The 56,767-nt window shown below is 55.0% G+C and carries 52 protein-coding genes, 1 tRNA gene and 1 pseudogene (2 of these 54 cut by a window edge); 26 read left to right on the forward strand and 28 right to left on the reverse strand.

All coding sequences use genetic code 11. The annotated features are described in order from the left end of the window. A protein-coding gene (locus AC07WB_RS02610; RefSeq protein ID WP_494939987.1) for a beta-N-acetylhexosaminidase crosses the window boundary here: on the forward strand, nucleotides 1-105 show its final stretch. Its footprint begins 2,280 nt before the window's first position; the window shows 105 of its 2,385 coding nt (coding positions 2,281-2,385); its start codon lies off the left edge, out of view; its stop codon occupies nucleotides 103-105. A 77-nt stretch (nucleotides 106-182) separates the two neighbouring features. On the opposite strand, the gene ridA is transcribed toward AC07WB_RS02610, so the two are convergent. The 4 genes from ridA to argF all read right to left on the reverse strand — a co-directional run bounded on the left by ridA (nucleotide 183) and on the right by argF (nucleotide 3,310). After that, nucleotides 183-569, reverse strand: coding sequence for a 2-iminobutanoate/2-iminopropanoate deaminase (gene ridA / locus AC07WB_RS02615; RefSeq protein WP_061718232.1), 387 nt, complete (start codon nucleotides 567-569; stop codon nucleotides 183-185). Between the two features lie 79 nt (nucleotides 570-648). Continuing rightward, nucleotides 649-1,113: an aspartate carbamoyltransferase regulatory subunit gene (gene pyrI / locus AC07WB_RS02620; protein WP_097095067.1), complete on the reverse strand. Its 465-nt coding sequence runs from the start codon at nucleotides 1,111-1,113 to the stop codon at nucleotides 649-651. Between the two features lie 11 nt (nucleotides 1,114-1,124). Continuing rightward, nucleotides 1,125-2,060, reverse strand: coding sequence for an aspartate carbamoyltransferase (pyrB, locus tag AC07WB_RS02625; protein WP_097095066.1), 936 nt, complete (start codon nucleotides 2,058-2,060; stop codon nucleotides 1,125-1,127). Between the two features lie 242 nt (nucleotides 2,061-2,302). After that, nucleotides 2,303-3,310, reverse strand: a complete 1,008-nt coding sequence (gene argF, locus AC07WB_RS02630) for an ornithine carbamoyltransferase (protein WP_097095065.1) — start codon at nucleotides 3,308-3,310, stop codon at nucleotides 2,303-2,305. 163 nt (nucleotides 3,311-3,473) lie between these two features. Here argF and rraB point away from each other — a divergent pair, with 163 nt between their 5' ends. Together rraB and miaE are read left to right on the forward strand one after the other, a co-directional pair. Continuing rightward, complete coding sequence (gene rraB / locus AC07WB_RS02635) at nucleotides 3,474-3,896, forward strand: ribonuclease E inhibitor RraB (protein WP_008104254.1); 423 nt, start codon at nucleotides 3,474-3,476, stop codon at nucleotides 3,894-3,896. A gap of 59 nt (nucleotides 3,897-3,955) precedes the next feature. Next, nucleotides 3,956-4,717 (forward strand): tRNA isopentenyl-2-thiomethyl-A-37 hydroxylase MiaE, encoded by a 762-nt coding sequence (miaE, locus tag AC07WB_RS02640; RefSeq protein ID WP_097095064.1) that lies wholly within the window; start codon nucleotides 3,956-3,958, stop codon nucleotides 4,715-4,717. Between the two features lie 88 nt (nucleotides 4,718-4,805). Here miaE and AC07WB_RS02645 read toward each other — a convergent pair whose 3' ends face one another. The 4 genes from AC07WB_RS02645 to pepA form a co-directional block, all read right to left on the reverse strand. Beyond that, nucleotides 4,806-5,309 (reverse strand): GNAT family N-acetyltransferase, encoded by a 504-nt coding sequence (locus tag AC07WB_RS02645; RefSeq protein WP_494941048.1) that lies wholly within the window; start codon nucleotides 5,307-5,309, stop codon nucleotides 4,806-4,808. A 66-nt stretch (nucleotides 5,310-5,375) separates the two neighbouring features. After that, nucleotides 5,376-8,231: a valine--tRNA ligase gene (locus tag AC07WB_RS02650; RefSeq protein ID WP_097095062.1), complete on the reverse strand. Its 2,856-nt coding sequence runs from the start codon at nucleotides 8,229-8,231 to the stop codon at nucleotides 5,376-5,378. A 2-nt stretch (nucleotides 8,232-8,233) separates the two neighbouring features. Next, nucleotides 8,234-8,695, reverse strand: a complete 462-nt coding sequence (locus AC07WB_RS02655) for a DNA polymerase III subunit chi (RefSeq protein WP_036620276.1) — start codon at nucleotides 8,693-8,695, stop codon at nucleotides 8,234-8,236. Nucleotides 8,696-8,841: 146 nt separating this feature from the next. Continuing rightward, nucleotides 8,842-10,353, reverse strand: coding sequence for a leucyl aminopeptidase (gene pepA, locus AC07WB_RS02660; protein WP_097095061.1), 1,512 nt, complete (start codon nucleotides 10,351-10,353; stop codon nucleotides 8,842-8,844). Between the two features lie 268 nt (nucleotides 10,354-10,621). Between pepA and lptF the strand changes: the two genes are divergently transcribed. Both lptF and lptG read left to right on the forward strand, forming a co-directional pair. Further along, entirely contained in the window at nucleotides 10,622-11,722 is a 1,101-nt protein-coding gene (gene lptF / locus AC07WB_RS02665) for an LPS export ABC transporter permease LptF (RefSeq protein ID WP_097097600.1), read from the forward strand. After that, nucleotides 11,722-12,798 (forward strand): LPS export ABC transporter permease LptG, encoded by a 1,077-nt coding sequence (lptG, locus tag AC07WB_RS02670; protein ID WP_097095060.1) that lies wholly within the window; start codon nucleotides 11,722-11,724, stop codon nucleotides 12,796-12,798. Before lptF ends, lptG begins: the two co-directional genes overlap by 1 nt. A gap of 156 nt (nucleotides 12,799-12,954) precedes the next feature. Here lptG and AC07WB_RS02675 read toward each other — a convergent pair whose 3' ends face one another. The 8 genes from AC07WB_RS02675 to AC07WB_RS02710 all read right to left on the reverse strand — a co-directional run bounded on the left by AC07WB_RS02675 (nucleotide 12,955) and on the right by AC07WB_RS02710 (nucleotide 22,613). Further along, on the reverse strand, nucleotides 12,955-13,716 hold the full coding sequence (locus AC07WB_RS02675) for a DeoR/GlpR family DNA-binding transcription regulator (RefSeq protein ID WP_097095059.1): 762 nt from the start codon (nucleotides 13,714-13,716) through the stop codon (nucleotides 12,955-12,957). Nucleotides 13,717-13,794: 78 nt separating this feature from the next. Beyond that, nucleotides 13,795-14,184: a VOC family protein gene (locus AC07WB_RS02680; protein WP_400458087.1), complete on the reverse strand. Its 390-nt coding sequence runs from the start codon at nucleotides 14,182-14,184 to the stop codon at nucleotides 13,795-13,797. 2 nt (nucleotides 14,185-14,186) lie between these two features. Further along, nucleotides 14,187-15,518: an L-fucose:H+ symporter permease gene (gene fucP, locus AC07WB_RS02685; protein WP_097095057.1), complete on the reverse strand. Its 1,332-nt coding sequence runs from the start codon at nucleotides 15,516-15,518 to the stop codon at nucleotides 14,187-14,189. Then, nucleotides 15,515-17,032: a xylulokinase gene (locus AC07WB_RS02690; protein ID WP_494939988.1), complete on the reverse strand. Its 1,518-nt coding sequence runs from the start codon at nucleotides 17,030-17,032 to the stop codon at nucleotides 15,515-15,517. Before AC07WB_RS02690 ends, fucP begins: the two co-directional genes overlap by 4 nt. Nucleotides 17,033-17,067: 35 nt before the next feature. Then, a complete protein-coding gene (gene deoC / locus AC07WB_RS02695; RefSeq protein WP_494939989.1) occupies nucleotides 17,068-17,784 on the reverse strand; it encodes a deoxyribose-phosphate aldolase in 717 nt (238 codons plus the stop codon). A gap of 244 nt (nucleotides 17,785-18,028) precedes the next feature. Next, a complete protein-coding gene (locus AC07WB_RS02700) occupies nucleotides 18,029-19,306 on the reverse strand; it encodes a DUF445 domain-containing protein (RefSeq protein ID WP_097095054.1) in 1,278 nt (425 codons plus the stop codon). An 8-nt stretch (nucleotides 19,307-19,314) separates the two neighbouring features. Further along, nucleotides 19,315-20,817: a helicase HerA-like C-terminal domain-containing protein gene (locus tag AC07WB_RS02705; RefSeq protein ID WP_494939990.1), complete on the reverse strand. Its 1,503-nt coding sequence runs from the start codon at nucleotides 20,815-20,817 to the stop codon at nucleotides 19,315-19,317. A gap of 227 nt (nucleotides 20,818-21,044) precedes the next feature. Further along, entirely contained in the window at nucleotides 21,045-22,613 is a 1,569-nt protein-coding gene (locus AC07WB_RS02710; protein ID WP_494939991.1) for an ABC transporter substrate-binding protein, read from the reverse strand. A 532-nt stretch (nucleotides 22,614-23,145) separates the two neighbouring features. Here AC07WB_RS02710 and AC07WB_RS02715 point away from each other — a divergent pair. From AC07WB_RS02715 to AC07WB_RS02725, 3 genes are read left to right on the forward strand one after another with little or no spacing between them, the layout of a single operon-like run. Next, entirely contained in the window at nucleotides 23,146-23,877 is a 732-nt protein-coding gene (locus AC07WB_RS02715) for a gluconate 2-dehydrogenase subunit 3 family protein (RefSeq protein ID WP_494939992.1), read from the forward strand. Between the two features lie 37 nt (nucleotides 23,878-23,914). Next, nucleotides 23,915-25,684 (forward strand): GMC family oxidoreductase, encoded by a 1,770-nt coding sequence (locus tag AC07WB_RS02720; RefSeq protein WP_494939993.1) that lies wholly within the window; start codon nucleotides 23,915-23,917, stop codon nucleotides 25,682-25,684. A 4-nt stretch (nucleotides 25,685-25,688) separates the two neighbouring features. After that, complete coding sequence (locus AC07WB_RS02725; RefSeq protein ID WP_494939994.1) at nucleotides 25,689-26,939, forward strand: c-type cytochrome; 1,251 nt, start codon at nucleotides 25,689-25,691, stop codon at nucleotides 26,937-26,939. Nucleotides 26,940-27,023: 84 nt separating this feature from the next. Here the strand turns inward: AC07WB_RS02725 and AC07WB_RS02730 are convergent, their stop codons facing one another. The 3 genes from AC07WB_RS02730 to AC07WB_RS02740 all read right to left on the reverse strand — a co-directional run bounded on the left by AC07WB_RS02730 (nucleotide 27,024) and on the right by AC07WB_RS02740 (nucleotide 29,077). After that, the gene (locus tag AC07WB_RS02730) at nucleotides 27,024-27,701 is read right to left on the reverse strand and encodes a MarC family NAAT transporter (protein WP_097095047.1); all 678 of its coding nucleotides are present in this window, start codon (nucleotides 27,699-27,701) and stop codon (nucleotides 27,024-27,026) included. A 165-nt stretch (nucleotides 27,702-27,866) separates the two neighbouring features. Continuing rightward, nucleotides 27,867-28,502 (reverse strand): hypothetical protein, encoded by a 636-nt coding sequence (locus AC07WB_RS02735; protein ID WP_097095046.1) that lies wholly within the window; start codon nucleotides 28,500-28,502, stop codon nucleotides 27,867-27,869. Between the two features lie 95 nt (nucleotides 28,503-28,597). After that, nucleotides 28,598-29,077: a carboxymuconolactone decarboxylase family protein gene (locus tag AC07WB_RS02740; RefSeq protein WP_097095045.1), complete on the reverse strand. Its 480-nt coding sequence runs from the start codon at nucleotides 29,075-29,077 to the stop codon at nucleotides 28,598-28,600. A 127-nt stretch (nucleotides 29,078-29,204) separates the two neighbouring features. Here AC07WB_RS02740 and pdxR (AC07WB_RS02745) point away from each other — a divergent pair, with 127 nt between their 5' ends. Further along, a complete protein-coding gene (gene pdxR, locus AC07WB_RS02745) occupies nucleotides 29,205-30,566 on the forward strand; it encodes a MocR-like pyridoxine biosynthesis transcription factor PdxR (RefSeq protein ID WP_494939995.1) in 1,362 nt (453 codons plus the stop codon). 60 nt (nucleotides 30,567-30,626) lie between these two features. On the opposite strand, the gene AC07WB_RS02750 is transcribed toward pdxR (AC07WB_RS02745), so the two are convergent. Next, nucleotides 30,627-31,136, reverse strand: a complete 510-nt coding sequence (locus AC07WB_RS02750) for a YjjA family protein (protein ID WP_494939996.1) — start codon at nucleotides 31,134-31,136, stop codon at nucleotides 30,627-30,629. A 300-nt stretch (nucleotides 31,137-31,436) separates the two neighbouring features. Here AC07WB_RS02750 and AC07WB_RS02755 point away from each other — a divergent pair. The 3 genes from AC07WB_RS02755 to AC07WB_RS02765 all read left to right on the forward strand — a co-directional run bounded on the left by AC07WB_RS02755 (nucleotide 31,437) and on the right by AC07WB_RS02765 (nucleotide 32,999). Beyond that, nucleotides 31,437-31,521: transfer RNA gene (locus AC07WB_RS02755), tRNA-Leu, on the forward strand. Between the two features lie 541 nt (nucleotides 31,522-32,062). After that, the gene (locus tag AC07WB_RS02760) at nucleotides 32,063-32,356 is read left to right on the forward strand and encodes a contact-dependent growth inhibition system immunity protein (protein WP_494939997.1); all 294 of its coding nucleotides are present in this window, start codon (nucleotides 32,063-32,065) and stop codon (nucleotides 32,354-32,356) included. A gap of 313 nt (nucleotides 32,357-32,669) precedes the next feature. After that, complete coding sequence (locus AC07WB_RS02765) at nucleotides 32,670-32,999, forward strand: DUF1493 family protein (RefSeq protein WP_097095040.1); 330 nt, start codon at nucleotides 32,670-32,672, stop codon at nucleotides 32,997-32,999. 30 nt (nucleotides 33,000-33,029) lie between these two features. Here AC07WB_RS02765 and AC07WB_RS02770 read toward each other — a convergent pair whose 3' ends face one another. Continuing rightward, nucleotides 33,030-33,809, reverse strand: a complete 780-nt coding sequence (locus tag AC07WB_RS02770) for an NAD(P)H-dependent oxidoreductase (protein ID WP_097095039.1) — start codon at nucleotides 33,807-33,809, stop codon at nucleotides 33,030-33,032. Between the two features lie 90 nt (nucleotides 33,810-33,899). Between AC07WB_RS02770 and AC07WB_RS02775 the strand changes: the two genes are divergently transcribed. The 4 genes and pseudogenes from AC07WB_RS02775 (at nucleotide 33,900) to AC07WB_RS02790 (ending at nucleotide 38,192) form a co-directional block, all read left to right on the forward strand. Then, nucleotides 33,900-34,790 carry a LysR family transcriptional regulator gene (locus AC07WB_RS02775; RefSeq protein WP_097095038.1) on the forward strand — a complete coding sequence of 297 codons (891 nt, stop codon included), beginning with the start codon at nucleotides 33,900-33,902 and terminating at the stop codon, nucleotides 34,788-34,790. Between the two features lie 173 nt (nucleotides 34,791-34,963). After that, the gene (locus AC07WB_RS02780; RefSeq protein WP_494939998.1) at nucleotides 34,964-35,833 is read left to right on the forward strand and encodes an SDR family oxidoreductase; all 870 of its coding nucleotides are present in this window, start codon (nucleotides 34,964-34,966) and stop codon (nucleotides 35,831-35,833) included. A 39-nt stretch (nucleotides 35,834-35,872) separates the two neighbouring features. Continuing rightward, nucleotides 35,873-37,057: pseudogene (locus tag AC07WB_RS02785) on the forward strand (arabinose transporter); the annotation flags it as partial. 79 nt (nucleotides 37,058-37,136) lie between these two features. Further along, nucleotides 37,137-38,192, forward strand: coding sequence for a DUF1176 domain-containing protein (locus AC07WB_RS02790; protein WP_345827331.1), 1,056 nt, complete (start codon nucleotides 37,137-37,139; stop codon nucleotides 38,190-38,192). Between the two features lie 85 nt (nucleotides 38,193-38,277). Here AC07WB_RS02790 and AC07WB_RS02795 read toward each other — a convergent pair whose 3' ends face one another. Continuing rightward, complete coding sequence (locus AC07WB_RS02795) at nucleotides 38,278-38,955, reverse strand: YecA/YgfB family protein (RefSeq protein WP_345827330.1); 678 nt, start codon at nucleotides 38,953-38,955, stop codon at nucleotides 38,278-38,280. 213 nt (nucleotides 38,956-39,168) lie between these two features. Between AC07WB_RS02795 and AC07WB_RS02800 the strand changes: the two genes are divergently transcribed. The 3 genes from AC07WB_RS02800 (at nucleotide 39,169) to AC07WB_RS02810 (ending at nucleotide 41,673) form a co-directional block, all read left to right on the forward strand. Further along, nucleotides 39,169-40,185, forward strand: a complete 1,017-nt coding sequence (locus AC07WB_RS02800) for an isopenicillin N synthase family dioxygenase (protein WP_345827329.1) — start codon at nucleotides 39,169-39,171, stop codon at nucleotides 40,183-40,185. 17 nt (nucleotides 40,186-40,202) lie between these two features. Continuing rightward, entirely contained in the window at nucleotides 40,203-40,985 is a 783-nt protein-coding gene (locus tag AC07WB_RS02805) for a MetQ/NlpA family ABC transporter substrate-binding protein (protein ID WP_345827328.1), read from the forward strand. Between the two features lie 202 nt (nucleotides 40,986-41,187). After that, on the forward strand, nucleotides 41,188-41,673 hold the full coding sequence (locus AC07WB_RS02810; protein WP_097095031.1) for an RcnB family protein: 486 nt from the start codon (nucleotides 41,188-41,190) through the stop codon (nucleotides 41,671-41,673). On the opposite strand, the gene pdxR (AC07WB_RS02815) is transcribed toward AC07WB_RS02810, so the two are convergent. Then, nucleotides 41,670-43,118, reverse strand: a complete 1,449-nt coding sequence (pdxR, locus tag AC07WB_RS02815; protein WP_494939999.1) for a MocR-like pyridoxine biosynthesis transcription factor PdxR — start codon at nucleotides 43,116-43,118, stop codon at nucleotides 41,670-41,672. The two genes, AC07WB_RS02810 and pdxR (AC07WB_RS02815), sit on opposite strands and share 4 nt — an antisense overlap. A gap of 107 nt (nucleotides 43,119-43,225) precedes the next feature. On the opposite strand from pdxR (AC07WB_RS02815), the gene AC07WB_RS02820 reads away from it, so the two are divergent. After that, nucleotides 43,226-43,933 (forward strand): GNAT family N-acetyltransferase, encoded by a 708-nt coding sequence (locus AC07WB_RS02820; protein WP_494940000.1) that lies wholly within the window; start codon nucleotides 43,226-43,228, stop codon nucleotides 43,931-43,933. Nucleotides 43,934-43,999: 66 nt separating this feature from the next. Here the strand turns inward: AC07WB_RS02820 and opgB are convergent, their stop codons facing one another. Both opgB and AC07WB_RS02830 read right to left on the reverse strand, forming a co-directional pair. Beyond that, nucleotides 44,000-46,291, reverse strand: coding sequence for a phosphatidylglycerol--membrane-oligosaccharide glycerophosphotransferase (gene opgB, locus AC07WB_RS02825; RefSeq protein WP_494940001.1), 2,292 nt, complete (start codon nucleotides 46,289-46,291; stop codon nucleotides 44,000-44,002). A gap of 215 nt (nucleotides 46,292-46,506) precedes the next feature. Beyond that, entirely contained in the window at nucleotides 46,507-46,896 is a 390-nt protein-coding gene (locus tag AC07WB_RS02830; protein WP_345827324.1) for a tautomerase family protein, read from the reverse strand. 120 nt (nucleotides 46,897-47,016) lie between these two features. On the opposite strand from AC07WB_RS02830, the gene AC07WB_RS02835 reads away from it, so the two are divergent. Further along, nucleotides 47,017-47,940, forward strand: coding sequence for a LysR family transcriptional regulator (locus tag AC07WB_RS02835; RefSeq protein WP_494940002.1), 924 nt, complete (start codon nucleotides 47,017-47,019; stop codon nucleotides 47,938-47,940). On the opposite strand, the gene AC07WB_RS02840 is transcribed toward AC07WB_RS02835, so the two are convergent. After that, nucleotides 47,914-48,927 (reverse strand): glycosyltransferase family 32 protein, encoded by a 1,014-nt coding sequence (locus tag AC07WB_RS02840; protein WP_097095025.1) that lies wholly within the window; start codon nucleotides 48,925-48,927, stop codon nucleotides 47,914-47,916. The two genes, AC07WB_RS02835 and AC07WB_RS02840, sit on opposite strands and share 27 nt — an antisense overlap. A gap of 417 nt (nucleotides 48,928-49,344) precedes the next feature. On the opposite strand from AC07WB_RS02840, the gene AC07WB_RS02845 reads away from it, so the two are divergent. Then, on the forward strand, nucleotides 49,345-50,295 hold the full coding sequence (locus AC07WB_RS02845; RefSeq protein ID WP_494940003.1) for a YncE family protein: 951 nt from the start codon (nucleotides 49,345-49,347) through the stop codon (nucleotides 50,293-50,295). On the opposite strand, the gene AC07WB_RS02850 is transcribed toward AC07WB_RS02845, so the two are convergent. Then, nucleotides 50,288-50,842 (reverse strand): histidine phosphatase family protein, encoded by a 555-nt coding sequence (locus AC07WB_RS02850; protein WP_494940004.1) that lies wholly within the window; start codon nucleotides 50,840-50,842, stop codon nucleotides 50,288-50,290. The genes AC07WB_RS02845 and AC07WB_RS02850 overlap by 8 nt on opposite strands. Nucleotides 50,843-51,426: 584 nt before the next feature. On the opposite strand from AC07WB_RS02850, the gene AC07WB_RS02855 reads away from it, so the two are divergent. The 4 genes from AC07WB_RS02855 (at nucleotide 51,427) to AC07WB_RS02870 (ending at nucleotide 56,392) form a co-directional block, all read left to right on the forward strand. Beyond that, complete coding sequence (locus AC07WB_RS02855; protein ID WP_494940005.1) at nucleotides 51,427-52,824, forward strand: MFS transporter; 1,398 nt, start codon at nucleotides 51,427-51,429, stop codon at nucleotides 52,822-52,824. A 75-nt stretch (nucleotides 52,825-52,899) separates the two neighbouring features. Further along, a complete protein-coding gene (locus AC07WB_RS02860; RefSeq protein ID WP_345827321.1) occupies nucleotides 52,900-53,922 on the forward strand; it encodes a LacI family DNA-binding transcriptional regulator in 1,023 nt (340 codons plus the stop codon). A gap of 12 nt (nucleotides 53,923-53,934) precedes the next feature. Continuing rightward, nucleotides 53,935-54,918 carry a nucleoside hydrolase gene (locus AC07WB_RS02865; protein WP_097095020.1) on the forward strand — a complete coding sequence of 328 codons (984 nt, stop codon included), beginning with the start codon at nucleotides 53,935-53,937 and terminating at the stop codon, nucleotides 54,916-54,918. 253 nt (nucleotides 54,919-55,171) lie between these two features. Further along, the gene (locus AC07WB_RS02870) at nucleotides 55,172-56,392 is read left to right on the forward strand and encodes an MFS transporter (RefSeq protein WP_097095019.1); all 1,221 of its coding nucleotides are present in this window, start codon (nucleotides 55,172-55,174) and stop codon (nucleotides 56,390-56,392) included. On the opposite strand, the gene AC07WB_RS02875 is transcribed toward AC07WB_RS02870, so the two are convergent. After that, nucleotides 56,389-56,767, reverse strand: the 3' portion of a protein-coding gene (locus tag AC07WB_RS02875; protein ID WP_494940006.1) for a YbaK/EbsC family protein. Its footprint extends 86 nt past the window's final position; 379 of the gene's 465 nt are visible here — the last part of the coding sequence; its start codon lies beyond the right edge, outside the window; the stop codon is at nucleotides 56,389-56,391. The two genes, AC07WB_RS02870 and AC07WB_RS02875, sit on opposite strands and share 4 nt — an antisense overlap.

Below are 56,767 nucleotides of genomic sequence, written 5' to 3' on the forward strand. Positions count from 1 at the left end.
GTCGCGCAGATGCATGCGCAGCTGGACGCCGCAGCGCAGGTGCAGGATGAAACTGTGCTGGCGTTAGTCAGGCCGCTGGAGAAGCTGCTGCGATCGTTTAAATAGCGGAGGTCGCCATGAATGGCGACCCTATGAAAGGCACGAAGAGTTGTAGGGGGCGCATTGATGCGCACCCTTAACAATCAACGGCGTACCGCGATTGCCTCAATCTCAATCTTCACATCTTTCGGCAGACGCGCCACTTCCACGCAGGAACGCGCTGGGAAGCTGGCGTTGTGCTCGGTGAAGAACGCTTCATACGTCGCGTTCACCGTGGCGAAGTCATTCAGGTCTTTCACAAACACGGTGGTTTTCACAATGTCGCCCACTTTCAGGCCGGCGGCTTCAACAATCGCCTTCACATTTTCCAGCGACTGACGCGCCTGTGCAGACACGTCATCTGCCACGGCGCCGGTGGCCGGATCAACCGGAATCTGGCCAGAAGTGATGATCATACTGCCGAGATCCACGCCCTGCACGTAAGGGCCAATCGCTGCCGGTGCGTTTGAGGTACTGATTTCGCGAGACATTGTTTCTCCTTAATAAGTGCGCGGCCGACCGATGTCCGCCGCGAAATTGCTCGCCCCATTATAGGGACGACGTGGGCGATTACCAGTGACCGAGCACCACGTGGCGCGCAAACTCTTTCTCACAATATTTGCACTTCAGGTGCACATCATCCGCACGCTTTTTCACCGCAAAGCTGGTGAACACCGGCTCGTTACGGCTGATACAGTTGCTGTTTGGGCAAGTCAGCACGCGATCGATACGATCCGGCAAGGTTGGGGCGATCTTCGCCACCACTTCGTATTCATCAATGCGGTTAACCGTAGCGAGCGGAGCATATACCGCTAGCTGGTTGATCTGATCGTCCGTCAGGAAAGTATTCTCAATTTTGATCAGATCCTTGCGCCCCATTTCGCCCGACGGCAAATTGAGGCCGATGGTGATGCGCTGATCGGTTTCAGTCAGGCGGAACAGCGAGAGTAACTTAAAGCCAACCTGCGCGGGAATATGGTCAATCACCGTGCCGCGCTTGATGGCTTCAACCTGCAGTTTATTATCGTGAGTCATCGGTTTACTCCTTACAGTGCCAGTTCGCTATTGAGTACCAACGCCAGCAGTGCCTGGCGGGCGAAGATGCCGTTACCGGCCTGCTGAAAATACCAGGCATGCGGCGTGCTATCGACATCGGTGGTGATCTCATCGATACGTGGCAGCGGATGCAGCACTTTCATGTTATCGCGCGCACCGACCAAATCGGCGGCGCGCAGGATGAACTGCGCTTTGACGTTGGCATATTCCGACGGATCGAGGCGCTCTTTCTGCACGCGCGTCATGTAGAGAATATCGAGTTGTGGCATCACTTCTTCGATGGTGTCGTGGCGCGACCAGGCAATGTTCTGCTCATCCAGCATATCGGTGATGTACGACGGCATCGCCAGCGCATCGGGGGCGATAAAGAAGAAGCGGTTGCCGTCAAACTTCGCCAGCGCCTGCGTCAGTGAATGCACGGTGCGGCCATATTTGAGATCGCCAACCATCGCCACATTCAGGTTATCCAGGCGGCTTTGCGTTTCGCGGATGGTGAAGAGATCGAGCAGCGTTTGCGTCGGATGCTGGTTGGCACCGTCACCGGCATTAAGTATCGGAATGCCGCCGGAAAATTCGGTCGCCAGACGCGCCGCGCCTTCCTGCGGATGTCGCATCACAATGGCATCGACGTAAGTACCAATCACCGAAATGGTATCGGCGAGGGTTTCGCCTTTCTTACCGAGCGAGGTGTTGCTGCCATCCGCAAAGCCGACCACCGACGCACCGAGGCGATGCATCGCAGTTTCAAACGACAGGCGCGTACGCGTTGAAGCCTCAAAGAAGCAGCTGGCGATAACGTTGTGTTTCAGCAGCTCCGGCTGAGGATGCGCTTTGAGCTGGGCGGCAGTATGCAGCACCAGCTCCAGCTCGTCGCGGTTGAGATCGTTAATGGAAATGATGTGCTTGCGATATAGCGGGTTGGCCATAGCGTTCTCCTCTGCGTTGCCGGATTGCGGACAAAAAAAAGCCCCTGCTTAAGGGGCTTTTTTGACGATCGATTGATGACGGAAAGAAACAGCTGCGCCGCCCGCTGTCAGGCGTCGTGGAGCGTCAAGTTGTGCGCTGCGCTGTTGCATGTTTCCTCCGGCAAATTGGGCCGCATTATACGCATTCACTGATTTGCAGCAAGCAAATATCGCGCGCGAGGTAAACGTTTGCTTCGGTGTATTTATCGCTTACCCAACGTTGCAACCATCACCGCTTTGATGGTGTGCATGCGGTTTTCTGCCTGATCGAACACGATGCTGTGCGCCGATTCAAACACCGCATTACTCACTTCCATGCCATCCTGCAAACCGTACTGTTCCGCCATCTGGCGGCCCAAGGTGGTTTTGTCATCATGGAAAGCCGGTAAGCAGTGCAGGAACTTCACCTGCGGATTACCGGTCAGTGCCAGCATGGCGCTGTTCACCTGATACGGACGCAGCAGGGCGATGCGATCTTCCCACACCGATTTGGCTTCGCCCATCGACACCCATACATCCGTATAGATGAAGTCGGCACCTTGCACGCCTTCGGCGATATCTTCGGTCAGCGTGATTTTCCCGCCGGTTTGCTGGGCGGCCACGCGGCATTGTTCTACTAATTCCGCTTCAGGCCAGCAACCTTTTGGCGCCACCAGACGCAGATCAAGACCCACCAGCGCCGCGGCTTCCAGCATGCTGTTGCCCATGTTGTTGCGCGCATCGCCAACGTAAACCAGCGTCATTTCATTCAGCGATTTGCCGGGCAGATGTTCCTGCATGGTTAGCAGATCGGCCAGCAGCTGCGTCGGGTGAAACTCGGTGGTGAGGCCGTTCCACACCGGCACGCCAGCGAACTCCGCTAAGGTTTCTACCAGTTCCTGGCCGTAGCCGCGATACTGGATGCCGTCATACATACGGCCCAGCACGCGCGCGGTGTCTTTCATCGACTCTTTGTGGCCGATTTGGCTACCGCTCGGACCAAGATAGGTGACGTTAGCGCCCTGATCGTAAGCGGCAACTTCGAAAGAGCATCGGGTACGAGTCGAGTCTTTTTCGAAGATGAGCGCGATGTTTTTGCCTTTCAGGTACTGCGTTTCGCTGGCATTTTTCTTGGCGTGTTTTAATTCACCTGCCAGACTCAGCAGAGAATCGATTTCGACTGGGGTAAAATCCAGCAATCTCAGGAAATGTCTTTGATGTAGCTGACTCATACAGCGCTCCGGATACTCGCATTAAAATGAATTAAAATTCAATCTAACCGTATGAATATGCATTTTCAACCCCGCCGTTAAGAAACTTGTTGTTTTGTGTAGTGGCGCGCGAGGCAGTGTGGGAAAATAATTGTATTCAGCCGAATATTTTGAGGACACATCCATGGCATATGAAGCATTGCTGGAAGAACAGCGCGAAGAGACGCGACTGATCATCGAAGAGTTGCTGGAAGACGGCAGCGATCCCGATGCGCTTTACACTATCGAGCATCATCTCTCCTGCAACAATTTCGACTCGCTGGAAAAAGTCGCCGTTGATGCCTTCAAACTGGGCTATGAAGTCAGCGAGCCAGAAGAGCTGGAGCTGGAAGATGGCACTACCGTAATGTGCGTGGATATCCTGAGCGAAGGCGCTCTGAAGCCTGAGTTGATTGATGCGCAGGTTGAGCAACTGGTCAATCTGGCGGGCAGCTACAACGTCGATTACGACGGCTGGGGCACCTACTTTGAAGATCCGGATGCCGAAGATGAAGACGACGATGGCGAGTTCATCGACGACGAAGAAGACAACGGTGTCCGTCACTAAGCCTTCATGGGCGGCGCTCGCCGCCCTGATACTTTCTCCTCGCCAGATAAAGATTGCCGATGAATTACGCTCCACTGTTAGAACCAATCTATCAATTCCTGCATTGCCGCACGCCACAAGCGTGGATTGATGAGGCTCGCAAGCCGGAAAATCTGACGCTGCTGCTTACCGATCACATGGTATGCGAGTTGAAGGCCGCGCAAACCGCGGTGTTTATCATCCGTAAATACGTGGCGGATAAGCCGAGTGGTGATGCCATTCTGGCGTGGCTTAAGCCTTATGAAGATTTTATTTACCGCGATGAGCCGGACAACAACTTCATCAATGCGCACAAGAATTTGACCAAAAGCATCATTGTACGCAACGAGCTACCGTGGGCGGATGATTTGGTGGAGATGATGGTGTTGCTGATTAAAGAGGAACTGCATCACTTCTATCAGGTGTGGGAAATCATGCAGTCGCGCGGTTTGCCCTATCGCAAAATCACCGCCAGCCGTTATGCCAAAGGGTTGATCCGTGAAATCGCCACGTATGAGCCAGATGCGCTGGTGGATAAGTTGATTTGCGGAGCGTACATCGAAGCGCGATCCTGTGAGCGTTTTGCCAGCCTGGCGCCGTATCTGGATGAGCAGCTGGAGAAGTTCTACATTTCGCTGTTGCGATCGGAAGCGCGTCACTATCAGGATTACCTGAAGCTGGCGCAGCAGATTTCGCCGAAGGATATTGCGCCACGGGTGCAGGCGTTTGGTGCCGCAGAAGCGCGCTTAATCAGCGAGCCGGATAGCGAACTGCGGTTTCATAGCGGTGTGCCGGCGGTTTAAGACATTGATTTCTTAGCGGTTACGCGGTGCGCATGAATGCGCACCCTATGTTACACCGTAGGGTCGCCATTTATGGCGACCCCATTCATTACAACACCTTCAACATCCGCACTTCGCAATCCACATGCCCGGTGCAGCCCATCGCGCTATCAATCAGCTCAAACCCCAACGACTCATACAGCTTAATCGCACGCGTCAGGCTACCGGTGGTTTCCAGGTAGCAGCGCTGAAAACCTTGCTGACGTGCATACTCCATGGCGCGCAGCGCCAGATCGCGCGCCAACCCCAAGCCGCGTACCTGCGGCAGGAAATACATCTTCTGCAGCTCGCAAATATCTGGTGCGCTACAGGCCAGCGGTGCAACGCCGCCACCGCCCACCACCACGCCGTCATGCTCGACAATCCAATAAGCGCTGTTGGCTTCGCTATACAACTCGAACAGGCGATCCAGATTGGGATCGGACACGGTGTAGCCTTTGTCCGCCGTTAGACCAAATTCGGCTGATACGTCGCGGATCACCTGCGCGATCAGCGGATTATCGGCGGCTGTAATCGGGCGCACCTTTAAATTGATGGGGGCGTCGGTGGTCATCATTATCTTCCGGTATAAAAAAGCCGGGCAGTGCCCGGCTTCGATTAAGCAATTGGACTGAAGCGCTTACAATGCCGCAATCACGCCCTGCTGTTCAAACAGTTTTGCTTTAGATTGTTCAAGCTCAGCCACGCGCTCACGCTCTTTGGCGACGACCGCTTCCGGCGCACGTGACACAAAGCCTTCATTCGCCAGCTTGGTCTGGATCTTCTCGATTTCGACATCAAGTTTCACCAGCTCTTTCGCCAGGCGCTCCAGCTCGGCTTCTTTGTTCACCAGATCCGCCATTGGGATCAGCAACTCAGCGCCTTCAACAATCTTGGTCACCGCAACCGGGCCTTTCTCGCCGGCAGGCAGAATGGTCAGGCTCTCCAGACGCGCCAGGCGTGACAGGAAGGTGCGGTTCTCATCCACGCGACGCTGCGCCGCAGCGGAGCAATCACGCAGCAGCACATCAAGCGGCTTGCTTGGTGCAATATTCATCTCGGCACGAATATTACGCACCGCGACGATCGCCTGCTTCATCCACTCGATATCGGCTTGCGCCTCGGCATCTTCTTTTGCCGCCTCATACTGCGGGAACGGCTGCAGCATGATGGTATCGTGATCGATGTTTTTCAGGCCTTTCACACGCTGCCAGATGGTTTCGGTGATGTAAGGAATGATCGGATGTGCCAAACGCAGCAGCGCTTCCAGCACGGTAACCAGCGTATTACGCGTGCCGCGCAGTTCCGCTTCGCTACCGCTGGTCATCACCGGCTTCGTCAGCTCCAGATACCAGTCACAGAATTGGTTCCAGGTGAAGTCGTAGAGAATATTGGCGGCGATATCAAAGCGATAGCTATCCAGCGCTTCACGATATGCCTTCACGCTGCGGTTGAATTCGCTCAAAATCCAGCGATCCGCCAGTGACAGCTTCATTTCGCCGCCGTTTTGTCCGCAATCCTGCTCTTCGGTGTTCATCAGCACGAAGCGGCTGGCGTTCCACAGCTTGTTACAGAAGTTGCGATAACCTTCCAGGCGTTTCATGTCCCAGTTGATGTCACGGCCGGTAGAAGCCAGCGCGGCGAGGGTAAAGCGCAGCGCATCGGTACCTGAAGGCACGATGCCGTCCGGGAACTGCTTCTCGGTACGTTTGCGGATCTTCTCAGCCAGCTGCGGCTGCATCATGTTGCCGGTACGCTTCTCCAGCAGATCTTCCAGCGAAATACCGTCAATCATATCCAGCGGATCGATGACGTTGCCTTTCGACTTGGACATCTTCTGGCCTTCTTCATCGCGGATCAAACCGGTCATATAGACGGTTTTAAACGGTACCTGCGGCTTGCCGTTTTCATCTTTGATGAAGTGCATGGTCAGCATGATCATGCGCGCAATCCAGAAGAAGATAATGTCGAAGCCGCTCACCAGTACGCTGGTTGGGTGGAAGGTACGCAGCGCTTCAGTGTTCTCTGGCCAGCCGAGAGTAGAGAATGTCCACAGGCCGGATGAGAACCAGGTATCCAGCACGTCGTCATCCTGGCGCAGCGCGACGTCGGCGGCCAGATGGTTTTCCTGACGCACTTCATCTTCGGTGCGGCCAACGTAGACGTTGCCGTCGTTGTCGTACCACGCCGGAATGCGGTGTCCCCACCACAGCTGACGCGAAATACACCAATCCTGAATGTCACGCATCCACGAGAAGTACATGTTTTCGTACTGTTTTGGCACGAACTGGATGTCGCCATTCTCAACCGCTTCCACCGCAACTTTCGCCAGCGGCGCGGTGCGCACATACCATTGGTCGGTGAGCATCGGTTCAATCACCACACCGCCGCGATCGCCGTAAGGAACGGTCAGGTCGTGCGGTTTGATCTCTTCCAGCAGGCCGATTTCGTCAACGGCAGCGACAATCGCTTTACGCGCAGCAAAACGCTCCATTTTCTGGAACGGTGCTGGGATATCGTCGGCACACTCGTCGCTCACTTCACCATTGGTGTCGAACACTTCCGCGCGCTCGCGGATATCGCCATCAAAGGTCAGAATGTTGATCATTGGCAGCTTGTGACGACGACCGACTTCGTAGTCGTTGAAGTCATGCGCTGGCGTGATCTTCACGCAGCCGGTGCCTTTTTCCATGTCGGCATGTTCATCGCCAACGATCGGAATGCGGCGGTTCACCAGCGGCAGGATCACTTCTTTGCCGATCAGATCTTTGTAGCGCGGATCTTCCGGGTTAACCGCGACGCCGGTATCGCCCAACAGGGTTTCCGGACGGGTGGTGGCCACCACCAGATAATCTTTGCCTTCCGCGGTTTTCACACCGTCAGCCAGCGGATAGCGGATATGCCACATCGAGCCTTTGCTCTCGCGGTTTTCCACTTCCAGATCGGAGATGGCGGTACGCAGTTTTGGATCCCAGTTTACCAGGCGCTTGCCGCGGTAAATCAGGTTCTCTTTATACAGGCGGACAAACACTTCACGCACCGCGTTGGACAAACCGTCGTCCATGGTGAAGCGCTCGCGCTCCCAATCAACCGAGTTGCCAAGACGACGCATCTGACGGGTGATGGTGCCGCCGGATTCCGCTTTCCACTGCCAGATTTTGTCGATGAACGCATCGCGACCGTAATCCTGGCGCGTTTTGCCCTCTTCAGCGGCGATCTTACGCTCAACCACCATCTGCGTCGCGATACCGGCGTGATCGGTACCGGCCTGCCACAGGGTATTTTTGCCCTGCATGCGCTGGTAACGCACCATGGTATCCATGATGGTTTGCTGGAAAGCGTGACCCATATGCAAGCTGCCGGTGACGTTCGGCGGCGGGATCATGATGCAAAAGCTTTCCTGGCTGGTGTCGCCATTCGGTTTAAAGTAGCCCTGCTGTTCCCAGTGCTCGTAGAGCGGCTGCTCGATATCTTGCGGGTTATATGTCTTTTCCATTTCTACACTGTCGTTTGCGGCGAGGGTGGCGTCGCCGTATTCAATTGGAAACCAACGCTGCGATAGGCTTTATAGCGATCGCGCGCCAGTTGTTTTAGGGATTCTTCATAAGGTACGAAGTCTATCACTTCATGGAAAGCAGTAGCAAAATCTGCGAACTGCGGCAAAAGGCTGATCAACAGATCGCGCGGCGAACTGCCGCGGCGCTGCGGCCAGGCCAGTTCAACTGGTGCGCCATAGCGCGGGCCTTCGCCAGCCAGATTGTGTGGCACAAAGGCGTTGGCCGGCAGCTGCCAGAGTGCTTCATCCAGCCGATTGGCCTGTTCTTCATTTTCGCAGGCGATCAGGATGCGTTTGCCGTCACGCCAGCGTGTTTCGGCAAGAGAGCACACCAGGGCTTCAATGGCGGTTAAGCCGTCGCCTGCGCTCTCAGACTCCATCACATAGAAAGTGGCGTTTTTCATGGCGGACTCATTTCCATAAATGACAGTGGGGCGCATTGTGCGCCCCGCGGGTTCGTGCGTCTATCTTTTCGGTCGCCATTAATGGCAACCCAACTTCGTAGGGTGCGCATTGATGCGCACCGTTTCAATGACCGCACAGCGACAACTTAATCGTCGCCGTTCAATCCCGCACGATTCAGCAGGAACTGCGACAGCAGCGGCACCGGACGGCCGGTGGCGCCTTTAGCTTTACCAGAACGCCATGCTGTGCCGGCGATATCCAGGTGCGCCCAGTTAAACTTACGCGCAAAGCGCGCAAGGAAGCAGGCTGCGGTGATCGCGCCGCCAGGACGGCCGCCAATGTTCGCCATATCGGCAAAATTGGATTCCAGCTGCTCCTGATACTCATCGGCCATCGGCAAGCGCCAGGCGCGATCGCCAGACTGCTCAGACGCGCTGATCAGCTCGTGTGCCAGCGGGTTGTGGTTCGACATCAATCCGCTAACGTGATGGCCTAATGCAATGACGCAGGCACCGGTCAGCGTTGCCACGTCAATCACCACTTCTGGCTCGAAGCGTTCAACGTAGGTCAGCGCATCACACAGCACCAGACGCCCTTCGGCATCGGTATTGAGCACTTCAACGGTTTGGCCAGACATGGTGGTTAACACGTCGCCCGGTCGCATCGCTTTGCCATCGGCCATGTTTTCACAGCCTACCAGCACGCCCACCACATTCAGCGGCAGATTCAGTTCTGCCACCATGCGCATCACGCCATACACCGAGGCCGCGCCGCACATGTCGTACTTCATCTCATCCATCGCTTCGGCCGGTTTGATGGAGATACCGCCGGAATCGAAGGTTAAGCCTTTACCCACCAGCACAATCGGCCGAGCTTCAGGATCGTTGCTGCCTTTGTACTCAATGACCGACATCAGCGATTCGTTATGGGAACCCGCGCCGACCGCCAGATAAGCGTTCATCCCCAGCTCTTTCATCTGCTGCTCGCCAATGACGCGCGTGGTGACATTTTTGCTATACGCATCCGCCAGCTGTCGCGCCTGTGAAGCCAGATACGCGGCGTTACAAATATTTGGCGGCATATTGCTGAGATCTTTGGCTGCTTTCACACCGGCAGCCACGGCTAACCCGTGCTGAATGGCACGTTCGCCGCTGGTCAGTTCACGGCGGGTTGGCACGTTGAACACCAGTTTGCGCAGCGGGCGACGCGGCTCCACTTTATTGCTTTTCAGCTGATCGAAGTTGTAGAGTGCCTCTTTCGAGGTTTCGACCGCCTGACGCACTTTCCAGTAAGTATTGCGGCCTTTTACGTGCAGCTCGGTCAGGAAGCACACCGCTTCCATCGAACCGGTGTCATTCAGCGTATTAATTGTTTTCTGAATCACCTGCTTGTACTGGCGCTCATCCAGCTCGCGCTCTTTACCGCAGCCAATCAGCAGGATGCGTTCGGAGAGGATATTCGGCACATGGTGCAGCAGCAGCGTTTGGCCCACTTTCCCTTCCAGTTCACCGCGGCGCAGCAGGGCGCTGATATAGCCATCGCTAATCTTATCCAATTGCTCAGCAATGGGCGACAAACGGCGCGGTTCGAAAACGCCAACGACAATGCAGGCGCTACGCTGTTTTTCCGGGCTACCGCTTTTTACACTGAACTCCATGCACTCTCCTGAATCTTAAAGACAACGGCCTTAGCTGTCGTTAGAATGTAGCGCGCTCGTAACTCATTACTTCGTTGCGACGCCATGACAATTCAACGCCGGTAGTCATAATGAGTTGTGGTGACAATACGTTGTTTTTTCACCACGCTAACGCGTTCGTCATACTATTTTAGCTACGATGACGGCCATTGATGAAGAAAAATGGCTGATAAGCGTTGAAACTAGCGATTTTCCTGCAAAAAGACAAGTTATCACAGGCGTACTAAGCGTGATCATCATTAGATATCTGGTTCGGGAAACGCTCAAAAGCCAGCTGGCTATCCTCTTCATCCTGCTACTGATCTTCTTTTGTCAGAAGTTAGTGCGGATTTTGGGTGCTGCGGTGGATGGCGAGATCCCAACAAACTTAGTTCTGACATTGTTAGGACTTGGCGTGCCTGAAATGGCACAACTTATCCTGCCCCTAAGCCTGTTTCTGGCGATTTTAATGACCCTGGGACGGCTGTACACCGAAAGTGAAATCACGGTGATGCATGCCTGCGGCCTCGGCAAAAGCGTGCTCATCAAAGCGGCGATGATTTTGATGTTGCTGACTTCAGCGGTCGCAGCCGTTAACGTCATCTGGTTAGGTCCCTGGTCGTCGCGTTATCAGGAAGAGGTGACACAAAATGCTAAAGCTAACCCAGGCGCGGCAGCGCTAGCGGCTGGGCAGTTCCAAACCTCCAGCGACGGGAATGCGGTGCTGTTTGTTGAGAATGTGAAAGGTAATACCTTTGGCAACGTGTTCCTGGCGCAACTGCGTCCGAAAGGGAATGCGCGTCCTTCGGTAGTGCTGGCCGACAGCGGGCACATGGAGCAGCGTAAAGATGGCTCACAGGTGGTCACGCTGGATAAAGGCACGCGCTTTGAAGGCACGGCGATGCTCCGCGACTTCCGTATCACCGACTTCGTGAATTATCAGGCGCTGGTAGGCTACAAAGAGGCCACGCTCGATCCGAACGATGCCGATCAAGCCGATATCAGCACTCTGGTGAAAACCAAGACGCCTCAGTTCCAGGCGGAGCTACACTGGCGTTTAACGCTGATTTTTGCGGTGCTGGTGATGGCATTAATGGTGGTGCCGCTTAGCGTGGTGAACCCGCGTCAGGGCCGCGTGCTCTCAATGCTGCCCGCCATGCTGCTGTATCTGATCTTCTTCCTGCTGCAGAGCTCGCTGCGCTCCAATGCGGCAAAAGGCAAATTCGATCCTGCCATCTGGATGTGGGTGGTGAACTTATCCTATCTGGCGTTGGCGGTGTTGCTAAACATGTGGGATACCGTGCCGATGCGTCGCATCCGTGCCCGTTTTAGCCGTGGAGGATCGGTCTGATGTTTAAGGTTCTTGACCGCTATATCGGCAAAACTATCTTCAACACCATCATGCTGACGCTGTTCATGCTGGTATCGCTGTCGGGCATTATTAAGTTCGTCGATCAGCTGCGTAAAACCGGGCAGGGCGCCTACACCGCGCTGGATGCGGGTTATTACACGCTGCTCAGCGTACCGAAAGATATCGAAATCTTCTTCCCGATGGCGGCGCTGTTGGGCGCGTTACTCGGTTTGGGCACGCTGGCGCAGCGTAGTGAGCTGGTGGTGATGCAGGCATCGGGCTTTACCCGCATGCAGGTGGCGCTGGCGGTGATGAAAACGGCGATTCCGTTGGTGTTACTGACCATGGCAGTCGGCGAATTTGTGGCGCCGCAGGGCGAGCAGATGGCGCGTAACTACCGGGCGCAGCAGCTGTACGGCGGCTCGCTGGTTTCGACGCAAAACGGCTTGTGGGCGAAGGATGGCAATGATTTCATCTACATCGAGCGCATTAAAGGCGATAACGAGATTGATGGCGTCAGCATCTATAAATTCACCGACCAGCGTCGCTTACTGAGCGTGCGCTACGCGGCGAGCGCGACCTGGAATGCGGAGAGAAAGCTGTGGGTGCTGTCGCAGGTGGATGAATCCGATCTGCAAGATGCCAAGCAAATTACCGGTTCGCAGAGCCTGAGCGGCGAGTGGAAAACCAACCTCACGCCCGATAAGCTCGGCGTGGTGGCGCTGGACCCAGACGCGCTGTCGATCAGCGGCTTGTATAACTACAGTAAATACCTCAAGCAGAGTGGCCAGGTTTCAGGACGCTACCAGCTGAATATGTGGAGCAAAATCTTCCAGCCGCTGTCGGTGGCGGTGATGATGCTGATGGCGCTGTCATTTATCTTTGGACCGCTGCGTAGCGTCTCCATGGGCGTGCGCGTGGTGACGGGGATTAGCTTTGGCTTCTTATTCTACGTGCTGGACCAGATCTTTGGCCCGTTAAGTCTCGTGTACGGTTTACCGCCGATATTGGGCGCGATTCTGCCGAGCGGCGCCTTCTTCGCGATCAGTTTGTTCCTGCTGATGAAGCGCCGGTAACGGGTTGCGGTCAGCATTAATGCTGACCCTACGCGGATATAGCCGGGTTTTCGTAGGGTGCGCATTCATGCGCACCTGCATAAAAAGGCATTTTTTGCTTAAGTGAGCGGCATCACGCCATTTATGGCGGCCTTTTTCATAAAACGGTTAAAACTTTTAGCTTTCCAGCGTCACCAATGCAATTCCCGCCTGCTGCCAGGCATCGGCATCTTCTGGCAAATTATCCATCACCAACATATCAACCTGATCGCTGCGCGCGAACTGTGCCAGTGAGGTGTTTCCCAGCTTGCTGCTGTCACACACAACAATCACCTGGCTGGCATGTTCGATGATGGTGCGCTTACTCTCTGCCAGCATAATGTCGGCAACGCACGCGCCTTGTTTGAGTGAAATACCGTTCACCGCCATAAAGGCTTTATCGACGTTAAGATGATCCATCATCTGCCCACCTGCGGCAGGAATCACGCAGTGATAGCCTTTCTTCACGATGCCGCCCAGCAAGACCACCTGCACGCCGCTGGCTTCTTCCAGCACGCGAGCAATGGCGAAATCGTTGGTAATTACGGTGAGATTTTTACGTTCGCGCAGGTGGTGCGCAATATGCAGCGTCGTGGTACCGGTATCGAGCACGATAATATCGCCGTCTTCGATGAGCTGTGCCGCACGCTCACCAACGCGGGCTTTCGCATCAATATTCAGGCTCTCGCGCAGGTCTGAGCCCATCTCAAAACTGGCGCGGGTGCGCAGAATGGCGCCGCCGTGGGTGCGCGTCAGCTGGCCAGATTCTTCCATCAAACGCAGATCGGTGCGAATGGTGGCACCGGAAACGTTGAAACGTTCACTCATTTCGCCTACGGAGATTTTGCGTTTCTCTTTCAGGATGGCGAGGATTTTTTCTTGTCTTTCCTCTAAATACATATCGGCCTCAAACGGGGGGGAAACCGCAACACTCTATCTCAGGTTCCGGGCGGCGTGAACTCCGCCCGGACAATTCACTTAGCGATTGAGCGGTTGCAGAAACTCCACGCGCTCACCATCTGGGCCGGCAATCATAAAGTAGCGGCAGCCCGCCGGATGATCGCAAGGTCCTTCTACCAAAGGATAGCCAAGCGAGATAATCCAGCGCTCGGCAGCAGACAAATCTGCTACCTGCCAGGCCAGATGATCGATACCGCTATCCTGCGGCGCACGGGCATCGGTTTGCCAGGGCAGCTGATAGAGCTCCAACACCGTGCCCTGTATCTGCATAAACTGAACGACGATGGTACCGCGAGCTTCTTCGATCTCGATCTGGCGCTGAGGCTCAAACCCCAGTGAACGATAGAATTCACGCGCCGCGGCGATGTTTTGTGTGCGTAATCCAATGTGCGCTAACGATGTAATCATTACTACACTCCTTTGCGCTGGCACCAGAAGCCGAAAAAGGCAACATAGACAAAGCATGCTAGCGGGATGATAAAGGCGAACTGCATGTCGCCGCCGTTAAGGTCAGACATAATCCCCATCACCAGCGGGATTACCGCGCCACCAATAATCGACATCACGACAATGGAGCCTGCCAGCTGAGTTTCCGCACCCATACCTTTGATAGTTAAGCCAAAATTGGTCGGCCAGCATAGCGCCATACAGAAGTTCACCCCCATGATTGCCACCACTGCCGCCATGCTTTTCTGACTCACCGCAAACAGCAATAGCACTACACATATCGAGCAGAACACGCCTAGCAGCAGCGCCGGGCTATAGCGTTTCATCAGCGCGGTCGTCACAACTTTACCGGCGGAATAGCACAGCAGCGTGGCAATCAGCCACCAGGTGGCGGAATGCTCGCTGGTGCCATGTTCAATTAATTGAACAAAGCGGATGGTAAAGCTCCACAGGCCCACCTGCGCGCCGACGTAGAGGAATTGCGACAGTACGCCCATACGAAAACGCGGTACTGACCACAGTTTTTTCAGCGATTGGGCAAGGGGTTCCGCAGCGGTATTGGCTTTCGTCGCCGGTTTACAGGCGGGAAATTTTACCGCCACAAACACCAGCGCCAGCACCACCAAAATCGAACCGATGATCAGGTAAGGCGTGACGACCTGCGACACCATTTGCTGGCGAATGCCGTCCGCTACTTCGACGGGAAGGGCAGCAAGCTGCTCATGCGTAAGATCGTCTTTGTTGAACACCAGCTGTTGCCCAATGACCACACCCATGATTACGCCGACGGAATTGAAGATTTGTGAAAAGTTGATGCGTTGGGTAGAGGTTTCGGCGGTGCCAAGCAGGCTCGAATAGGTGTTGGCCGAGGTTTCGAGGAATGATAAACCGCTGGCAATCACCCCAAGGCAGCCAAGGAACGCCGCGTAGGTCATAGCATGTGCGGCTGGGATAAACAGGAAACAGCCGGCAGCATAGAGACACAGCCCAATGATGATCGCCACTTTGTACGAGTAGCGCTTAATCACCGCGGCGGCGGGTAAGGCCACCAGAAAATAGCCGAGGAAGAAGATCGACTGCACCAGCGCCGTTTGTGTATCGCTAAGGTTAAACCCCTTTTTGAACTGGGCGATCAGGATATCGTTGAGGTTGCCCGCCATGCCCCACAGGGCAAACAGGCAGCATACCATCAGCAATTGCAGCCACGGCGTAGCGGGCAAATAGGCGCTGCGGTCCAGCGTTTCCCCATGTGCACCGGCGACCTCATCTTGTTTTTTAATCACTATTTCGCTCATGATCCCTGCTCCTCAAAACAGGCGGAGGCAGCATCGAGACGATCCCAAAGCGGCTGTGCCTGCAAATAAAGTTGGTCGAAGATGTCGAACTGACGTTGATAAGCATCGTGCAGGCGCGCATCGGGCTGAATCTCACCGGCAATGTGCACCATACGCTGCACGCCTTGTGCGAGGTCACTGAAGTAACCGATGCCGGTGGCGGCGAGAATAGCGCAGCCCAGCGTGCCGTTTTCCTGATTAACGGTGTGCTGAATTGGCCGGTTGTACACTGAGGCTTTAATACTGAGCCACAGTTCGCTGCGTGAGCCGCCGCCGGAGGCAATGATGCTGTCGGGCATGGTGCAACAGGCGCTTAACTGGCGCAGATTGCGCCACGAGGCAAATGCCACGCCTTCCAGCACCGCGCGGTAAAGATGTCCTGCCGCATGCCGCCGCTGTAATCCAAATAGCTGGCCACGCGAGTTGCATTTATCCGCCAGGCGTTCGCCGGTGAGATAGGGCAGAAACAGCAGACCTTCTGCACCGGCTCTCGTCTCTGCGGCAAGGCGCAGCATTTCAGGGTGCGAATGCTGCCCGCCCCCAAAGGCTTCCCGCGCCCAGCGCATCGCATCACCGCCAGCATCCAGCAGCGTAAAACCGCCCCAGGCAGCATTGCTGAGATGCAGATTATTAACCTGCGGATGCAGCAGCGGCGCGTCGCTGACGACGGTGATTAACGTTGATGTGCCGGTGCTATCCGAGGCCTGTCCGGGCTGATACACACCCGAACCCAGCAGGCTGGCGGCCATATCGGCGGTACCTGCCACCACCGGAATACCGGGCCTTAAGCCGGTTTCTCGCGCCGCCTCGGGCGTGATGCTGCCGATCACATCGCTGGCTGCATGAATGTCAGGCAGCAGATCGGCGGATAGCTGGAAGCGATCGAGCGCAGCGTGCGACCATTGGCGCGTGGCGCTGTCCATCAGGTAATAACAGGAGGCTTCGCTATAGTCGGTCGCACGCGCGCCGGTAAGACGAAAATTAATAAAGTCTTTCGGCATCAATACGCTGGCGACACGTGCCCAAACGTTGGGGTGATATTCGCGTATCCACTGCAGCTTAAAAGCGGGCCAGGCCGGCGTTGGTGGGTTATTAAGATGTGTGAGCCAGAAAGGCATCTCCTCGCGTTCCCGGAAAGCAGCCACCTGCGGCCAGGCGCGTTTGTCATTCCAAAGTAAAGCGCGGTCTTCAACCAGATGACCTGCGCTATCGAGTAGGACCGTGCCGTGCATCTGGCCACATACCGCAATCGCAGCGATGTGCGCCATTTCCTGGGCAAAGCGTGAGTTGAGTTCCCGGATGCCGTCGCAAGCAGAGTGCCACCACAGCGACGGGGATTGTTCCACCCAGCCAGGTTGCGGAGACGTCTGCGAATATTCACGTTGGGCAAAGCCGACGATGGTGCCGTCGGGCGTGACAAGAGCAGCGCGCGTGCTGCCCGTGCCGATGTCGAGGGTCAGAAGGTTTTTTTTCATTATTCACTCCATATCACGCCGGAGAGTTGCAGCGTTTACACCGTATGATTCAGTTCCGGGAACAGCGACGGATCCTGTTCTAATTGGCTCAGGACTTTCTCGGTAGCGCTGGCGCTCATGCCAAAGCGGCGGACGCCCAAACGATATAGCGTGCGGATGGTGTCGAGATCGCGAATGCCGCCCGATCCTTTGATGCGTAAACGCCCTTGCAGCTGATCGGCGATGATCGCCACTTTCTCTTCGGTCGCCCCGCTGGCTGCCCAGCCGGTTGAGGTTTTGATCCATTTCATGCCAGCTTCTACGGCGATGTCACACACGCGACGGATCTGCTGTTCGTCGAGATAATGGGTTTCGAGGATCACTTTGGCTTCAACCGGCGCTGCGGCCTCAACCACGCGCTGAAGGTCCTGCTTCACTTCATCAAAGCGACCCGACAGCACGTTGCCGATATTCACCACCATGTCGACTTCACGCGCGCCGTCGCAGATCAGCTGACGCACTTCCTGCACTTTGGTATCGGTGGCGTGCCCGCCGCTTGGGAAACCGACCGGACCGCCGATCATGATGTCACCGCGACCTTGATCTGGCAGCAGCGTGCTGAGAAAGCGCGTCCAGCAGGGTAAAACGTGAATAGCGATGATGTTGTAGCGGATGGCCAACTCCGCGCATTGGCGAATATCAGCTTCGGTATTGGTTGCCTGAACGGCGCTCAAATCAATCATGCGCGCCATCTGCTGGGTAATGCGGTTCATTTTCTCTTCCTTTCATTTTTAATGACAAAATGACAATAAATGAAAGTTTAAGTGAAAGTGATCGCGAATTGCAGATTTTGTGATCTGCAAAGTGAAAATAGATGAAAGAAAATGGAAGGGAGGGTTTTGGGATCGCCATTCATGGCGTAATGCCGCTTAGTTAAGCAATAAATCGCTGATCTGTGCAGGTGCGCATGAATGCGCACCCTACAAAAACGTAGGGTCGCCATTCATGGCGATCTGCTTATGGCAACTGCTGGATGAAGCCCGGCAGCTGCGATAGCAAATACAAAATCAGGCCAATCGTGCCGCCCACCAGGGTGCCGTTAATGCGGATAAACTGTAAATCACGGCCAATATTTAGCTCAATTTGCTGTGACATGTCGCGCGCGTCCCAGCTTTTTACGGTATCGCTAATATGGCGTGTCAGGAACGCCGCAAACTCCGGTGCGACACTGCGTGCGGCATCTTCCAGATGTTGATTCATTGAGGCGCGCAGCGCTTCATCGGCGGCAAGCGTCTCGCCCAACCACAGCGCCGCCAGCCGCACGCGCTCCTGCACCTGCGAATCCTCGCTGTTCAAATCATCTTTCAGCCAGCCACGTAAATCCTGCCACAGCTCGCCGATATAACGATTGAACGACTCATCTTCCTTCAGCCAGTTCTTAATGCCTTCGGCGCGTTCGGCCATTTCAGGATCGGTTTTCAGCCGTTCAATCAAACGCTGTACGGCGCGATCAAATCCCAGACGTAGCTCATGGCCCTGATCAAGCGCCACCTGATCGAGAATGGAATCCACGGCATTTGCCACTAAATCAGCGCTGTGCTCGCCAAGCCATTCGGTCGGCAACATTTTGGCTTTAATCGGGTGTTCGCGTTTCAGCCAACGCACAATTTGCGCGGCGATAAACTCGCGCGTGCCGGGCTTATGCAGCAAGCGCAGCAGCTGTTGCACCGCCGCATCCAGCAACTCCTGATGGCGATTGTTTTTGGTCAGGCTATCCAGCAGCAGCGCGCTGGATTGGGTGAGATCGACTTTATCCAGCGCACGATGCACCGCGCGACGCAAAAAGCGCTGAATGCGTTGATCGTCGGTAAGATCGAGAAAGCCGCGCATCACCTGTAGCAGATGGCGACCAATACGATCGGCATTGCCTGGCGTGTTAAGCCACGTTGCCAACATTTGCGACGGATCGTGGCGGCGGATCAGCGCCAGTAGCGAATCAGTATCGAGGAATTTCTCCTGCACGAAACGGCCAAGATTCTCCCCAATCCGATCTTTATTACGTGGAATAATCGCCGTATGGCGCGAGATAAACGGTACCGGGACACGCCGGAATAACGCCACCACTGCGAACCAGTCGGCTAACGCGCCGACCATGGCTGCCTCGGCAATGGCCTTCACGCCAAGCACCCAAAAGTTGGGCGGCAGAAACAGCGTCACGACGAAAATCGTGGCGGCAATCAGCAGCAGCGACAGCGCCAGACGTTTGCTGCGTTTGAGTTGTTGATATTTATCCATAATCCCTTTTAACGACGACGGCCGCCCAATAAACTTCCGAGTACGCCGCGAATGATTTGATTGGTTACCTGACGCGCGGCGCTCTTGGCCACGCTCTGCACGACGCCATCGCGCTTGCCGCCACGTGGTCCGGTAGTGCCAAAGAGAATATCTTTCAGGCCGCCAAGAACACCGTTATCGACATCGACGCTGTTCCCTTTGGCTTCCGGGGCATTGGCTTGCTGCGTCGCCGTCTGCACGCCTTTTTGCAGCATTTCGAATGCCGATTCACGATCCACTTCGGTGTCGTATTTACCGTACAGCGGCGAGTTGTTGATCAGGCCATTACGCTCATCCTGGTTTACCGGCCCCATGCGTGAGCCGGGCGCAATCACCATGGCGCGTTGCACCATGGCGGGGCTGCCTTTTTCATCGAGGAAGGAGATCAGCGCTTCGCCGGTGCCGAGCGCCTGAATCGCCTCCGCGGTATCAAAGTCTGGATTAGCGCGCATGGTTTCGGCGGCGCTTTTCACCGCTTTCTGATCCTTCGGCGTAAAGGCGCGCAGCGCATGCTGCACGCGGTTGCCGAGTTGCCCCAGCACGTTGTCGGGAATATCGCCAGGATTCTGCGTGACGAAATAGACGCCAACCCCTTTGGAGCGAATCAGGCGAATAACCTGTTCAACCTTCTCCAGCAGCACCGGCGGCGCATCGCTAAACAGCAGATGCGCTTCGTCGAAGAAGAACACCATTTTGGGCTTATCGAGGTCGCCCGCTTCTGGCAGCTGCTCATACAGTTCGGCCAGCAGCCACAACAGGTTGGTAGCGTAAAGCTTCGGCATCTGATACAACTTTTCCGCCGAGAGGATGTTGATGAAGCCTTTGCCGTTGCTGTCGCAGCGCATCCAGTCGCGGATATCCAGCATCGGTTCGCCAAAGAAGTGCTCGGCGCCTTGCTGCTCCAGCGCCAGCAAACCGCGCTGAATCGCCCCCACCGACGCGCCGTTGATATTGCCGTATTGCGTCTGAAACGCTTTGGCGTTGTCGCCGATGTACTGCGTCATGGCGCGCAGATCTTTGAAATCCAGCAGTAATAAACCCTGATCGTCGGCGATGCGAAAGATGATCTGCAGCACGCCGGATTGCACATCGTTGAGGTTAAGCAGGCGCGCCAGTAGCAGCGGACCGAGATCGGACACCGTTGCGCGCACCGGATGGCCCTGCTGGCCGAAGATATCCCACACCATCACCGGATTTTTCTGTGCCTGCCAGTCGCTGACGCCAATTTTTGCCAGGCGCGCCAGCAGCTTCTCTGAACCTTCGCCCGCCGCAGAGATGCCGGTGAGATCGCCTTTCACATCCGCCATAAATACCGGCACGCCGATGTCAGAGAAAGATTCCGCCAGCTTTTGCAGCGTCACGGTTTTGCCGGTGCCGGTGGCGCCAGTGATCAAACCGTGGCGGTTTGCCATGTTGGAGAGAAGATGCAATTGGACGTCAGGCGTTTGGGCAATCAGCAACGGAGTGGTCATGATTATTTCGCTCTCAGGCAATAGGTTATGCCAGAAAGGATAGCAAGCGACGCGCAAGGAGGGAGGAGGATTGTGCCGAAAAAGTCGGGTGGGTGCGCGCTGTCCCTCATCCCAACCTTCTCCCGCCAGCGGGAAAAGGAGCCGATCCAGCGGATTTATGGCTTAGCTATAAACTGCAGCGGACTGTCCCCTCTCCCGCGTGCGGGAGAGGGCTAGGGTGAGGGTAATTACTTCTGCACCGTATCAAAAAACAGCAAACTCACGCCGATTCCCTGCTGCACATGACTCACGTTATTGCGCACCGCGACCTGCTGCGCACCCTGCAGCGTCACCACAAAGGGTGAGTTCTGCTGCACGGTTTTTTGCAAATCGGTGTACAACGCGCGTCGCTTGGCGGCATCGCTTTCTCCGGCAGCGGCGCGGGTTTTGGCGCTTAAATCCGGGATATCCCAACCGACGCGCCATGCCAGGGTTTTAGATCCGCCCGGTACGTTGTAGGCAAAGGCGCTGGCGTTGGTGTTCGGATCGACATAGTCCGCACCCCAATAGATGAAGATCGATTGGAAATCACGGCCGCGCATCTTGCTCCACAGTTCTGATTCCGCCACTGGCTGCAGCTCGATCTGCACATCCGCCTTGGCGAAGCTGGCCTGCAGCGCCTGCGCCACATCAATATAAGGCGGCTGATTGATCACCGTCAGCGCAAATTTAGTCCCTGGCTTGATGCCGCCTTTGGCTAAAATCTCTTTGGCTTTCGCGACATCGTAATGGAACGGTTGATCTTCCAGCGCGCCGTCAAAACCCTGCGGCAGAAAGCTCTGATGAATGCGGTACTGGCCTTTCAGCAGGTCCTGCGATAGAGATTGATAATCCACCAGCCAACGTGCGGCTTGCCACAGCGCCGGATTGCCCAGCGCCGGTTGCGCTTTATCCTTGGTGTTAAACCCGAGGTAATACACCAGGCTGGAGGGGAAGGCTTCAATACGCAGATTTTTGTCACGCTTCAGCGCATCAATTTGATCCGGGCCGAGTTGATAAGCGACATCGACATCGCCTTGCTGAATCAACAGGCGACGCGCACCGGCATCTGCTACGCCTTTGAGCAGAATACGTTTCAGCTTCGGCTGCGGATTGGCCTGTTGATTCGCGCTTAGCACCAGCGCCTGCTGCGGCACATATTGTTGAATGGTGAAGGCGCCGCTGCCGGCAGAATGCGTATGTAGCCAGCCGTTACCGGAATCGTTATTCACTGCATTCTGCTGCACGGTTTTACTATCGACCACCGAAGCAACCGGCGCCGTGAGCAGACGCAGTGCCAGGTTCTGACCAATCTGCGCTGGCCACTGCATCTCCAGCTGATGGTCATTCAGCACTTTAAATTGGCTGGCGATATTTTCATTGGTCCAGCCAAATTCAGCGAGGATAAAAGAGGGCGCTTTGTTCAGCTGCACCGCGCGCGTCAGCGAGAAGATCACATCCTGCGCCGTGACCGGATTGCCGCTGGAGAAGCGGGCGTCGGGCTTGAGGGTAAATATCAGGCTATGCGGCGTGCTGCCTTGCTGCCAGCGAGTCGCCAGCAGCGGCGACAATTTTTGCGGCGAGTGACGATCGGCTTCCACCAGCGTTTGATAGATATTGCGCTGCACGCTATTACTGACGGTTTCAAAGCTTTCAGCCGGGTCAAAGCTAATGATGCCGTCGAGCGGGACGGCAACTACAAGGGTATCTTTCGGTGTGGCAGCATGCAGGGCAAAGCTGCTGCCCCATAAAGCGACGAGCAAAATCAATGAGCGCATTATTGTTTTCCTGGAGAGAAGATGAAGAGACTTTATCTCTGCCATCGTCCAGGCAAAATGCCGGTTTGTTCTGAGCTGTGCCGGAAAATAACAATTGATTACATTGAGGTATTATTGCGTTTATTTTGTGCGCTGCCTTTCATATTCGGAAAATAAAGCGCTTACCCCTTCACCAATTAAGTAAATAAGATGTTATAAATGAGAATAATTCTCTGGTATGGAAGTATGATTTATTTTCATTGATTCATTTTAGCGATTATTTCCCTGCGCGATAATCCCTGGTCAATTGCCCACTAAATTTTGCCAATATCACCGCATTTGTACGGTTAAACCCGCCATTTTCACCTCGAAAGCCTTTTACCAAGCCTTAACCTAAATTCAACATGATGATTGAATTTCATCAAAACACATTTTTAATTTAATTTTTACATTCAGAAATACCTATATCCCTAAGATTGCCAGGTTATTTACCGATTTATAAAGCTATTAACAAAAATAATTATCTTTCTTAGCAAGTGAGAGTCGTCACGCCATGCTTCTAAATAAACCGACCACCAGACGTAAGTTTTTACTTGGGTCGCTGTTGGCTTTGCCATTAAGTGACCTGGTATTTAAGGGATTAACTGCCGCGCAAGCTGCGGAAATGGCCGCACCTGAGCTCGCCGACTATAAACCGATCTTTTTCACTAGCGATGAGTGGCAATTTATTCTTGCCGCAGCCGATCGTCTTATTCCTGCTGGCGGTAATGGTAAAGCGCCAGGCGCGCTGGAAACCAACGTGCCGATCTTTATCGATCAGCAGCTGCACAGCCCGGAGTTCGGCGCAGAGATCTACATGCAGGGCCCATTCGACGTGCATGCACCTGCCACCATGGGATATCAAATTCCGTTCACGCCACAGCAGATTTACCAGGCCGGCATCAAACTGGTGAATCAGTGGACGCAAAGCAACTTCCAGAAGCCATTCCATGCGCTATCACTGGAAGAGAAAGATGCGGTCCTCACCAAAGTGAACAAAAACGACGGCATCGATTTCGCCGCGTTAGGCGAACCGAACCTGAAGGCTTCACAGTTCTTCAGCCAGCTGCTTTCAGATACCAAACACGGCTACCTCGCTGACCCGATGTACGGCGGCAACAAAGGCATGAAAGCCTGGATTGCCATCGGCTTCCCGGGCGCACGCGCCAGCTTTACCGAATGGGTGAAGCAGCACAATGTGCCGTACCCGCTAGGGCCGGTCAGCCTCCTGGGTGAAAGCGCGTAAGCACACCCCCGTTTTTGGTATGTGAGACAGGATTAACATGGCACAGATTACAAAGAAAGAAGTCGACGTTGTCGTATGCGGCCTCGGCTGGGCCGGCTCGCTAATGAGTATCGAACTGGCAATGGCCGGACTGGAAGTGCGCGCGTTAGAGCGCGGCGGCGAGCGCGATTACCCGGATTTCGCCTATCCGAAACCGGCTGATGAATACGCTTACAACGTGCGTAACAAAGTGTTCGCGACGCCCAAAGAAGTGGCGGTCACCGTGCGTTACAACAGCAGCCAGACGGCGTTACCGACCCGCAAGTGGGGCGCGTTTGCGCCAGGCACCGGTGTGGGCGGCGCGGGCATGCACTGGACGGCGGTGCTGATTCGTCCAACGCCAACCGATCTGAAGCTGAAAACCTACGTGGATGAGGCCTACAAGCCGGGCATCCTGCAGGAAGATATGCGTGTGATGGACTTCCCGTTCACCTGGGAGGAGATTGAGCCGTATTACTACAAGTTTGAGCTGATCTGCGGACAATCCGGTAATACCGGCAACCTGCGCGGTCAGATTCTGGAAGGTGGCGATCCGTTTGAAGGCCCGCGTTCAGAACCTTATCCGCTGCCCGCGCTGGAAGACACGCTGAACAACGTGATGTTCAAAGAAGCGGCGACCAAGCTTGGTTATCACCCGTTCCCGAACCCTTCTGCGTGCGTATCGCGCGCGTGGAAAAACCCGTACGGCAACCAGATCGCCCCGTGCAACTACTGCGGTTACTGCTCGAAATATCCGTGCCTGAACTACTCCAAAGCCTCACCGCAAACGGCAGTGATGGATGCGCTGAAACGCATGCCGAACTTCTCTTACGAAGTGCACGCGGAAGTGGTGAAAGTGGTGCTGCATGACGATCAGAAAACCGCGAAGGGCGTAATTTACTACGATGTGGATGGCAACGAAGTGTTCCAGCCGGCCAAAATCGTGGTGCTCTCCAGCTTCCAGCTCTACAACGTGCGTCTGATGCTGCTGTCCGGTATCGGCAAGCCGTATAACCCGATTACCGAAGAGGGTGTAGTGGGGCGTAACTACGCGTTCCTGTCGAACGGCGGCGCAACCCTGTTCTTCAAAGACAAAAACTTCAACTCTTACGCCACCGCTGGCGCAACCGGGCAGATGTTCAACGACATCTCACCAGGCAACTTCGACGGTCCGGGTCTGGGTTTCCTCGGCGGCGCGAAGATCCACAGTTCGCAGGCCACCGGTACGCCAATCGCCACCTCACTGCCGAAAGGTACGCCGAGCTGGGGCATGGGCTACAAGGAAGGTCTCGAGCAGTGGTACAACCATTCCATGAAGATCAGCATTACCACCACCTGTCAGTCGTATCGCGATATCTATCTGGATCTCGATCCGCACTACACCGATCATCGCGGTCAGCCGCTGCTGCGTATGACCTTTAACTGGAAAGAGAACGAACTTAAGCTGCAACAGCACTTGAAAGGTATCGTCGGCAACATCGCCAAAGAGCTGAATCCGGACAGCATGAGCATGAGCTTCCTGCCGATGGGCGCTGACTTTGACCTCACCAAATATGTCTCGACCCACAACGTGGGCGGCGCGGTGATGGGCGATAACCCGAAAACCTCTGCACTGAACAAATACCTGCAGAGCTGGGATGTTCATAACGTGTTTGTGCCGGGCGGCAACGCCTTCCCGCAAAACTTCCAGGCGAACCCGACCGATACCATCGGCGCGATCACCCTGATGGCGGCACAAGCCATCAAAGAACATTATCTGAAAAATCCCGGCCCACTGGTACAGGCATAAGCGCATGAAATTAAAATCATTGTTAATCGCCAACGTCGTGCTGCTGGGCAGCTTTGTCCTGCAGGCTCACGCGGAAGATGACGCTCAATTGATCAAGCAGGGTGAATACCTGTCGCGCCTCGGCGACTGTATGGCGTGCCATACCGTGGCGGGCAAAGCGGATTACGCCGGCGGTTTGGCGATTGAGTCGAATCTTGGCACCATTTACTCCACCAACATCACGCCTGACAAAGCGCACGGTATTGGCAACTATAGCGAGCAGCAGTTCTCGGACGCGGTGCGCAAAGGCGTGCTGCCGAACGGTTCACGCCTTTATCCCGCAATGCCGTATCCGGATTACGCCAAAATCTCAGATGCCGATATGCACGCGCTTTACGTCTACTTTATGAAGGGCGTGAAGCCGAGCAGCGAGCAGCCGCCGGAAACCGATCTCAGCTTCCCGTTCAGCCAGCGCTGGGGTATGCGCTTCTGGAATTGGGCGTTCACCTCTGATAAACCATTCCAGCCGATTGGCGGCGCTTCGGAAGAGGTGAATCGCGGGGCTTATATCGTCGAAAGCCTTGGCCACTGCGGCAGTTGCCACACGCCGCGCGGTCTCGGCATGAACGAGAAAGCGCTGGATAGCGGCGACGATCGGTTCCTTGCCGGTGGCAGCCTGAACAACTGGGATGTGCCGTCGCTGCGCGGTGTGCCGCGCTGGAGTGAACAGGAGATCGTCGATTACCTGCAAACCGGACGTAACGACAAGGCCGCGGTAGGCGGTGAGATGAAGTCGGTGATTGAGCACTCCAGCTCGCACATGACGGATGCGGATCTGAAAGCGATTGCCGCCTATCTCAAGTTCCTCGGCGGTAATCCGCCGCTGCAGGCGTACAACGTGCAGCAGCAGCAGGCGACGGAAGCGAAACTAACGGCGGCGAAAGGCTTGTCGGAAGGGGAGCGTTTGTACATCGACAACTGCGGTGCGTGTCACTTTGTCACCGGTAAAGGCGCGCCGGGGATCTTCCCGGAGCTGGATCAGGCGACGATCGTTAATGCTAAAGATCCCAGTGGTTTGATCCACACCATTTTGGCCGGTGCGCAGCAGCCATCGACCGCGAAGGCGCCATCAACCCTGGCGATGCCGGATTTTGCTAAGCGTCTGGATGATGACCAAGTGGCGAAACTGGCGACCTTCATTCGTCAGGGCTGGAGCAACCATGCGCCGGCAGTGACCAAAGATCAGGTAGCGGAAGTACGTAAGACGTTGAAGTAATATCGTAATTCCAGGTGCGCATGAATGCGCACCCTACGCGGTTGTAGGGTCGCCATTCATGGCGACCTGGTTTTATAAGACGGTTTAATGGAAAGTGTGAATCACTTCTAACACGCCGTTAATGATGAACTGCACGCCCATACACACCAGCAAAAAGCCCATCAAACGTGAAATCGCCTCGATCCCACCTTTACCAACCAGCTTCATAATGGCGCCAGAACTGCGCAGTGAAATCCATAGAATTACAGACACAGCCAGAAACGTCAGCACCGGCGCGACCGCCACCACCCACGCAGGAAAATCGACGCCGGCTTTTACCGTGGAAGCCGAGCTGATGATCATCGCAATGGTGCCTGGCCCCGCAGTGCTCGGCATCGCCAGCGGCACAAAGGCGATATTCACGGTTTCGCGTGTGTTATCGGTGGCGTCCAGCTCATCCTGCTTGTGTTTGGCCTCAACCGAATGCCCAACAGGTTTCGCCGGAAACAGCATGCGAAAACCGATAAATGCCACAATGAGCCCGCCTGCCATACGCAAGCCGGGAATCGAGATACCAAACGTGTGCAACACTGCGCTGCCGGCGTACCACGCCACCATCATGATCAGGAATACGTAGATCGAGGCCTGCATCGCCTGGCGATTACGCTCCTGAAAATTCATATCGCCTGCAAGGCCAAGAAACAGCGCAACGGTGGTGAGCGGATTGGCCAGCGGCAAAATCACCACCAATCCCAGCCCGATGGCTTTAAAAAGCTCCAGCATGAAAATTCCTTAAATTTCCAGGTCGCCATAAATGGCGACCCTACAATAACGGCGATCCAATTATGCACGGCCGCTCTAAACGGCAATCCAACAACGTAGGGTCGCCATTTATGGCGACCAGGGAGGGATCTGCACAGAAATATCTGCGTACCGAAATACCGAATATTAGTGCTTCGGCGTATCCAGCGCTTCGATCAGCTCGGGGAAGAAATCCTCCAGCAGTTCGGGCGTCATCAGTTCGGGATAGTTGATTAAGTGCTCGCGAATACGCTCATTCACATCCGGCAGCAATCGCTGCGCCGCGTCTTGCGCAGTGATCTTCTTCTGCTTCATCAGGCGCAGTACATCATCCGGCAGATTGTCTTCATCTTCGACTTCATCGACACCTTCAAGATCGTCCAACTCATCCAGCAAATCCATCAGCGCCTCAATCTGCGGCGTGCGGGACTGATATTCAGACGGCTGCTCGTTTTGCAGATAGCGCAGCAGCGCGCGTACCGGGGATCCGTCGGGCTCGGCGGGCGGCTCGTTGGCGAACCAGGTGAGGAGATCGTGTTGCGTCACCTGATGGACGTGATAACCGTTATCCACCAGTTCATCGGCGAGGACATCAGCGGTATCGTGCTCAATCAGGCAAATGTGGGTGCGATTCGGTGTGAACTGCTCCAGCCATTGATAAATCTCTTCAATTACGCTGTCGTCGTAAATGAAAGTTTGGCTGAGATAGCTGTCATCCTGCTGGTGAACGCAGATGTGAATCTGGTCGGGATCGAAGTAAATCGCAATGTTGATGCCTTTCATGTGCGCTGTCCTATGTGGTGCAAAAACCCACTATAGCCTCCGACAGCGCAGATGAACATGGTGCCACCCGCAGCTTGCACTGCGGGTGGTAAAAATTAACGCAAATCAGCGCGATCCAGGCCATACGCGCTATCAAATGCGCCGGGCGTCATGCGTGATAGCACCATCAGGCGATTCCAGGTATTGATGGTGGCGATGCAGAATGTCAGTTCACTGGTTTCGACTTCGGAGAAGTGCTCGCGCACTTCGCTATACAACGCATCCTCAATGCCGTGGTCGCCCGGACGCGTAAGCGCTTCGGTCAGCGCCAGCGCCGCTTTCTCTTTGGCGGTAAACAGCGGAGATTCGCGCCAGATAGCCACATGATGCAAACGCAGTTCGCGCTCGCCGTGCAGTTTGGCCTCTTTTACATGCATATCCACACAAAAGGCGCACTGGTTGAGCTGTGAAGCGCGCAGATCGACCAGATGTTTCAGTGAGGCTTCCAGCGATGTGTTGCCGACAGCCGTTGAGAGTTCGGACATGGCTTTAACTAAAGCAGGTACGGTTTTGAAGTGATTAACGCGCGATGTCATGTTGCTTTCCTCTTGCAGAATAAACGTTTAATGGCTCGCCACGCATTGCGTGGTTGATAGGGGACATCATAAACTTCTATGTCTGAGCTAAAAGGGCCAAAAACCGTTAAAATAGGTAGGACATGGCGTGGGCTACAAAGAAATTTATACGCGGTATCGTCAGCACATTCTTGAAGGGCGGTTAAAGCCAGGAGATCGTGTGCCAGCCATTCGTACGCTGGCGAGTGAATTGCAGGTAGCGCGCAAAACGGTAGAAGCCGCCTATGAAATCCTCATCGGCGAAGGATATTTCGTCAGCCAGGGCGCGAAGGGCACATGCGTCAATCCACAGCTGCTTCTGGCTACAGCGTCGGAAAAAGCAGCCGTTTCCGCGCCACCGGCCAGCGAAAATTCTCCGCGTGAGAGCAAAGGTGAACTGCGACTTGGCATTCCTGCTCTGGATGAATTTCCGCACAAGAAGTGGCTGCTTATTTCCGGCAAGGCTGCACGTACGCTGCGGCCAGAGGAGATGATCTTGCCACCGGTCATGGGTTATCAGCCGCTGCGCGAGGCGATCGCCAGCTATCTGAGTATTTCTCGCGGGCTCAACTGCCAGCCGGAACAGCTCTTTATCACCAGCGGCTATCGCGCCAACCTGCGGCTGATTCTGGCTGTGCTGGCGCAGCCGAGCGATAAAGTGCTGTTTGAAGATCCTGGCTATTTCTTTGGCCAAAAATTACTGAAGCGCATCGCCCCAAATCTGCATTATGTGCCAGTCGATCGCCAGGGGATGGATGTTGATTATCTGCTGCGCTATCACCCGGATGCACGTTTCTCCATCGTGACGCCTACGCATCACAGTCCGCTGGCGGTCACTTTATCGCTGCCCCGCAAACATCAGCTGCTGGAGTGGGCACACCAGAACGACAGCTGGATTATTGAAGATGATTACGATGGCGAGTTTCATTACACGCGCAAAGTGATTCCGGCGATGAAAAGCCTGGATGTACACGATCGCGTGATTTACACCGGCACCTTCAGCAAAACCATGATGCCAGCGATGCGCGTTGGCTATCTGGTGATGCCGAAAGAGACCATTGCGCGTTTCAACGAGTTAGGTGAAATCCTTGAAACCGGCATGTCGCTGCTGCCGCAAAAGATTCTGGCGCAGTTCCTCAGCGAAGGTCACTTTTATCGTCATATTAAGAAGATGCGCATTCTGTATCAGCAGCGACGCCGCATGATGCTGGATGCACTACAGCAATGCTTTCCGGAAATGTTTGATTTCGAACTCACGGATGGCGGCATGCACATTGTCGCCTTTTTGCGTCGCGGTACGCAGGACAAAGCGTTGGCAGAAATCTGGCAGCGGCATCAACTCCGCGTACTGCCGCTTTCCGGCTGGTATATGCAGACGCAGAAGCGCTATGGATTAGTGATTGGTTACACCAATATTCGCTCGCCAGAGCAGGCATTCGCGCTGTTGCAAAGAACGGCGCGCGAAACGTGAGAAGCGTTTAAATAAAGAAAAGGCGCGAGGGACAGCTCGCGCCTTGATACCGGCGCGTCCTTACATGCCGATATATTTTTTACCCTGCTTCAGCACCACATCGCAGGCTTTGGTTTTCAGCTTCTCGCCCATCGGTGAGCTGCTCAGACTTTGCAGATTCAGCTGCTGGCCGTTGCCGGTATTCAGCAAACCTTGTACACCCTGCTGATAATCGGTTTTCTGCGCTTGCGCGGCAGGGCTGCTTAAGCCGAGCTTGCTCAGCACCTGATCCTTCACCGACGTCACGTTGTTATCCACCACGTTATGCTGCACGCAATAGGACATCACGCCCGCAGCGTTGGTCATGCTATTGGCGCTCACTGCTTTATCGCCGCCGTTCAGCAGGCCCGTAACAGAAGAGAGCGACAGTCCACCGTTCTGCGCGTTAGCGCTACCCGCGGTGCTGCTATTCTGCTGCGAAAGCTGTGATGCCGCGCTGCTTAGCTGATCCTGCCAACTCGCCGCCGATGCGCTCCCCGCAACCAGTGCTACCGCGATGCCACATCCCCAAATCATGCGTTGTAATTTCATCTCAACCTCGTTGTCTTTTATGTTCTGACTGCGTCAGTTTTGGTTAAGAGAGGTTTGCTTTAAGAAAGTTCCTGAGAGCACGACGGATAACAGGAGAATGAGACAGTTCTTGGTTTTATCGGGCATTGAAACGGGTAGGAGTGGAAGAGCGAGGTAAAACTCATGCTCGATTGATGATTTTACAGGCAGTTGAGCGCAGAATGCTGATTTTTTCAACGCTTAGCGCACATCCGCAACGATTCCAGTTGCGCACTTTGCGCGTAACGGTATAATCCCCAACGTTTTCCGCATCCCTTCAGTGCCGAAGTGGCGAAATCGGTAGACGCAGTTGATTCAAAATCAACCGTAGAGATACATGTCGGTTCGAGTCCGACCTTCGGCACCATCGATTGATGCAAAATTAAGTCGCTTACGAGCGGCTTTTTTTGTGCCTGAAATCCAGTATTTACCTATCTTTCCCACTATATTAACTCTCTTAAGGTCAACCGACATCAACGTACATCTACCAACAGGTTTTGGTACAGATGATGGTATTTTTGGTTCGATAATGCTTGTACCAACAGCTACCGTGTTAAGTTCAGTGACTGTCGCTGAAAGTTATGATTAACACCCCCCTAAGCGTCTGCAGCAAGCTGCCGCCGCCAAGGCCCCGGAAATCACGCCCTTCACGTCGCAAGCGCCGTAAAGCCCGCTCACCGGGGTAAAAGGGGTTACATAAACTTCTTCATCGTTGGTAGCTGGGTTAGGTTAATCAGGGCGAGGGATGGGATTGCAGAATATACAGGTCCGAAACCGGCTACGCCGGGCGTACGGCGCCGTTTACCATCCGAGTCATATATGACGTCATCAGGCACCTCTGCGTTTAACCTACCATCTTCTTTTTGCTGCGTCCTCACAGCATACCCGATAATAAAATAGGGGATCATATGAATACAAAGTTCAACCATCTGGGCGTTTTGGTGCGGGTCTTTTTTGGTCAGGATTATGATTTATTTGGTGAAGATTTTTATGAAATATTAGCCGCCTACAAAAACGCAGAAAATACCAAAGCTATTCAGGAAACCATTCGCGAAGCACATCAATTGTTAGAATCCTATCCGGATGAAAACGAACTCAATCTGGTTTTTTCTAACCTTGCTGAGGGGGAGTTGTCACCCACAGCATGGGGATTTACTGCACGACTTTTTCTCGAGAACGTCATTATTGCGTTGAGTGATTAGATGAAGTGCCAGCGATTGCACATTCTTCAGACGATCTCTGCCAGGGATTGAATCAACGATAAAAATTCGTGGCGCAGCAGGTTATAAATCGCTATCAACTCCACTAAACACTGCATTTTAGATATAAGCGTAGGTCGCTGGCGATACGCGTTGAGCCTATCCAGATGCCTGTTATGGATGTTGTAAAAACCCCGCTTCGCTCCGATATTTCTCCCTTTGTCTCAAAATTCTCTGTTTGAACTTTTTTTTCATCCTGCTGACAAGTTTGCATGGCAGAATGGCGCTCCGGTGAATCAGTGGAGGTGCAGAGGCTATGACAGATGAAATCGAGCAGCGTATCTACGAGCTGGTGCGACGTTACGACGGCGTCTACCTGTTTAAGCAAAAGACGCTGACACCGCAGATTGATATTGATAGCGATCTCAACTTTGAGCGCGAGGAAGCCGCTGCTCTGATGGACGAATTCTTCAACGAATTCAGCGTAGAGCGCGGAGAGTTTGTCATCGAAACTTACTATCCCGCTGAGCCTTCGCTGGTGCAAATTCTCAACCCGTTCACTAAGCGCGACGTGCCGGTGGTGCCTGATTTTACGCTGGGAATGTTAATTGAATCGGCAAAAGTGGGGCGCTGGTTGTACGAATAAAGACAGGCTCCCCGCAGAGCCTGCCGCAGTTCACTTCTTCACATGCACATCAAAACCGCGCTCTTCCGGCGCAAATTCATCCTTTAACGTCAGCGCAGGTATCGCATAATCGCCGCCGTTCTGCTGACGATAGGCAATCGGTGCCGTTTCGGCCAACGTATCTAAACGCGTTGCTAGCGCATCACACCAGCCGGCAAAACGCTCCTGCGCTGATTTCTGCACCCGATAGAAAACCAGCGGTGGCAGCACGCTAAAGCCAGGATAAAACAGCATGCCATGATGGATGGGGAACAATAACGCGTCTATCGGGCCATTAATGCCGCGCGGGCTGTAGTGCGATTCCCAGCCGCCGGTCGTCACCACGAGCATGGCGCGTTTGCCGCTGAGATTGCCTTCACCGTAACGATCGCCCCAATGCTGATCGTTGTGCTCGCCCACGCCGTAGGCAAAGCCGTTAGCGTAAACACGATCAAACCAACCTTTCATGATGGCCGGCATGGAAAACCACCACAGCGGAAACTGGAAGATCACCGTGTCGGCCCAGCGCAGTTTTTCCTGCTCGGCGGCGATATCCGCAGCTTGCAATTGATGATCGTAGGCGAAGCGTGAATCCACAGTGGCATCATAATGACTGCCGACCAGCGGGGCGTGCGTATCACTGGCGTCGAGCTGCGCTTTCCACTGCATGGCATAGAGATCGGAAACCTGCACCTGATGTCCAGCGTGCTGCAGATGTTGTACCGCAAAATCTTTAAGTGAACCGCTAAGTGAGTGCGGTTCCGGATGGGCATACACAATCAGTACATTCATGGCTTAATCCTGTGAGATGAAAACAGCTGCAGATTACGGCCGTGCTGACTATAGTGGAAATCAATTGCTGATATCTCAGGTATAGAAAGGGTGAATATCAACTCACTGGATTTGAATCTGTTGCAGACACTCAATGTACTGTTAAGCGAGCACAACGTTACGCGTGCGGCGCAGCGTCTGCATCTCTCACAACCTTCAGTCAGCGCACAGCTGGCGCGGCTGCGGCTACTGTTTGACGATCCGCTGCTGTTGCCCGGTCCGCGCGGCATGCTGCCAACCGCACGCGCTGAGGCGTTACGCGAGCCGTTGCGTCTGGCGCTGGAGGCGGTGGAGCGCGCGGTCGCGCCGCCGGATGCTTTCAACCCAGCCATTGCGGATGTGACCTGGCGCCTCGCCGCCACCGATTACATGTCTTCAGCGCTGATTTTGCCCGCATTGAATTTGGTCCGTGCTGCGGCACCGCTCAGTCGTATGGCGATATTTGCCCTCAATCCACCGCAGGTCGCGCAGCAGCTGGAAAAGGGCGAACTGGATTTGGTGTTTCATACCGGTGATAACGCGCCGCCAACGCTGCATCAGCGTAAATTGTTTAGCGAGCGTTATGTGCTGGCAGGACGGCGCGATCACCCACAGCTGCAACGGCCTCCAACGCTCGATGAGTTTTGCGAGCTGGAGTTTGTCATGGTGTCGCCGGATGGTGGTGGGTTCACTGCGGCGACAGATCGCGCGCTGGCAAAGCGGGGGCGCAGTCGCCGCGTGGCGCTCTCGGTGCCACATTTTCTGTTTATGCTGGATGTCTTAGCAAATAGCGATCTCGTTGCGGTGCTGCCTGAGCGTCTGGTACGTCATGCTCAACAGCTCACGGTTATAGCGCCGCCGCTCGACATTGAAGGCTTTGATATTTTGCTGCTGTGGCACGAGCGTTTGCATCGCGATCCGGCACAGCAATGGCTGCGACAACAAATTGTGGCAGCGCTATAAACCTGAACCTTAACGCGAGTTAAGCGGGTGTTATTGAGCGTAACCTACTTTTCCATAAGGCTTTTTTTCACGCTTTTATCTGAAATCCAATGCGATTAGCGCCGCGGTTTTTCTCCCTGCATCATATGAAAACGACGAAACACTCGCATTTATCATTTTCAGGAGAACAGACCATGCATGTATTCGTAACCGGTGCCACCGGCTGGGTGGGCTCAGCGGTGGTGGAAGATCTGATCGCAGCAGGCCATGAAGTTTCTGGTCTGGCACGTTCCACAGATAAAGCCCGGGCGCTGGCGGCAGCCGGTGCTCACGTGATTCACGGCTCGCTGGAGGATAGCGATATTCTGCGCCACGCTGCGCAAAACGCCGATGCAGTGATTCATACCGCTTTCAACCACGATTTCTCCCGTTTCGTGGAGAATTGCGAGCAGGATCGACGCGTGATTGAGCAGCTGGGCGCGGCAATTGAAGGCTCCGATCGCATGCTGCTGGTGACGTCCGGTTTATCAGGCATGGCGAGCGGCGCAACGGAGCTGGATCAGCCCAAACCGGTCTCACCACGCCAGTCGGAAGCCGCAGCCAATGTGCTTTCTCAGCGAGGTGTGCACGTGGCGGCGGTGCGTTTGGCACCTTCCGTACATGGCCTCGGCGATCACGGTTTTATCCCGATCCTGGTGCGGCTGGCCCGTGAAACCGGCGTTTCGGCATGGTATGGCGATGGGCAAAACGTTTGGTCGGGTGTGCATCGCCGTGATGCCGCGCGCGTTTATCGCCTGGCACTGGAGCAAGGGGTAACCGAGCGTGTTTACCATGCCGTTGCAGATCAGGCCGTGCCGTTCCAGGCTATTGCGCAGGCGCTGGCCCACCAACTTGGCCTGCCTGCCGAGGCGCGCGAACGTGAGCATTTTGGTTGGTTCGCGAACATGGCGGCCGGCAACATGGCGGTATCGAGCGTACGAACGCGCGCACTGCTTGACTGGATGCCAACCGGCCCCGATCTGCTGACGGAACTCAACAACCCCGCTTATTACACCCATATTTAATCGTTGGCTGTCGCGGCTTAAGCGACAGCTTTCCGGAATACCATCATGAAATCCACTGTATTTATGACGTTGCTGCCACTCTCGCTGGCGGTATTTATTTCGTTTCTCACCATGGGGATGCAGCTGCCGGTACTGCCGCTGCATCTGCAACAAAACCTCGGCATGGATACGCTCATGATTGGCGCCGTGATCGGTGCGCAATTTATTGCCGCGCTGCTGACGCGTGCCTGGGCGGGAAATTTTGCCGATATGCGCGGACCGAAACGTGCTGTGATTGCCGGGCTGATGGTCATTGCCAGCTCGGGTTGCATCTACCTGCTGTCGCTGCTGTTCATTCATCAAACCCACACGTCGGTAGCTATTTTGCTGCTGGGCCGCGTGGTGCTGGCGCTGGGAGAGAGCCTGATCGCCACAGGTGCACTCGGCTGGGGATTAGGTTTGGTAGGGCCGGGCAATGCGGGCAAAGTGATGGCGTGGATTGGCATTGCGATTTATGGCGCGTGGGCGCTGGGCGCACCGCTTGGCGTTGCCGTTTATCACGCCTGGCACTTTAGCGGTATTGCTGTAGCCATCATCCTCATCCCTCTGTTACCGCTGCTGTTTATCAGCCGTCAGCGCGGCGTCCAGCCGACGGCAACAACGCGTACGCCATTTTATAAAGTCATGGGGGCGGTTTGGCGGCCGGGCCTGGGTTTGGCGCTGGCCAGCGTGGGATTTGGCATGATCACCGCTTTTATCGCGCTGCTGTTTGCGGCTAAATCCTGGGGCAACGCGTCGCTGGCTTTCACCGCCTTTGGCGTTACGTTTATCGTGGCGCGTCTGTTCTTTGCCCATCTCCCCGACAAGTTGGGCGGAGCACGCGTGGCGTTGGTGTGTGTGATTATTGAAGCTCTGGGGCAGCTGCTGATTTGGGGAGCTGAGAGTGCCAATGTGGCGTATCTCGGCGCAGCGCTAACCGGCTTTGGATATTCGCTGGCGTTTCCGGGCTTTGGCGTGGAAGCGGTACGTCGCGCGCCGCCGCAAACGCGCAGCTTGGCGATGGGCGCTTATGTGGCATTTCTTGATATCGCGCTGGCGATCACCAGTCCGGTTGCTGGCGCGCTGGCGGGCCATTTTGGCATTGCATCGGTGTATCTGGCGGGTGCTATAGCGGTGGGATGCGCGGTGCTGGTGGCAGCAGGTTTACTGGCGCGTGCGCCGGAGACGCAACGCGTAACGGAATAGTCACCGCCGCAAAAAATTCACTTCTCCCGCGTCACAAAAGTCATCACACTAGCCCTCTTTACCATTATGGAGAGATGGCATGTTTACCCGATTGCTGCTGGCGATGTCGTTGCTTGCCGGCTTGAGTGCGCCGTTGTTGGCAGATCAAGATGGTGTCTCCTTTAGCCATAAAGACTGGGAGCTGGCTTGCGATAACACGCTGACCTGTCGCGCGGCGGGTTACAGCGCCGAAGAGGGCGCAGGTGGCTCGGTGCTGCTGGTGCGTGCGGGCGGGCCAAACGCGACGACGCATGGCCGCGTAGTGCTGGCCGATACCGGCGACGATGATTCGAAGCAGGTTGATACTCTAACGTTGTGGATTGACGATCGGGCGTTGGGAGCGGTAGCGAAAGCAGAAAATGACGAATGGACGCTGACCGATGAGCAAACTCAGGCGCTGATTAACGCCATTAAAAACAGCGGCAAGGTGGAATTTCGCGGTGGCGAAGAGCCGTTCGATCTCTCCAGCAATGGCGCGTTCGCGACGCTACTGAAAATGGATGACGCGCAGGGACGTCTCAGCACGCCGGGCGCCCTGGTGCGCAAGGGAAATAAGCCGGAAAGCAGCGTTCCGGCGGCGCAGGCCATGCCGGTGATTCAGCAGGTAAAGGTAGCGAAAGCCGATGCGCGCCCGTTAACTGCCGATGAGCTGGCGCTATTGAAACCGAAGCTGATTGCGTCTCTCACCGATGATGACAGCTGCGACAATCTCGCGCCTTCCGACGATCAGCCGGAAGAGGGCGCAGAGCCACTGACGTTAACGCCGGTGGACAGTGCGCACGTGCTGATTGCCGCGCTGTGCTGGCGCGGTGCTTATAACGAAGGCTACGGTTTTTGGTTGATCGACACCAGGTTACAGGGCAAACCGCAGCTGGTAACGGATTCAGGTACTGATTACAGCGAAGGCGTCATCGCGGAAGCACAGAAAGGACGCGGCATCGGCGACTGCTGGAGCACGGCGGCGTGGGTGTGGGATGGCAAAGATTTTGTACAAAGTAGTGATGCAACCACCGGCATGTGTCGCGCAATTCGCGCCGGCGGCGCGTGGCAGCTGCCAACGTGGGTCACCGAAGTGAAACCGGCTGTGATTCCGTAAGGTGCGCATTTATGCGCACCAGGTCGCCATGAATGGCGACCCTACGACGGGATTATGTAGGGTACCCATTCATGTGTGTCGGGGATTATTTACCGCAGCACTGCTTGTACTTTTTGCCGCTGCCGCACGGGCAAGGATCGTTGCGTCCGGTTTTTTCCCCGGCAAAGTGCGGTAACTGTGGCTCGGGATCCGGCTGCGCCATACGCTGTTCCTGCCAGTATTCATGCAGCTCTAACGCGGCAGGGCGAATCGCATCGATGCTGGCTTCAAACTCTTCTGGCGTGAAAGCTTCACGCTTCGCCAGCTGCTCTTCGCTGCCGTGCAGAGTAATCGCCTCCATCATCGGCTGCAGGGATGCCGGCAGCAGCGACCAATCCGCATCCAGCGCCACGCCGCGCAAATAACCGTAGCACCAGTCTTCCACCACGGTAAATTCCTGGCCTTCCATCTCTTGCGTACCGAACAGCGGATCAAACTGCTCCGGGAATTCGGCCAGGCGCTCAGCAATGTCGTTGAGATGCTGGAAAGTCAGCGTCATAAAGCGATCCATTTCACGCTCGTTGGACCACTTAGGAATGTGCTTTTTGCCGCCCCACATTGCCACCAGCCACTCGCTCGGTTCGATATCGTTTGGGCCGGAAAGCAGTGCCGTCAGCATGCCATCCAGCTCGGCGGTATCTACCACCGAGTGTTCATTGCCGTATTTCTCCAGCATATCTTCAAGCCAGTTCAGCTCTTTTTCCGTTAATGGGCCCTGGTTCATACGGCGTCTCCTGCTTTGTCAATAAGGGCAATGCCCAAGTTAATGGCGGCGATTATAACGGGAAGCGGGCGTGATTTACCGCTTTTTGCATATCGATTGCTGAACCTATCCTAAAAATCATTCGCCATAACATAGTGCACAACAGTATTGGCTGCTATTGCCGACAGATGGCAGCGTAAACACCGAACGTTTCCCGATAAAGGATGAAAAAGTATGGCAACCACTTTGCCGGTACTGGATTTAGCGCTGCTGGAATTGCCGGATGCTGAACAGGCGCACTATCTTGCCGAGCTGCGGGAAACCGCACGTGACGTTGGTTTTTTTTATCTGGTTAATCATGGCATCAATCCGCAGCTGCTGCAGAACGTGCAAAGTATCACGCGGGCTTTCTTTGCATTGCCGGATGACGAGAAACAGCGCGTCTCGATGATTCACTCGCCGCACTTTCGCGGCTACAACCGCGCGGGCGTGGAATATACCCGCGAGCAGCGCGATCAGCGCGAGCAATTTGATATTGGTGCCGAGCGCGAGGCGCTGGCGTTGCAGCCGGGCGATCCGGCGTGGAAGCAATTGCAAGGGCCTAATCTCTGGCCGGAATCGCTGCCGCAGCTGCGTCCGGTGATCCACGCCTGGCAGCAGGCGATGACGCAGGTTTCGCTGCGCTTACTGCGCGCCTTTGCCCGGTCTCTTTCGCTGCCGCCGGATGCATTCGATGCGCTGTACGGTACGCATCCCAACGAACATGTGAAGCTTATTCGCTATCCCGGTCAGGCGGCAGATGCCAGCCAGCAAGGCGTTGGCGCCCATAAAGACTCTGGGTTTCTTACCTTTTTGTTGCAGGACGATCAGCCGGGTTTACAGGTGGAAGTGACGCCTGACCATTGGGTGGATGCGCTGCCAAAACCGGGCGCGTTCGTGGTGAACATTGGCGAACTGTTGGAAATTGCCACCAACGGTTATCTGCGCGCTACCGTGCACCGCGTGATATCACCACCCGCCAGTCAGGAGCGGCTATCAATCGCCTTCTTTCTTGGTGCGCAACTGGATGCCGAAGTCCCGCTCTACTCGTTGCCACCAGAGCTGGCGGCGGAGGCGCGCGGCCCCACCAGCGATCCCAGCAATCCGCTGCTGCGCGAAGTGGGCTGGAACTACCTCAAAGGGCGTTTGCGATCGCATCGCGACGTGGCGCAGCGTTATTACGCTGACACTCTCCATAGCGTTAAATCATAAGAAACTAAGGGAAGCTCATGAATAAAAAGGTGATAGCAGCGTTAGCGATGATGTCGGTATTCAGCACTTATGCTTCGGCGGCGGCATTGCGCGTGGCGGCGGATGCGGTACCGCACAGTGAAATCCTCAACCACATCAAGCAAACCGACAAGAAGCTCGATCTTAACGTGATTGAGCTTAACGGCAACCTCAACGCTAACGAACTGCTGGCGCGGGGGGATGTGGATGCCAACTACTTCCAGCACGTTCCCTATTTGCGCGATCAGGAAAAAGCACTAGGCGAGACGTTTTCGGTGGTTGCCACCGTGCATATTGAGCCGCTGGGCATCTATTCGCACAAAGTGAAATCATTGAAAGATCTGCCTGATGGTGCACAGGTGGCGGTGCCGAACAACGTGACCAACCTGAGCCGCGCCCTTTATCTGCTGCAGGCCAATGGTTTGCTTAAACTGAACAGCACCCGCGCCAACACCCTGGTGACCAGCGCAGACATTACCGACAATCCACACCATTTGAAGATTATTGAAGTTGAAGCGCCGCAGCTGCCGCGCGCGCTGGACGACGCGCAGCTGGCGATCATCAACGGCAACTACGCCTTGCAAGCGGGTTTAGTGCCTTCGAAGGATGCGCTGGCGCTGGAACAGGCGAAGGACAACCCCTACGCCAATGTGCTGGTAACGACACCTAAGCTGGCTAAAGATCCACGCATTCTCGAATTAGCGAAAGATCTTGAGTCAAAGCAAACCGCTGAATTTATTAACCAGCATTACCGGGGATCGGTTATTCCTGTTCATCAATAATGCTCGCCACCCCCTGTTTTTGGCAGGGGGCGGTGATTGCCATTAACATGGTTGCTTGCAATTTTACTGCGCCAAAATTCGCCTCAGCTGAGGTATGCTGAGCAGCGAAATTTGACGCGCCAGGCGCGCCGGGGGAACCTTCAGCGTGCTGCGCTTGTCAGTAAATTGGACAGTTAATAATTAACCAGAGTGGAAATCACCAATGCGCAGGACACACGTCACCCTTCTTTCTGCAGGAATTTTTCTGGGCGCTTTAAGCCTTACTCCGGCCGCGCTGGCGGAAGGCGAGCAAACGGATAACGTACCACCGCCGCCGCAGGTGCAGCAGCCCGCACCCGATGCACAAACACAGGCGCCAACTGCCGATGCACCTGCCAGCAATGAACCGGCCGAATCGAGTGGCGATGTAGCACCTATTCGTCCACCGCAAAGCGGCGATGCTTCTGCACCAAACAATTACGATCTGACGACCATTATCATCGACTACAAAGAGTACAAAGTGGGCGATGTGGTGCCAGACGAATACCGTAAAAAGCAGTACACCATTGTCGAATGGCAGCCGCGTCATCTGCCGGCACCGCAGCCAGGCACACATTGGGCCTATATCAACGCCAACTACATTTTGATTACCGATGACAGCGGCAAGATCGTAATGGGCAAATCGGGTGAAATCTTCTTCCGCGGTTAATCCCCGCGCAGCAGACGCGCTAGCTGCGCAACACCTGCCATAATCTGGCTGGTGCTGGTGTTACCGTAACCCAGCACCAGCCCTTGCTGCTTCTGCTCGCCAAGATAAAATCCTGATAGCGCACCTGGCGCAAAACCACTCTGGATCAATCGATCCACCATCGCCATATCGTTGTGTTCCTCCGTTAACGATAACACTAAATGCATTCCGCAATCCCCACCCAGCAACGGCACCTGCATGCCAAAGGTGTGCTGCAAGGCCTGGCGCAACGTTGCCTGGCGCTGACGATACAGCCGGCGCATTTTGCTCAGGTGACGGCTGAAGTCGCCGCTGCGTAAAAACAGTGCCAGAGCCTGCTGCTCGGGACGATTGCCACCGCGCAGCAGTTCATGCAGAGCAGGGCGTAGCGGCGCGATGAGCTGCGCGGGCATCACCATGAAGCCAAGGCGCAGCGCGGGGAACAGCGTTTTACTGAAGGAGCCAATATAGATCACTGGCGTGGGCTGCATCATGCCCTGCATGGCAGCGATCGGCTCACCGCTGTAGCGAAAATCACTGTCGTAATCATCTTCAATAATCCACGTTTGATGTTCACGTGCCGCCGCCAGCAGCGCCAGACGGCGCGGGGCACTCATGATCGCGCCGGTAGGATATTGGTGGGTTGGCGTGGTGTAAATCAGCCGCGGCGTCCGCTGCTGCCACTTTTCCGGCCCGGCGACCAACCCTTGTGCATCAACGGCTACCGGCTCAATACGCATATCGCCCAGGCGCATTGCGGCTTTTGCACCGCGATATCCGGGCTCCTCAACCCATCCGATGTCGCCTGGGTTGCTGAGTAGCGCGACGCACAGCGTGAGTGCCTGCTGCGCGCCTTCGGTGATCACGATTTGCTCGGGCGTACAGCGAACGCCACGCGCCAGAGCAAGATGTTGCGCCAGCGCTTCCCGCAGTGTGCGCTCACCGAGGGGATCGCCATAACCCAGCAGTTGCTGTGGCTGATGCAACATCACCCGGTTCAGCGCGCGTCGCCACTGCGCCAGCGGAAAATGGGCCAGCGAGGGAATGCCTGGCCGCAGCGCCATCTCCTGACTGAACGTTCGATGGCTGGATCGCAGCTGGGCAATGCGCGGCGACAACGCGATCTCACTGCTGACGTATTGCGCATGGTCATCAGGCAACTGCGCCATGTGGGTGATATGACTGCCCTGACGATCGCTCAGTAGAAAACCTTCAGCTTGCAACTGCGCGCAGACCGCAATCACCGTATTGCGCGAGACGCCCACTTCCAGTGCCAGCTGGCGCGTGGCGGGCAAGCGCGTGCCTGCGGTGAGTTTGCCCGCCAGGATGGCCTGTTTGATGCGCTGGAATAGCTGTTGTTGCAGCGTCTGCTCGCCCTTTCGCTCCAGCGGGGCCAGCAACAGTTGATGCAGTTCAACGTCACTCATTTATGCGTTTCCGTGGATCCATCAATTTGCGTCATTGTGGCGCTTTTTAACACGCCAGCAAAGTGGCACTCTGCTTCTCAGGCCCTTACACAGAAAGGAAATGAGGAATGTCGCACTACATCAATGCCTATGGACAACCTGTCGGCGCACCCTTGCCGGATTGGCAGCCCCGCGCCTGGCCGAGCTATGAAACTTTCGCCGGGGAGTATTGCCGCCTTGAGCCGCTGAATGCGCAACGCCATGGTGGTGAATTGTATGCCGCCTATGCGCAGGCGGGTGATGGTCGCGACTGGACCTATATGTTCGCCGAACCCTTTGCAGATGAAGCCGCTTATGTTGCCTATGTGCGCAAGCTGGAAAACGGTCGCGATCCGATGCATTTCGCGGTGATCGATTGCCACAGCAATCGTGCGGTGGGAACCCTGGCGTTGATGCGCATTGATGCTACCCACGGCTCGGTGGAAGTTGGGCACGTGGCTTTTTCTCCGTTACTCAAGCAAACCCGCATGGCAACAGAAGCGCATTATTTGCTGATGCGCTATGCCTTTGAGCAGTTGGGCTATCGCCGCTATGAGTGGAAATGCGATAGCTGCAATCAGCCCTCACGCAACGCGGCGCGGCGCCTGGGATTCCAGTTTGAAGGAACATTCCGACAGGCGATCGTCTATAAAGGCCGCAGCCGCGATACCTGCTGGTTCTCAATCATCGATAGCGAATGGCCGCAGGTGAAGCAGGGCTTCGAGCGCTGGCTAGCGGCGGAGAACTTTAATGCGGATGGCACGCAGCGCGAGAGGCTGGAAGCACTGCGCCCTTAATGGCACATTCATACGCACCGGGTCCCAGCTAAAGCGGTAGCTACCCGGAGTAGCTACCGCTTAGCTTTACGGCTGAGGGATGATTTTTATATCCACCATACCGATACCTAATCGGCGCGGATCCTGGCCAATGATATTGCCCACATTCGACTCCTGCGGTTCCGGCGGGACAATAACCAGATTGCGGCTGCCGGTTGGGTTGGTGAAATGCAGCGTGGTGGTGGTGAAGTCTTCACCCAAATTCAGCTGCTGTTCCTCATCGCCCACGCGCACTGGAATGGCGCGGTGTGCATTCGGGCCATAAGCGCGAGCGGTGATCACCAGATTAAAGCGTTCGGGCAGCGGATCGTTATATTCAATGTTCACTTCAGGCGCCAGATTGGCGTTTGACCAGCGTCCCCAGCTTTCAGGACGCGATATCCCCTTAAAGCTTTTAATGCTGTTAGGCGCGCCAGGCACCGTCAGCAGGAAGCTATCCGCATTGTAACGAATCGCATTGTCTTCAATGCGTATCTGCTGTTCATTAAGCTGGAACGTCTCTGCGCTGACCTCGGCTTTTGGGAACGTCGCCTTACCTTTCCAGAGGGGTTTATCAATGCGGGTAACACGAGGTTTGGCACCCATTTGCCCCATCGATAGGCATAAATCGTTTGAAAGCGCCAAATCTGGCTGCCACAGGCGAGCCATTTTAAAGCAGCGATCCACCCAAACGAACTTGTCAGCGGCAGCGAATTTGGCCAGCTGATAGCGCAGGGGTTCCGAATATTCGCCTTCCGGCAGCGGCTCGACATGCTTATCGGAAACGCGGAACAGAATTGGCAGCTTGAAGGTCGCGCCGGAGAAGCTGAAGGTGTTTTTTTGCTGATCGATGGTGATAGCGTCCATTTTGCTGGGGAAATTCCACAACTGAATAATATCCGCCTTCCAGCCAATAACGCGCTTTGCCATATCGTCGAACTGGGTCGACAGCGAGGTAGAAGAGAGACCGCTGCGGCCAAGGCCAATGGCATTATCGCCGCCAAGAATATCCAGCACGGTCGCACCGTTATCCAGCGTGCTGCGTTTGCTGTCGAGCACCTGCGCCTGTGGCTGATCCCCTCGAATTACCATAAACAGGTCATGGCGCGGTTGCTTAATCAAATACTGATGCGCGGTGTTATTCATTGCCAGATGATCGGAGGTCACGACAATGATGGTGTTCTTAAACCACGGTGAAGCCTTGATGCGCGCAATCAGGCGCGCCACATGCTCCTGCGAGCAGGCCACAGCGCTGAAAGACTGGTTGGGTTTGCCATCATAGCTGTAACTTTTTCGCTGGCAGCTACGCGAGATAAAGCCATCAGGATGATGTGTATCTACCGTTAGTGTGAACAATGCGAAGCGCTTTTGTGTACGTGACAGCTCCTCGTATTTCTCAAAAACCTCATCCATCACCGTATCGTCGTAGTAGCCCCAGTTATTGCGATAGTTAGGGTCTGCTACCCGGCTTTTCAGCTCCTGCGAGCCGTACATATTGGCCGCGTCAAAACCGTGTGAAAGCAGGAAGGTGTCTTTACCGGCAAAGCGTAAATCCGCACCCTGAATAAACCAGTTTTCATAGCCAGAATTTTTCAGTATGTCGCCAAGACAGATGTTCTGAGGATAGAAACTGGAGAGTGATGCCGAGGCATTGCCATCGAAAGGGGCAAACAGCGGAATGCCGCACTGAGAAGCGACCATACCTGCAATCGTGTAATCGGTGCCGGGCAGCTGCTCGGTTTGGCTGAAATCGATGCTGTTATCTTTTTCGCGGCTCAGTTCCGGCGCCAGGCCGGGAAAGGCGTGCTGATCAAAATAGGTCCGTTCGAGACTTTCGCCGTAGATGTAAACCAGATTGAGCTTCGGTTCGGCAATGACCTTATTTGGCGTTTTGTAATAGCTTTCGAAATCGGAGTCAGCGGCGCGCGTATGTGAGGAGATCAGCTCTTTCACCTGGCGAAACGCAGGCGTGGTTTGCACGGAACCGGCGGCACAGGCAATCGCCAGCAAACTCCACCCGAGGTGATGCTGTGTCTTACGTCGACGTAATAGCCACGAAAGCAGGCAAAACAGGGAAAACAGGCCAATGATTAAGCCAATGGCAGGCACCACATATTTGCTCACGCCTGCGCCAGTCAGGCTGTTGGTCAGGGTGTACAGGACGGCGTCATTAATGCCGTCACCGGTAAAATAGTTGCTGGCGATCAGCGTGACGTTCAGCACGATGAACAGGGTGAGCAACAGCAAAATCACACTAAACCAGAATTTATTTCGCCCAGCTTTATAGGAGTAGACTGCAATCGCAGCCAAAAAGAGTACAACCGAAAACAGTTCGGACAACGTCAGATCCTCATTTTGAATGAATACGCATTCCCTGCGCCAACGACCCTCTTTGGGGGTTTTTGCGTCAATCTATATTGGGTGTCATATTGCTGCAACACATCCAACCAGATTTGTGCGATGCATTCCGATTCGTTTAAGGCGAGTTTAAGCAGGCTGTGGTTTGGCCTGGCAGCAACGCAACGGCTGCTGCCAGCGAGGGCAGAGGCGAGGGATTAGAGTTTTCCGGTCAGATATTGCGCTTCACCGTCGGCAAAGCTCCAGTCACCTTTACTGTTGGTGATAAAACTAATCATCAAATCAGTGCCCCTGACGCCACAATTTTCCAGTAGCTCGCGCGCTAACTCTGCCATGAACAGACACTTTTGTTCTTCACTTCTCGGGCTGGTATAGACGCGCACCATGACCAGATTATCGCTGCGCTCAAACCCTAAGCCAGTGTCCTGAAAGACCATCTGGTAGCTTTTGTTTTCGTGAACAATCTGATACCGATCGCGTGTGGGCACTTTAAAAGCAGTTAACACCGCGCGATGTGCGGCATCCAGTAAGGTGCGTAACTCTGCTTCAGAACGGCCCTGAATCACATCAAATGTCAGTAATGGCATCAATAAACCCTCGTTTTTGCGTAGATGAAAAGAGTAGGATGTGGCGCTATGCTGCCGCTTGCTGCAGGAAAGAAAAAGCGCGCTGGTTAAAATGATTATTTATTATTTTGAACAATCTATATGAAAGAAATTAAAACCGATCACCTTTGGGTACATTTGCATTGGCTTACGGTGCTGGCCGAGCTGGGTAGTTTTACCCGCGCGGCTGAGCGATTAGACGTCAGCAAAGCGGCGATGAGCCAAAAGATTAAAGAGCTGGAAAAAATGGCGGGCGTGGCGCTGGTGCAACGCACCACGCGCAGCGTGCGGCTCACCTCTGCCGGGGAAAAGCTGGTGGACGAGCTGCGCGATCCGTTTGCGCGTATTGCGCAGAGTTTTTTCAGCGTGCGTGATGAGGCCGGTCCGGTGCGCGGCATGGTGCGCGTCACCGCGCCGGTGGCATTTGCGCGTCAGCAGCTGGTGCCGATTATTGGCGATTTCTTGCACGATTATCCGCAGGTACGTTTGCAGCTGGACGTTACCGATCGTTTGGTGTCGCTGGGCAGCGAAGGCTTTGATTTGGCTATCCGTCACAGCGATAACCTGCCGGAAACCCATGTCGCGCTACCGCTGTGTGAAACCCAAGCGCTGCTGGTCGCGTCGCCCACCTATCTGGCACAGCACGGCATGCCCGACTCGCCGCAGGCGTTACAGCAGCATAACTGCCTGTATTATCCGCGCGGGCTGGAGTCGCCGCAGTGGCGCTTCCGTCCCGCAGGCGGTGATAGCGAAACGGTGCAGGTAAAAATTCAGGGGAACTTTGCCACCAACAACAGCGAGTCAATCCGCGACGCGGCGTTGCAGGGATTGGGGATCGCGATGTTGCCCGATTTCAGCGCCAGTGCGGCGTTAGCCAGCGGCACGCTGCAGCAGGTTCTGCCGCAGTGGCAAACGATTGATGCCTTCGCCAATCGTTTGTGGGTGGTGCGCCCGTATGCTGCACAGGTGCCGCGGGCGGTCACCACCTTTATCCACTGGCTACGCGCGCGCTTTGTTGATGGGTGACGCCAGCGCAACAGGCGAGTGCGGCTGCATCATCTGACCCAATAAGCTGCTGCGATTGTAGTGACCCAGACGCAGATTAAAGTCGAGATGCAGCTGTTCATTACCGCTCAGTTTGATGATCGGCGGTGGCGTTTGTGGGCGTTGGTGGAACAGCACCGCGTGGGTAAACGCCTCGCTTTTCCAGCCGCTCAGGCGCTGATAGTAATAGGCATTGGCCTCGCATTTACGCAGATAGAGATTGACCCGGCGATATTCTCGCATCGCGACCTGCTGTGCTAACGACCCCAGTTGCTGCTGCGGCTCGGCTATTTTTTGCGTCAGCAATGCATAATCATCGCGCTTACTTAATTCACTGAAATAATTCTGCTCACCAAGATGTTTGACGGGCGCGTAGTGTTTCTGCCATTCGCGGATAAAGGGATTATTGGGCGCAGCGGCCAGGAACCAGCTCTCAATCACTGGCGCAAGAAAATTAACGGTAGAGATTTCGCGATAATAACCAATCACATCCATGCGACGTTCCTGATGCGCGCGATGCACCCAGGAAAGATCTTCAAATAATAACGTGCTGCAATCTATGGCTATGCCGCCATAACGCAACAGTAATTCCAGACGAATCACTTCACTCTTTTGCTGCGCCGTTAATTGAGAAGAGGTAAATATAAAGTCGGGCAATACTTCTTTTACCGTTAGACGGTTTAATAAATGGATCTCATGATCGGGATTATCCTGACGAATTTTTTTAATATTTAATGCCATGGATTTTGGTAAATATTCATTATCCCAATACAGCCAAACTTTTTTCGGAATTTCTGGCAAATCTTTGTCACCAGAAAGTAACACGATATTCTCCTCTTCGCTGGGATCGTATTCCGGCGCACAGAGCGCATTATGCTGTTTTTTCTGCAGGAAAGTCTGGCTGGTAAAGGCAAGCCTTTTCCAGTTGTGCCAGAGCGTTAACGCTGGCTGGAGGCGTTTTTTAGTCATGATGCACCTGATTATTGTGATTATGGCGGCAAGGCTTCCCTGTTACTGGCGCTGAGCGCTCTTCGTTATCCCTTTCTTTGTGCTGTGTAAGAACCTACTTTCCTATGCTTAATAAAACATTCTGTGCGATGAGGCTATCACTTTTTGCTTCTTTCAGATAAACCGGAAAATGAAGGATCCGTTAAGCTTTACATAAAGGGTAAATAAAAGGGGGGATGGCTGTTAATTATATTTTATCCACTTAAGATTATTCCTAATAAAATAATGATGCTGCCGCTAACGTTGCGACCCGCTTTAAAAAATGGGCGTCAGATCACTGGTTAATCCTGCTGCATTTTTCGCTGGCCCGCCGCGAACATCCCACCGCTATGGTGGGTTAGCTACGCTTAAAGAAGGTGATTAACAAAAGGAGACGCTATGCAGCAACATAACCGTGGATTACTGGCGGTCGATAAGCAGGGCAATCGCGTACTGTTTCTCAATCCAGACACCTTCGCTGTAGAGCAAGAGCTCAACGCATTTCCACCACGCCCGCATGAGCTGTTGCTGTTGCCACAGCTGGAGAAGGCTTACGTACCCATCTATGGCGATGGTATTCATGGCGACAATCCGCATCCGGGCCATAAAGTGGCGATTATCGATTTGCGTTTACGCCAGATCAGCGGCTTTATCGATTTATCACCGTTGAAAGGGCCGCATAGCGGCCAGCTAGCACGTGACGGCAAAGTCTATCTCTGTTGTGAAACCAGTGCGGTGGTCGCGGTGATTGATCCCGTTAGCGATCGGCTGGAAAAAACTATTCAGCTGCCGTCGCATAATGCGCATCGGCTCACGCTATCACCCAGCGGACGCAAGTTATTTACCGAGAACGAAGAGGATGCCAGCATTACCGTGGTCGATCTGTGTGAGGCGGAAGGACGCATTATCGATAATATCCTGATGCCCGGCCCCATTTCAGGCATCGCCGCCTCACCCAAACATCCCTACCTGGTCGCCAGTGCGGCCGATGCTCCGCTGCTGTATGTGGTGGATCGGCAAAGCCACCGCATCCGTCAGCGTCTGACGTTGCCAGGCCATCAGCAGCCTTGTCAGGTGGTGCGCTTTAGCGCCAACGGCGAGCGGCTGGTGGCGATAGGTGATCAGGAGCCGATGGTGACGTTGTTCGACGATCTGCTTAATCCACTTGGTGATATTCATGTAGGCAATAAGCCGATGGATGGTTGCTTCAGTGAAGATAACCACAGCCTGCTGATTGCCAACGAAGGTGATGGTTCACTCAGCCTGATTGATTTGCTGCAAATGAAGGTGATTGCCACGCCGCAGGCTGGCACCGGCTGTGAAGTGCTGAGCTATTTCAAGCTTAAATAAACGGGCGGTGATAAATCGCACTGCTCCAGTGACGGCTGCTGGCGTGTTTCTCTGCCTGCCAGCCGCGCTTACGCAACTCACGCGCGATGAGCTTATTCATGATGCCGTGTCCTACCAGCAGCACCGTGCCTTGCTGCGACAGTGCCACCAGTTTATCCGCCGCACGTCGCGCCCGATCGCGCGCATGCTGCACCGATTCGACATGCCCTGAATAGCCGCATAGCCAGAGAAGACGTAACAATGCCAGCCAGACGCTGAGCGGCAGGTGCGGGCGCGCAAACGGCAGGGTAGGCATCGCGACTTCGCTAAACACGGCGTCCACCGCCTGCGGCTGCAAGCCCAGACGCGCTAAAGAGGAACGTGCACGCGGCAGCGGGCTGGTGACGATCACGCTTGCCTGGCGCGCAATGGTCACGCTACGCAGCGGCGGAGAGTCGCAAATCGTAGCCTGATCGTAGCCTTCACTCCACGCGGCCAGCGCTTGTGCCGTGAAACGTCCGGTAACCGGATGATCGGGTTTTCCGTGGCGCATAAGGATGATGGTCATAAGGCTCCCGAATAATCTGGCTTCAGTGTAATGCAGTTGCAGGGTGCATCGCGCGTAAGCGAAGGGTTTTAAGAGTAATACGCCCTTGTCATTAAACCTTCATCGAACTGTGCGAAAAACAGCGCGATGGAAAATCATTTGCCTGCACTGAATGGTAAGCAATTATCGTCAATTACGCGTTTTTGGATGTTTTTTTGCTTACCGGCATTAGCTGTAATGTCATGAATTAACGCCTTTTTTATCTCGTGCCCCAGAGTTATAGTGAAGATTAATTAATAAATATCACGATTATCGCTTGATTTATCTACGCGCGTAGATAGACTGTATTCACAGTGATAACTCACGGTGCCAGAGACGAAGTTGGCCTTGAGATGACCCAGTTACATTTGCCTCACTAATGCGATCGATGAAAATTACATCGGCGGGTAAAGGCGAAGAAGCGAATTCCAACACCAGGGAATTCTTTACTGATTTTTCATCCAGGTTTGCCTACTGAACGTCGTCACCGGGGAGTTCCGCTTGTTGCAAGGGAACTGACCCACGGAAGGGCGTTTGCTATTTTTACCTCTATCAGGGAAATGGTTATGACGGTACATCACTCCGTTTCGCAACAAAGCTCACTCAACTCCTCCTCTTCAGCTGCCGACGCGCGGTTTGAAACAGATGCTGGCCGCAAAGATTTCTGGCGCGCCACGTTCTCCTGCTGGCTTGGCACCGCGATGGAATATGCGGATTTTGCCCTTTATGGCCTGGCCGCCGGAATTATTTTTGGCGATGTTTTCTTCCCCGAAGCCACTCCGGCCATTGCGTTACTCTCCAGTTTTGCTACCTGGTCGGTAGGCTTTATTGCCCGTCCGATTGGGGCGCTGCTGTTTGGCTGGATAGGCGATCGTAAAGGCCGTAAAACGGTGATGATCGCCACCATCATTTTGATGGGTGCCTCCACCACGCTAATTGGTTTGATTCCTTCCTATGCCAGCATTGGCGTCTGGGCACCGGCGTGTCTGGTGCTGCTGCGCTTTACCCAAGGATTAGGCGCTGGCGCGGAACTGTCGGGCGGCACGGTGATGCTCGGCGAATATGCGCCGGTTGAGCGTCGCGGCCTGGTCTCGTCAGTGATTGCCCTTGGATCGAACAGCGGTACGCTGATCGCCTCGCTGGTATGGCTGGCGGTCATTCAGATGGATAAAGAGAGTTTGCTGGCGTGGGGCTGGCGTATTCCTTTCCTCAGCAGCGTAGTGATTGCGGTGGTGGCACTGTGGATTCGCCGTCACCTGCGCGAAACGCCGGTATTTGAGCGTCAACAGGCTGAATTGCAGGCCGAGCGCAGCGCGACGCTGGCGCAGGCGGAAGAGGACGTCGATACCCGCAGCTTCTGGCAGCGCAGTCGTGCATTCTGGGTCATGGTTGGTTTACGCATCGGCGAAAATGGCCCGTCCTATCTGGCGCAGGGCTTTATCGTCGGTTACGTCGCGAAGGTGCTGATGCTCGACAAATCAGTTCCCACTACAGCGGTGTTTATCGCTTCGCTGCTGGGCTTCCTGATCATTCCTTTTGCCGGTTGGTTGTCGGATCGCTTTGGCCGCCGCATCACCTACCGCTGCTTCTGCCTGCTGCTGATGTTCTACGCCTGGCCTGCATTTAGCCTGATGGATAGCCACGATCCGGCAATTGTCATTGCGGTTATCGTCGTGGGCATGGCGCTGGCATCGCTGGGCATCTTCGGCGTGCAGGCGGCGTGGGGTGTAGAGATGTTCGGCGTGAAGCGTCGCTATACCAAGATGGCGGTGGCGAAAGAGCTGGGGTCTATCCTTTCAGGAGGCACCGCGCCATTAGTGGCGGCGGCGCTGCTATCGTTTACCGGACACTGGTGGCCGATTGCGGTTTATTTCTCCGCGATGGCCAGCATTGGTTTTCTCACCACCTTCGTGGCGCCGGAAACGCGCGGACGCGATCTCAATCTGCCGGAAGATGCAATCTGACCCGCAGAGTCGCGTAAATCATCACAGCCATTGGCCGGATATTCCGGCCAATGGCCTTTACGCAGAGGCAAAGGAATGGCGAAGTCTCCAACCGGAAATGTGACACGTACCGATGTTGCCAAAGTGGCGGGAACGTCGGTGGCAGTGGTCAGTTACGTGATCAACAACGGTCCGCGTCCGGTGGCGGAAGCCACGCGGCAACGCGTACTGGATGCCATCAAACAAACCGGCTATCGCCCCAATGCCGTGGCTCGCGCGCTGGCTTCCGGCAGCACCAAAACCTACGGTTTAGTGGTGCCGAATATTGGCAATCCCTTTGTTGCTTCAATGGCGCACATGCTGTTACAGGAATCGCTGAACCACGGCCACGTCATGCTGCTGGGCGACGCCGGTGACGACCGTAAGCGTGAGCTGGAGATCATTCAGGGGTTGCTCAATCGTCAGGTGGATGGCCTGTTCTACAACAGCGTTGATCGCCATCCCTATATTGATGTGATTCAGGCCAGCGGCACACCGCTGGTGATGCTGGATCGTATCGAGCCGCGCCCGGGCGTCAGCATGCTGCGCGTGAATGAGCGCGAGGCGGCACGTCAGGTCACCGCACATCTTCTCAGCCACGGTTATCAGCAGGTGGGCATGATCAGCGGTCCGCTAGACATGCTTAATGCGCAGGATCGTATTCAGGGCTGGCGTGATGCGCTGGCGGAGAAAGGAGTGCTGGCGGATGAGGCGATGATTTTCCCCGCCAACTATACGCGTCAGGGCGGCTATGACGCCGCGCAGCGCATGGTGGCGAGCAGTTGCCTTCCTCGCGCGCTGTTTACCAGTAATGAAGGCCAGGCGATTGGCTGCATTCGCGCGCTGTCGGAGCATGGACTGCGCGTGCCGCAGGATGTCGCGCTGGTGTGTTTTAACGGCACCGATCAATCGGCATTTCATGTGCCAACGCTTACTACCGTCCGTCAGCCGCTGCGCGATATGGCGCGCAGTGCGATAGCCATGCTCAAGAACTGGGATGGCGACGCACAGCTGGCGGAATTTCCTCACCATCTAGAAATTGGTGAATCCTGCGGCTGCCAGCTTACTCAACAACAATAAAACTATAACTCTATGAAAAGACTGATTATCGATTGTGATCCAGGAAACGGTATTGCGGGTGCTAACACCGATGATGGCCTGGCACTGGCGTTAGCGTTGGCGTCAAAGTCGCTATCGCTTGAGCTGATCACCACCGTAACCGGCAACACGCCGAGTGCGGTTGGCGCGCAGGTAGCGAAAGATTTGATGCAGCGGCTGGGGCTCAATATTCCTGTGGTGCAGGGTGCATTGCAGGCCTTGCGGGAAGATCCTGCGCCCTGGCGCGCACGGCTTGACCATGTTGCCGATGAAAAGCTGGGAGAACTTTGGCAGGGCGTGCGTCAACCGCAGCGTATTCCCGCCGATGGTTATGACGCCGCTGGCGTCATGGGGCAGCTGATTTGCGACAATCCTGGCGAATTTACCTTGGTGGCAATCGGCCCGTTAACCAACGTGGCGCTAGCGCTGCAGCGTTATCCGCAAATGGCAGAGTCGGTGGCGGAGATTGTTATCATGGGCGGCGTGTTTGCGCTGGATGATTACATCAAAGACACTAATTTTGGCCTCGATCCAGAAGCGGCACATCAGGTGCTGCACAGTGGCGCAACCATCACGCTGGTGCCAATGGATGCCACTACGCAAACCTTGCTGACCCATCAGGATCTGACGCGTCTTACCGCCAACGATCATCCGCTGCCGCAGTTTGTGCGTGAGACGCTGCGACCGTGGATCGACTATTCAATTCGCACCCGTCATCTGCCAGGCTGCTGGATTCATGATGCGCTGGTGGTGGCGTGGCTGCTTAACCAGCGTGTCGCTGACGGTGTTGATTACCACGTGGATATTGAGCTGCGCCCGGGGGCCACGCGCGGCAAGAGCTGGCGCTATCGCACCCCGTTGCGACTGGATGTAGGCGTGCCGGAACAGAGCGGCGCGCTGGTGCATGTGATTCAAACCGTTAATAACGCGCTGCTGCTCGAGATGATCGAAAAGGCGTTTAATCAGCTGAAACGCTGAACCGTTTTCCAGGTGCGCATACATGCGCACCCTACAATGCTGTAGGGGCGCCATTTATGGCGACCACCGTACTCAGCATGACACGCTTTCTTACACCTCGAATCACTCGCTGACAATTCCCGCCTCAAGTCACCTTTCTGACATGCTATATACAAATAGTTAACACATTAGTAACCGATGCAATTATTTGCGCGGTAACTTCTACAATAAAATCCGGCCAACGATCCGGAAGCTAATCAGACAGGATACCTACATGTTTAACTGGACTGCGACCCAGCGCAACGTGGCTTTTGCCAGTTTCGCGAGTTGGACGCTGGATGCGTTCGACTTCTTTATCTTAGTGTTTGTGCTTAGCGATCTTGCCCAATATTTCCACACCAGCGTCTCCGACGTTTCCATTGCCATCATGCTTACGCTGGCGGTTCGCCCGATTGGCGCACTGATCTTTGGACGTCTGGCGGAGAAATATGGTCGTCGGCCGATTCTGATGCTGAATATCGTTATGTTTTCGCTGTTTGAGCTGCTGTCGGCGTGGTCACCTAATTTCGCAGCATTCCTAGGTTTCCGGGTGATTTATGGCGTCGCAATGGGCGGGATTTGGGGCGTAGCGTCGTCGCTGGCGATGGAAACGATTCCGGATCGCTCACGCGGTTTAATGTCGGGTATTTTCCAGGCCGGTTATCCGTGCGGCTATCTGCTGGCTTCCGTGATTTTTGGTCTGTTTTTCGAAACGGTTGGCTGGCGCGGAATGTTCCTGATTGGCGCGTTGCCGATTCTGCTGCTGCCGTTCATCTACTTTAAAGTCCCGGAATCCCCGGTATGGCTGGCGGCGCGTGAACGCAAAGAGAGTACCGCCTTGCTGCCGATCATTCGTAAACATTGGAAAATCTGCATCTACATGGTGCTGCTGATGGCCTGCTTTAACTTCTTCAGCCACGGCACGCAGGATCTGTATCCCACTTTCCTGAAAGTGCAGCATCAGTTCGATCCGCACACCGTCAGTATTATCGCCATTAGCTACAACATCGCGGCAATGCTGGGCGGGATCACTTTTGGTGCGCTGTCGGAGCGTATTGGCCGCAAGAAAGCCATTATTCTGGCGTCGTTCCTTGCGCTGCCGGTGTTACCGCTGTGGGCATTTTCTAGCGGTTCCTGGATGATAGGCATCGGCGCATTTCTGATGCAGTTTATGGTGCAGGGCGCGTGGGGCGTGGTACCGACTTATCTCACCGAACTGGTGCCCGCTAATGCGCGCGCGGTGCTGCCGGGGTTTGTTTATCAGCTGGGTAACCTGATCGCCTCGGTTAATGCGACGGTGCAATCACGCATCGCCGAGGCGCACGGCGGCAATTATGGCCTGGGCATGGCGATTGTGGCCGGGACGGTGGCGGTGCTAATCTGCGTCTTAGTGGCGTTTGGTCGCGAGACGCGCGGCATCGAAATTTCCGGTGCTGCCGCGCGCGAGACGCGTTAAAGCGCCTCGCAGACGTCAATCCATTTTGCCGCGGTGAGATCTGCCATACGCTGCGGTGAAATGCGTACTGCACTATGAATCGATCCGGCTGCTGGCAACACTTCTTCGTAGCTGCGTAGCGTGACATCGCAATAGACGGTCAGCGGGTTTTCCAGCCCGAACGGGCACACGCCGCCCACCGGATGTCCGGTCCAGTTCACCACTTCATCCACGCTTAACATGCGCGCTTTGGCGCCGAGCGCCGCCTTGAGCTTGCGGTTGTCGAGGCGTGCATCGCCACGCGTCACAATCAGCACCACGTCATCTTTCACTTTTAGCGACAAGGTTTTGGCAATCTGCCCCGGCATAACGCCATGTACGCGTGCGGCCAGCTCA

The sequence above is a fragment of the Pantoea sp. GW821-FHT03E06 genome (assembly GCF_059420725.1).

Excerpts from the sequence above, each read along its gene's own strand:
- AC07WB_RS02795 (WP_345827330.1), bottom strand. The coding sequence starts at position 38,955 with ATGAACCAGGGCCCATTAACGGAAAAAGAGCTGAACTGGCTTGAAGAT.
- AC07WB_RS02780 (WP_494939998.1), top strand. The coding sequence starts at position 34,964 with ATGCATGTATTCGTAACCGGTGCCACCGGCTGGGTGGGCTCAGCGGTG.
- AC07WB_RS02800 (WP_345827329.1), top strand. The coding sequence starts at position 39,169 with ATGGCAACCACTTTGCCGGTACTGGATTTAGCGCTGCTGGAATTGCCG.
- AC07WB_RS02725 (WP_494939994.1), top strand. The coding sequence starts at position 25,689 with ATGAAATTAAAATCATTGTTAATCGCCAACGTCGTGCTGCTGGGCAGC.
- AC07WB_RS02730 (WP_097095047.1), bottom strand. The coding sequence starts at position 27,701 with ATGCTGGAGCTTTTTAAAGCCATCGGGCTGGGATTGGTGGTGATTTTG.
- AC07WB_RS02650 (WP_097095062.1), bottom strand. The coding sequence starts at position 8,231 with ATGGAAAAGACATATAACCCGCAAGATATCGAGCAGCCGCTCTACGAG.
- miaE (WP_097095064.1), top strand. The coding sequence starts at position 3,956 with ATGAATTACGCTCCACTGTTAGAACCAATCTATCAATTCCTGCATTGC.
- AC07WB_RS02855 (WP_494940005.1), top strand. The coding sequence starts at position 51,427 with ATGACGGTACATCACTCCGTTTCGCAACAAAGCTCACTCAACTCCTCC.
- AC07WB_RS02690 (WP_494939988.1), bottom strand. The coding sequence starts at position 17,032 with ATGAAAAAAAACCTTCTGACCCTCGACATCGGCACGGGCAGCACGCGC.
- AC07WB_RS02850 (WP_494940004.1), bottom strand. The coding sequence starts at position 50,842 with ATGACCATCATCCTTATGCGCCACGGAAAACCCGATCATCCGGTTACC.
- AC07WB_RS02705 (WP_494939990.1), bottom strand. The coding sequence starts at position 20,817 with ATGACCACTCCGTTGCTGATTGCCCAAACGCCTGACGTCCAATTGCAT.
- lptG (WP_097095060.1), top strand. The coding sequence starts at position 11,722 with ATGTTTAAGGTTCTTGACCGCTATATCGGCAAAACTATCTTCAACACC.
- AC07WB_RS02805 (WP_345827328.1), top strand. The coding sequence starts at position 40,203 with ATGAATAAAAAGGTGATAGCAGCGTTAGCGATGATGTCGGTATTCAGC.
- AC07WB_RS02835 (WP_494940002.1), top strand. The coding sequence starts at position 47,017 with ATGAAAGAAATTAAAACCGATCACCTTTGGGTACATTTGCATTGGCTT.
- deoC (WP_494939989.1), bottom strand. The coding sequence starts at position 17,784 with ATGAACCGCATTACCCAGCAGATGGCGCGCATGATTGATTTGAGCGCC.
- pdxR (WP_494939999.1), bottom strand. The coding sequence starts at position 43,118 with ATGAGTGACGTTGAACTGCATCAACTGTTGCTGGCCCCGCTGGAGCGA.
- AC07WB_RS02680 (WP_400458087.1), bottom strand. The coding sequence starts at position 14,184 with ATGATTACATCGTTAGCGCACATTGGATTACGCACACAAAACATCGCC.
- AC07WB_RS02770 (WP_097095039.1), bottom strand. The coding sequence starts at position 33,809 with ATGAATGTACTGATTGTGTATGCCCATCCGGAACCGCACTCACTTAGC.
- AC07WB_RS02655 (WP_036620276.1), bottom strand. The coding sequence starts at position 8,695 with ATGAAAAACGCCACTTTCTATGTGATGGAGTCTGAGAGCGCAGGCGAC.
- AC07WB_RS02860 (WP_345827321.1), top strand. The coding sequence starts at position 52,900 with ATGGCGAAGTCTCCAACCGGAAATGTGACACGTACCGATGTTGCCAAA.
- AC07WB_RS02845 (WP_494940003.1), top strand. The coding sequence starts at position 49,345 with ATGCAGCAACATAACCGTGGATTACTGGCGGTCGATAAGCAGGGCAAT.
- argF (WP_097095065.1), bottom strand. The coding sequence starts at position 3,310 with ATGAGTCAGCTACATCAAAGACATTTCCTGAGATTGCTGGATTTTACC.
- AC07WB_RS02810 (WP_097095031.1), top strand. The coding sequence starts at position 41,188 with ATGCGCAGGACACACGTCACCCTTCTTTCTGCAGGAATTTTTCTGGGC.
- AC07WB_RS02735 (WP_097095046.1), bottom strand. The coding sequence starts at position 28,502 with ATGAAAGGCATCAACATTGCGATTTACTTCGATCCCGACCAGATTCAC.
- pepA (WP_097095061.1), bottom strand. The coding sequence starts at position 10,353 with ATGGAGTTCAGTGTAAAAAGCGGTAGCCCGGAAAAACAGCGTAGCGCC.
- AC07WB_RS02700 (WP_097095054.1), bottom strand. The coding sequence starts at position 19,306 with ATGGATAAATATCAACAACTCAAACGCAGCAAACGTCTGGCGCTGTCG.
- AC07WB_RS02675 (WP_097095059.1), bottom strand. The coding sequence starts at position 13,716 with ATGTATTTAGAGGAAAGACAAGAAAAAATCCTCGCCATCCTGAAAGAG.
- AC07WB_RS02740 (WP_097095045.1), bottom strand. The coding sequence starts at position 29,077 with ATGACATCGCGCGTTAATCACTTCAAAACCGTACCTGCTTTAGTTAAA.
- ridA (WP_061718232.1), bottom strand. The coding sequence starts at position 569 with ATGTCTCGCGAAATCAGTACCTCAAACGCACCGGCAGCGATTGGCCCT.
- AC07WB_RS02840 (WP_097095025.1), bottom strand. The coding sequence starts at position 48,927 with ATGACTAAAAAACGCCTCCAGCCAGCGTTAACGCTCTGGCACAACTGG.
- AC07WB_RS02645 (WP_494941048.1), bottom strand. The coding sequence starts at position 5,309 with ATGACCACCGACGCCCCCATCAATTTAAAGGTGCGCCCGATTACAGCC.
- pyrB (WP_097095066.1), bottom strand. The coding sequence starts at position 2,060 with ATGGCCAACCCGCTATATCGCAAGCACATCATTTCCATTAACGATCTC.
- AC07WB_RS02760 (WP_494939997.1), top strand. The coding sequence starts at position 32,063 with ATGAATACAAAGTTCAACCATCTGGGCGTTTTGGTGCGGGTCTTTTTT.
- AC07WB_RS02710 (WP_494939991.1), bottom strand. The coding sequence starts at position 22,613 with ATGCGCTCATTGATTTTGCTCGTCGCTTTATGGGGCAGCAGCTTTGCC.
- AC07WB_RS02830 (WP_345827324.1), bottom strand. The coding sequence starts at position 46,896 with ATGCCATTACTGACATTTGATGTGATTCAGGGCCGTTCTGAAGCAGAG.
- AC07WB_RS02790 (WP_345827331.1), top strand. The coding sequence starts at position 37,137 with ATGTTTACCCGATTGCTGCTGGCGATGTCGTTGCTTGCCGGCTTGAGT.
- AC07WB_RS02865 (WP_097095020.1), top strand. The coding sequence starts at position 53,935 with ATGAAAAGACTGATTATCGATTGTGATCCAGGAAACGGTATTGCGGGT.
- AC07WB_RS02820 (WP_494940000.1), top strand. The coding sequence starts at position 43,226 with ATGTCGCACTACATCAATGCCTATGGACAACCTGTCGGCGCACCCTTG.
- fucP (WP_097095057.1), bottom strand. The coding sequence starts at position 15,518 with ATGAGCGAAATAGTGATTAAAAAACAAGATGAGGTCGCCGGTGCACAT.
- AC07WB_RS02870 (WP_097095019.1), top strand. The coding sequence starts at position 55,172 with ATGTTTAACTGGACTGCGACCCAGCGCAACGTGGCTTTTGCCAGTTTC.
- AC07WB_RS02765 (WP_097095040.1), top strand. The coding sequence starts at position 32,670 with ATGACAGATGAAATCGAGCAGCGTATCTACGAGCTGGTGCGACGTTAC.
- AC07WB_RS02720 (WP_494939993.1), top strand. The coding sequence starts at position 23,915 with ATGGCACAGATTACAAAGAAAGAAGTCGACGTTGTCGTATGCGGCCTC.
- rraB (WP_008104254.1), top strand. The coding sequence starts at position 3,474 with ATGGCATATGAAGCATTGCTGGAAGAACAGCGCGAAGAGACGCGACTG.
- AC07WB_RS02715 (WP_494939992.1), top strand. The coding sequence starts at position 23,146 with ATGCTTCTAAATAAACCGACCACCAGACGTAAGTTTTTACTTGGGTCG.
- pyrI (WP_097095067.1), bottom strand. The coding sequence starts at position 1,113 with ATGACTCACGATAATAAACTGCAGGTTGAAGCCATCAAGCGCGGCACG.
- AC07WB_RS02750 (WP_494939996.1), bottom strand. The coding sequence starts at position 31,136 with ATGAAATTACAACGCATGATTTGGGGATGTGGCATCGCGGTAGCACTG.